We start from the raw sequence: 57,671 nt of genomic DNA, 5'->3' as shown, positions 1-57,671 counted from the left end.
CGCAGGCCGAGCAGGTCGTCGTCACGCGCCGTGAGCTGCGCACGCAGGTCGGCCAGCTCCGCGCGGAACAGCTCCGTGCGCAGTTCGGCCTCGTGTCGCGCGGCATCCGCCGTTGCCTTGACTGCTTCGGCCTGCTGCCGCAGCTGCATGACGTCGGCGAGCTGGGTGGCCACCGCCGCTTCCCACAGCGCGCGCATCTGTGCGGCGATTGCTTCCGGCACGCCGGGCATGGCGAAGCCGTCGAACCCGGCCAGGCCCGCCTGCACGACCTCCGCCTCGATGGCATTGAGGTGCCGCGAGAGCGTGGCGGGGTCGCCGGCGCCCAGACGCGCCCGGAGCTTGCGCACCGAGACAATCTTCCGGAAACGGGCATCGGACGCGGGGGCGGGGTCGCCGGCCTCGGCGAGCAGGGCGAGGACGGTGGCGCGGATCGCGTCGGGGGTGACGGCAGCGGGGCGGGACATGGCGCACTCCAGCGCGCCGGGGCAGCGGGCAGGGCCGCGGCACGGGGCGCAGGGCGGGATTTCCAGCATAGATAACGCACACCGCTGACGCAAGACAACCCGATTCGGCGCGCTTAAAAAGAGCTGTGCCGCGATAAACCTGATTATCACGGCTAACCCGTCATCGATTGCGCTGACCGCGGCAGGCAGCGTCTGCCGGAGTCCGGGTTTGGCGGGACGCCCCGTGGAGCGTGGCGTGGCGGGCTCGACGTTAGCCCCCGGGGCGTCATCGCCGAAGCCGGGGAGAAATGCGGCGGCGGAATGGATGAAGGTCGAGGAACAGCGGTTGACGTGGTGCACGCCTACGGACCTGTGCAACCACGTTTCCGTGTTGCGGATTGTGCGTTCGGGGCAGGACGGAAGGCACATGTCGGACCCTTAGCCGCCGCTCGCACTTGTCCGACTGCAATGGCCGTTTCTGGAGTGCTGCCGCCGCATCCGCACCTCGCCGAGCACTTACTTCCACAGTGCGCTCGAAGACCACGCTCTGACCCAGCGTGTGGCGGACATCGGTTTCGACAGCGAATTCACCGACGCTTAGCCGATGGTCGGCGGCGCTTGACGCAAAGGCCGGTATTCGTGGTTGGGCGAGGCGTAGTCGATGTACTGATCAGCCGCGTTGGTCATCCTTAGCAGTAGGCGCTGGAACAGCCCCCTCAGCAGCTTCATGTCCCGGATCGCAGCCACCTCCTGCCCCTGCGGGATCGGCGTGCCATGGGCGGCTTTGTTCCGTCGGCGCCACGCGGCGTCCTCGTCATCGCCCAGCTCAAGGTTCAAGGCGGCCATTACGTCTTTCAGCCGCTGACGCTGATCGATGCCATTGAAGGTAGGCAGCTTATTCTTCAAGGCCATCTTCGCCTCCAGGGAGATGTTGCCGCCGTCGATGACGTCGCTGAGTGCAGTCTTGAGGATCTTCCATTCATCTCGGGTGGCCCAGCCCTCTTGCACCTTTCCGGGGTTGGCTTTGGTGTAGGCACTCTGCAAGCCCTCGATCGCCGCGCCGAAGTGAGCGGGCGCGATGTGCGGAGTGGCGGCGCAGGCATGCCAGAAGGCCCAGTGCAGGTTCGCAAGATCTAGGGAGTCGAACGCCGTCACAAATGCCTGGATCGCCTTTGTCAGTTGTGGGGCGCCAAGCTCATTCAGGAAGCGGTCGCCGAGCGGCGCGAGCTGGAGAGTTTCAATGTCGAAGGCATGGCGGCGCAGGCTGTAGGCGCTCCGTGCGAGCGTGGACACGACGTTCCATTCGGCATCGTAGTGGGTTGTGCCGAGATCGACCAAGTACACGCCCATCGCGAAAGAAAGGCCTGTGCGGACCTTCTTTCGAAACTCGTCGTCTGGGGCGCCATCGTAGACGATGCACCCCGGCTTGATGGCGCCGGGGCGGTCTTCTCTGTCGAGCGCGCAAACGTAGAAGGTCGCGCCATCCACCGTCACCTTGGCGGAGTTCCGCGAGGTGCTGGAACGGTCGGTATCGCTCGCGATAGTGATGCCGTCGTTCAGAGAAATTCTTCGAGTGGTGATGGTTCTGGTAACCACGTTGGAAGCCGCTGGCCAAACGTATGGGCTCGTGGGCAGGTTTTCGAGCCAGTCGATGACGTATGCCGCGGGCGCCCCAGACGGGTTGTTTGTCTTGGCGACATGGACCCGAGCCAGCTCCTTGAGGGGCTGCTCGGTCACACCGAGGGTCTGGCGATTCTGACTGTAGGGCATCAGCCCAAAGAATTCCCCTTCGAGACCACCTACGCTCCGGAGGAGCGCCCGCTCGTTCGTCAAACGAACCGTGCCTGGCGGCAGATTGATCGCCGCCGACGTCGCATTGGGGGCGGCCTCAGTCTCCAAGATAAGGTTCAGCTTTTCGTCCCGGCGGATCGAAAAGCTACGAATTGGCTGATGGAGTGGGCCGGGATCGGTGATCTCGAATAAGCCCTTGTTCAGGATTCGAAGGCATTCCTCGGTTAGGTCGCGCATCATCAGAAGAGCCGCCGGATGTCAGTTTTCGGCCGAAATAGCTTCATGGGCTGATCGGGCAATGCGAGGAGACTCTCCCGCTCATAGAAGCGACGAGCGCCCTCATCTTTCGCGTCGACGATAACAGCGAACGACGCAATTTCACTCCGTGCGGCGCGGTGGAGCGCATCCGGTGGCAAGAACCAGCCATATCCCTTGTTCTGTTGGCGCGACAAGGACATCTTACGCCGTGCGGCCCTCGTCCGCCTGCCGGCGCTGCTTCCAGTAACAGATCACCGGAGCACCGCGTCGCTGTCAACTCGTGATTTTCAAGGTCGGAATGAAGCCGCCGACGGTCCGATTCTGGTCATAGATCTGCAAATCGTATCGTGGCGGGCTTCAACGGCAACTTTTTGAGCTGAAGCAGCCAATCAACTGTTCAAGTGATGAGGGTGGCGAACGGCAGTTCGTGGCCGAACTGAGACCGACGACTGACGCCGTCTGTCAAATCAAGTTCAGACTTCTACAGATTGTTGCGCTAATTCTGATCGTTTAGCTAAATCATCCGCGTTTGGGGCATGCTCGCCAAGCGCTCAAGTAATCCTCCCACCTCTGTCCGTTCGAGCGAAAATTCGAGGACTTCGCAGACAGCGAAAGCAGTCAGCAGACTGCTCTGCAAAGCCAACTGCAACGTCGCCAAGTTCTGTTCCGCACTTGGCTCGCACGGTATTGCTCTCCAACCCGCAGTCTCGCGCGCCACATAGTGTTCAAGTGAGCGCGCCGTCAGGTGCGCGGAGTCATCGGAGAGGCGTTGGTATTGCAGATACTGTGCTGCAAGGGGGCCGAGCAACGCCACCTTCTTTGGGCTGATCAACTCAAGTTTGCGGTCCATTGCCGAAATGGCGACACGTAGCTTTTGAAGTTGTAGCTTGTCGTCGCCGAGACCGCGTTCGAGAATAAAGTTCCCTTGGTTGTGCCTACTCCTCTCCGAATCGTCCTTCAACATGCGGAGAAACACGTCCGGTTCGGTAGTAAGTGCGGCGGACGCAAAAGCGCACTCCAATAGACCGCGAGCAAGTGTTCGCGATGCTGTGATTGCGTCAATCGAAAGGAGGTTGAGCGTTGCACCGAGGTGTTCGTTAGCTCGCAGCGCAATCCTGGCTGCAACGCCCTTTGTAGACCAGAGACCGGTACCGCTCGGAAGAGTCAAACAGCGATTGCCGACTTTCTCAAGTGCCCTCACGACATCCGCCGCAAAGAGTTCCCACGCTGGCGCCTCTGTATTCCCGATATCGGTCAATTCGCTGCTCCCCGACGATCCTCAGGAAGACTACCACCGCCTGATAACATGATGCTGCCGCCAGTGTCGGGCGGATGCGTCCGGATGATCCACAAAGCATAGGCGAACAGTATGCGCTTCATTCCAAATGGTCCGTCGTTGCCCGACGAACCTTTAACAGCCCGCGATGCGGGACATGTCCTGTTCTTTTGTGGTGCTGGGGTTTCCCAGCAGGATGCGAAGCTTCCGAACTTCGCTGTACTGGCGGAGCGCGTTCTCGATGTGCTTGGCTCAGCAATGGATAGTCCTGCACGCCGCCTGTACAACACAACGCGTAGTTTTGAGAAAGCAAGTGGACTCACCGGACTGGTCGCGACGGATCGGATATTTGGGATGCTCGAAGGCGAGTTCGAAGCCTCGGAGGTTCGCGAAGCTGTGGCAATGTCATTGCGCCCCGATCCAGGCTATGTTCTGGATGCTCATCGAGCATTGCTCGATTTATCGAGAGCGGATGGGGGGGCGCCGCGGATCATTACCACCAACTTCGACCTGCTATTTGAAGAGTGTGAGGATGATCTGGGATCGTTCAATCCACCCCGACTACCGGATCCCGGACGGGCAGCCGACTTTCGCGGAATTGTCCATCTTCACGGGAAGGTCGATGCGGACTACCGACGAGCCTGCGACGACGAGTTTGTCCTGTCGAGTGCTGACTTCGGCCATGCCTACCTTTCGGACGGGTGGGCTACACGTTACATTCAAGCTCTTTTGCGACGATTTCACATCGTCTTCGTCGGGTATTCTGCCGACGATCCGCCGGTGCAATACCTGCTGGAGGCGGTCAACCGCTTCGGTTCGTCTTCGAACAAGCTTTACGCGTTTCAATCGGGAGACACGCGGCAGGCTCTGGAGCAATGGGCGCACAAGGGCGTGACGCCGATCCCGTATGAGAGTCACGTGGCCCTGTGGACAACGCTGTGCGCATGGGCTGAGCGCGCGCGGGATGTTGACGGATGGCATCATCGTCTTCTTGAGAAGGCGCTCGCCGGACCGCAATCACTTGCACCTCATGAGCGCGGCATGATTGCCCACGTCGCCTCTGCCGCGCCCGGAACCAGATACATGGCAACATCCGAGATACCGTTGCCGGGTGAGTGGTTGTTTGTGCTCGATCGATCCGTTCGATATGCAAAGCCGAGGAGGCTGGTTGGCGAAGAGACCGAAACGCGTTTCGACCCGTTCGACGACTTCGGCTTGGACAGCGACGAGACACCACTGGCGTCAGATCCTGCCGACGTTTTTGCTGAGCGACCTGTTCCTGCTTCAGCATGGGATGGCTTGGAAATTACGACTGCGGATCTGGTCAATTTGCCGATGGCGGCAGCCACCGGTCTTTGGCATAACCGTCGAGCCCGCGCGGCTCTTCCTACCCGACTTGCGAACACAGGGCGATGGCTCGCCAGGGTCGCCTCTCAGCCCTCGACACTATGGTGGGCCGCCGGTCATGCACCATTACACAACCAGCTACAGAATGACATCGGTTGGTCGTTGCGCCAACAAGCCAACGAATATACACCCGAGATGAGGAAGGGATGGCGACTGCTGCTCAAAAGCTGGCAACGCGTACCGCGAGACCCCAGCGTCGACAAGTACACCATTGAAAGTGCCGCCAATCGCGACGGTTGGTCATCAGATCTCGTTGCGGAAGCCATTGCGTTGTACGAACCTTATCTGTCCGTCGAGCGGCGGGATGGCGTACCGGTTCCCTCGTCCAGCACTGATGTCGCGGCATCGGACGTTCTAAGGCTACATGTTGAATATCCGCGGCCGCACGAGGCGTTCGCCTTCCCGGACGAGGCTCTTGCCCTCGCCACAGTGCTGTTCCGACGACAACTTGAGGATGTCGTTGTCTTGGAGCGGGAAGTTAGCGGTCACGACCACGTCTATCTTGACACGATTCGCCCTGATGATGGTGAGGAGGCGGACGACGCGGCCTATGCCTTAACTGGTCATGCAATTTTGCTGACCAAGATGGTGGCGCGGCTCGCGACTGTTGACCTGGATGCTGCCCGCCAAGAAGCCCGCACCTGGACATCCCCGGACCCTCTCTTCACCAGATTGCGTATTTGGTCATTTGGACGCGCGGAACTCACGGCGCCTGCGGAGGCTGGTGCGGGACTGCTCGCGCTATCAGCAGAGGCTTTTTGGGATCACCATCATGAGCGGGAGTTACTTTATTCCTTAAGAGACAGATGGCACGAGCTACCGGCCACGGTGATCCACGGAATCGAGGACAGACTGCTTTACGAACCCATCCCATGGGCCACCGACCACCCGCAGAGGAGTGAAGTGGACGCACATTGTCGCTTGAGCCGGTTGCACTGGCTATCGGCGGCGGGCGTGATCTTTTCGTTCAGTATCGAAGCGGAGTCAGCGCCTTTCCTCGAAGCGGCCGGCGATTGGACTCCCGAGGCTGTGAGGTACACGGCGCAGCCACAGGTCTCGAGGGTCAGGGGCGTTCAGACTGACTCCGATTCATCAGCGCTGATGCAAATACCTGTCTCGGAGATACTGGGAAAAGCCAAGGAGCTGTCCAAATTTCGTCTTGAGCCCATAATGCCGCAGCCGTTCCACGGGCTGGTCGATGTCTGTCCAACGCGGGCGCTCGCCGCGCTCAAAGACGCAATGCGAAAGGGGGTATTCCCCTCATGGGCTTGGAGCGTCGTCCTTACATCGAGTGGGCAACGGGTTCACTCGCAACGGATGCTGTTCTGTATTGCTCGGCGGCTTGCGCAACTCGAGCCAGGCAATTTGAGAAGCATCTCGCATCCGACGAGCGAATGGCTTCGTGCTAACTGCATGTCGACATTCGAACACCAACCACATTCGTTCGATATTGCCTGGGATGCGCTGCGCGGCGCACTTGCGGATGGCTCCGGCCAACACAAGTTCGCGATCGCTAACCGGCGGTGGGTTGACGAGAGTTTGAATAGCGCTGTTGGACGAATGCTCGATGCGCTCTTTCAACACCCCCGCTGGAAGGAATTGAAGGAAGGAAGCACGATTCCCGAGGAGCTCCGCGCGAAACTGGAAGAGATGCTTTCGCTGAAGGCAGATGACCGCCGCTATGCCATCGTAACCATCACTCACCGGCTGATGTGGTTATTTCACGTCGACCCTGTTTGGGTTGAGGCACGCCTGCTACACCTCGCCGACGGTGAAAGTATGGATAGCGATGCGTTCTGGGCCGGCTTCTTCTGGGCAGCACGTGTTCCTCAGCCGATACTCTACGAACGGTTGAAGCAACCATTGATCAAGCTCGCCAGCGAGCCACGCTTGCCGAAGGGGCACGCGGCAAATCTCGCTGGGATCTTGTTGCTGGAGTGGGCGCGTGGGCAGGATTTGGCCAATGTTGACGAGCAACTGATTTCGGACGTTGAACTGCGGGAGGTGTTGATCCACGCCGGGGATGAGTTGCGTACGTCGGTGCTCTGGCATCTCCGCCGCTTTGCTGGAAAGCAAGTACAGATCGAAGAGCGGTTGCTTCCTTTTCTTCGCCGCGTTTGGCCGCGCCAGCGAACGATGCGAACGCCGGATATGACCGGAAGGCTGGTTGACTTGGCACTCTCTGTGCCGAGCCAGTTCTCCGAAGTCGTGAAGGCAATAATTCCTCGATTGGTTCCGATTGCGCAGGGATCTACGATGCTCGCGACCGCCGCGATTAATCAGGAGATCTTCGCGGACCACTCTTCTGCGATGCTTGACTTACTTTCGACCATTCTTCCGCCCGACGCGAGCACCTGGCCGCACGGGACAGGCGAAACTCTCCGCCGCTTGGCGCAGTGTCCAGAGGCGCATCGCGATCCACGGCTTGCAGCGATGATCCGGGCAAACGGGCAAGTCTGAACGGTAACTTCCGCTGGCGGATCGCGGACGCAACGGGTGGGCACGGTTGTCGTGCCAGAGAGCGTTACCCCTCCAGGAGACGCCGGAAAGGCACTCTGGCGCGAGATGCGTGGCGTGCGAGTTGTCGGCGGCACGCATCCAAGAGTGGCGACACCGGAAATTAGGCGCCGATGTGGTTGAAAGGCGACGCATCTGTTTTGCCGAGGCGAGAGGTTGATGGAACGCCCCCGCTGGCCCGAGTCCAGTGCGTGGATCGAGGTCAGACGTCGTGCATGAATTTCTAAAGATATCGATATCGTGGACGATATAGCAATGTGGCGCCTGAGTGATCTTGACGGACGGATACGCTCGGCGGCGGCGCCATCGTAACCGACAAGTCCAGGTTCGTCTCGCGAGAATACGCCGACAATGGACCAACTGGATGGGTCGGTCTTTTTCGTCCTCAGGAGCGGAACACTTGCGATCTCAATCAAAGCGCTACCTCGTAGCTATCAGCACCGATGACGGGAAAGGCGTAGAACTGTTCCCTATGCTCCAGTGGTGTCGAGACAACCCAGACCGCGCTCCTGGCGATCTGGTGTTCCGCGGCAAGAATTCCCGGGCGTTGCGGCGTGCATTTGAGAAAATGGGGTGGTCATCAGACGAAACAGAAACAGAAGTACGTTTGATCTCGCCTGGCTCATCCGTCGCATTCGGTGCATTGCTGGACGAGGCAGAGGAACTGGAGGCCGCTGACATCCCCGAGGTGTTGGAGGATGAGGATACGGTCTTCAAGCTGGAGAACCAGTTGCAGGAGTTCATCTCGCACAATATCGAATCTATCCGGGTGGGCGACAAGCGCCTCCGGCTCTACACGGAGAGTGGCGCAACTGGCACTGAGTTCTCCACAGACGTCGGAAGAATCGACATTCTTGCTGTCGATGAGGAAGGTGGGTTTGTTGTGTTCGAACTGAAGCGAGGTAACGCGCCTGACAGGGCCATTGGACAGCTGGCCCGATACATGGGCTGGGTAAGAACACATCTTGCCAATGGCCGCCCTGTTTGTGGCGTCATCGTAGCGCATGAAATCAGTAAGGAACTGCGTTATGCAATCGCCGCATTTCCCAACGTCGAATTGTTCGAATATCAGATCAAATTCGCACTAAATCCGATCGTGCAGGTCGGCACGGTTGAGCACTGACGTCAAAAGAATGGCAACACCTAGTTAGCAGATGCCAACACCAAACCGTAAAGAAATGATTTGCATTGATTGTGTTAATCCCGCGTCCCTCAAGAGGCTCATCAAACAGGAAGGAAAGGCAGCGACTTGCCAGCACTGTGGCAAAGATGGCTTCGCGGTTGCGTCGACGCTTCTGTTCGACTACATCCTCGCACGAGTCGAAGAGAATACCGCAACAGTAGAGAATTTATCTCAATACGAAAGCTTCATGGTTTATCAGGGCGGCTCGGATGAAATCTCGCTTGCCACCCTGGAAGAGGTCCTGAGCGATTGGATGGGTTTGGGCGACGAGTGCTACTTTGACGAACTCAGTAGCTATGCGCCGCGAACGATGGCCTATGAAGCGAGTGGGGCGGAGCGTCACTACTTCGCGGACGACGGATCCCTCGACAAAAACATGTACGACGAACGGTGGGAGACGTTCTTCACAGGCGTTAGGCATTCTCATCGCTTCTTCAATTCAAGTGCGGAAGAATTTCTTAAAACCGCGTTTGGGTTTCTTGCAGGTATCGATGACAAATTGAAGCACGAATGCATTAGGGTCATTCGGAAGGGGGAGCCGCTTTACCGTGCACGGTCCGCTACGTCCGAGGAGGGCGTAGCGAAGATCGCCAATGATCCGGCGGCGCAGCTCGGCCCCGCCCCTCAAGACCGAGCCAGTAGCCAACGGATGACTCCTCACGGCATTCCGGCCCTCTACTGCGCGCTAGAGAGAGAAACCTGCCTAAGCGAGATCCGTTCGATTACGGGTGAGTACGTTGTGAGCATTGCGATGACTCCTACCACCCAACTCACGCTACTTGATTTGACCAAGTTAAATCTCGTTGAGCCATCGAAACTCACTATTCTCGATCAGGGCTTCCGCGAAGCTTCGCATTTGAGGACCTTTGTCAGCGCAACCTTGGTGGAGAAAATGTCGACGCCCAAAGGGCGGAACGATGAATTAGCCTATATTTCCACTCAGATGGCCTTCGAGCATCTGAGAGTTCGGTTTGGCAGCCAGGTTGACGGCCTCGTTTTTCCATCGGTCCAGACAGGCAAGAAGGGAACAAATGTGGTTCTATTTCCGGAGTGTAGCTCCGTAAGCGCTCGAAACTATAAAAAACTAGACGGATACCAGCAGGCCGAGAGGAACGAGCCGGGTTATATACCCGACGACGAGGAACCTTTCGAAGCTGGAGCGAAGCTTTATTGTCTATCGGGCACAATTCGATTCCACAAAGTGACGGCGATCGACACGAAGGCGGAGGAATGGGTCGAACCAGAAGTCTTATTCATGACGCCGCTCGATAAGAAACGCTTGGGGATTGAGCCGGTTCACCTCGCCTAACGCTGGGGCGAATGCTCGTGAAATTCGTTCTCAAAGCTTTGGCCACTATTCGCGAGAGTCTGGGCCTACTATAACGAAGGCGTCCAGGAATCCGGCGATCGATGCAAGGCATGGGGGGCCGGTAAATTGGCCATGGAAAATCTAGACGACGAGTCGTATCGGGCGAGCGAACCGTATTCGTGGGGTGAGCTGTAATGGCATTTCTGGTTTTCCTGGTCAGTTTGGCGGCCGCATATGTCGGTTACTGTCAGTTGAAGATTGCCAATGCGAAGTTGCGTATGGACCTCTACAACAAGCGCTTTGCGATCTATACCGCGGCACTAGACCTCCACCAGGCATGTTATCAAGACAAGTATCCGGTTCTCAAAGATGCACAAATGGACTTCGTAAAATATTTTCGTGAGTCGCAATTCCTCTTTGAATACAAGGATGGCGTCTACAAGTCTCTGGAGCTGATGAAAGACGGTGCGGCCAAGGTATCGTATGTGGGTAAGAAAGTGGCCGAGGGAAAGCTAGAGGATTTGTCTGACCATCTGTGGGATGCAAAACGTCAAGGGCTCCGGGAAATCGACGACGCTATTCGTGGGTTGGAGGTGCAACTGATGACCTATCTTAATTTTTCAGATGTGGACGGTTGGAACAACAATAACCTGCTGATGGTCGTCCAGCATGCAAAAGCGGGCTACGAGTGGCTGAAGAAGAAATTATCGCAATACCTTGGGAAGAAAAATTAATTCTGTGATTGGACAACATATAAGGATTATGACGTGGTGACAAGGAAGACGCCGATAGCGAGCAAGAATTTCGAGATGAGCACTAAAGCTCCAGTTGGCTATATATTTTCTGAGCAAGACCTTGAAGTCGCAGACATTGAATATTGGATGGACAAGAGCATTTATCGAATCTTTCCGATAAGCCGGTTCATTCAGGTGCTGACTACACAAACGCTCACATTAGTCAAACCGAAGAAGTGGGATGACCCGTTTGAAAATGCCCTACTCTCAGCATCATTTGTGGTGGGTGGGGAGCTCACAAGTTTTTCTGCGAAGGAATCGGTCTATGGGCAATGCTGGACCTTGCATCGCGAAACGGACGCCATGTGGCGTATTTACTCTCATGGAAAAGACGGCGTACGGGTGACGACTACGCCTAGGAAACTGTTGACTGCTTTGAAAAGGCATGTGGGCAAGCAGGCGGATCTTAAGTGCTTTATCGGTAAAGTCCAATATGCAAAGAAGTCAAATCTCAAGGGGATTTTCGAGAAGATTGACTTGCTGAAGACGGATGGCTCGGGGATAGCGGAATCGTTGCTGTATAAGCGTCTGGAGTTCGCTCATGAGAGGGAGATGCGACTAATCTACAGTGGCGACGATAACAAGTGTGAGAGCGATATCTTCAGTTTTGGGATTGACCCTAACGAACTGTTCGACCGGGTACTCTTCGATCCTCGGATGGATGAATCTTTGCAAGACGCCTACATGGAGGCGCTGGAAAGGCTTGGGTGTGAGGTGGAAGTGAGAAGGTCAACGCTCTATGACCCGCCAGAAGACATGCAGATCCAACTCCCTGGCTGAACCAGTAAGCCAGAAAGGAAGGGAAGACATCGAGCTTCCCTTTTCAGGTGGTCCATTCTGTGATGCGCTGGATCGAAAAAGAGGCTATCCAGTAACTGGATTGACGGCTACCGGTGAGCGCCGGGGCGAGGCCGCATTTGTCCGGCTGGGCTATCAATAGAAAGTGTTCCCATTCTGAGAAGAAGGCTTATCTTGATAGCCAGATCGTGGAGCGTATTTCTCGGGAAAACTTGCAAGGCGAGCCGATGCCATGGGTGTGCCGTTCGTGGAGAGCGTCCGATATTGAAGTATCTAGAGGGGAAGTTGGGCGTGAGCGCGGAGGCGAAGAGCGCCTAGTCCCGCCACTGGGTGGAGGCCGGATTCGCGGTTCTTGCGGAGAGGCTCTCTAAAAGCGGGGCGACAGGTGCATTTTGCTATGGTGGCCGTCCTACACTGGCTGATCTGTGTCTCGTACCGCAGGTATTTGATGCGCATCGCTTCGAGATTGACACGTCACGCTATCCAACAATACAGGAGATCTACGACGTCGAAATGCAACACGCAGCGTTTGCGGCCGCAGCACCTGGCTGTCAGCCTGACGCTGAATAGACCAGGATGCAATGACAAAAAAATCCAGCTCGTGCCTTTCGTTACCCGTACGAGATCGCTGAACGACACCGCCGAAGCTTCGACCTGACGCATGAGCGTTGCCACAGGGCCCGGCGGTTGAATTCCCAATCCAGTTGCGGGAGGGAACTTTACAGGGCGCATGACGCCCTGATGTTAGGGAAATTCGCACAATTTCGACACGGCCGCCCCTCAGACGCGGAAATTAGCCGCCGTAGACGGCGCGTGCAACCATACCGTTGCGATGGAGAGCACTTTTGCGCCAGAGCCCCACGGCTGAGCACAGAGGCATTCGGGCTCACAAAGAGGCTGGCCCGAATGCGGAGGAGGTCCTGCGAACAACAAGCTAGACCGCATTACTGGCTGGCGCCCGGGCCCGCGTTTGCTTTCTTCTGTGCGTCCTGCAAGTTCTGCGGATAGTTCGGGTCATTCAGCGCCGGTTTGTAGCCAGCATCTTCCAGCTTCTTCAGTTCGGCGTTGTTCTTCGCGCGGGCCTCCTTGCGTTCTGCCTTGCGCTGCGCTTTGGCCTGCGCCTTGGCCTGCTTTTTCTGCTCCTTGGTGAGCGGTTGCGAGGCAGCGGCAACGGCGGCCGCTGCGCTGGCCTCGGGTTGCGCGCGTGCCGGCGCGGCAGCGCCGATCAGGAATACGGCAGTAGCCGCGGCGAGAGTCAGCTTGCTGATGGTGGAGTGCATCGATTCCCCGAATGATTGACTTGAACAGCTTACCCAAGGCTGGGAGGGAGGCCGGGCGCAAGCTACAGCGTTGCGCGCGGTGTGTCCGGCACTCAATGTAAGCGATTCACGCTAAAGACGGTAGCAAGCGCTGCTCGGGGAAAACGACTTATTGACAAAACGAGACGTATCGTTATTAAATAATAAAGATCACGCGATGGACGGCAAAGCGTGGTCCGGCGTTCGTGGCCTGAGACTGTATGGGACTATCGCGACCAGGCTGGTCTACTCAAACAACGTCGGTCGCAAGACATATTCCGGAATGCTCGACTGCGATCGTTGGAATTCGACCGTTTGAATGAAGGGTCGGGAGGAACTTGGCCGCGGGGGTTAGTCGCTTTCCAAGCTGCAGGTAGCGCTTTGGCTGTCAGAGGGACCCATGTCGGGTGCTGATGGATGTATGCATTTTGAACAGATGCGTTCAATGCTCCGGTCTATGACCACGTTGCCGATTTGGGCAGGCATGACTCGTCATGTTGGAAGCAGCATCCGGCGCAAGTCTGTTCGCCATTGATATGGGGGCGCGGCACGACCTGTAGAGTGAAACGATCAGTAATCTTAATTGTAAGGATGGGTCTGCGACCTGCGACAGCAATCGCCAATGGCCGTCATCAAACATGAAAACAGAACAGGAGAACGGCGTGCGCGCACCCTGTGGCTCTGAAGTACAACGGGGTGGCTCGGTGAACGGGCCGTCGGTCGATATTGATGAGTTACTGGACGGCCCGAAGCTCAGCGGGATCCAGTGGGTCGCGGTCATTCTGGCCGCCCTGGCTGCGGCGATGGATGGCTTCGACGGACAACTCATCGGCTTTGCCATTCCTTCGCTATTGCGGGATTGGGCGATTTCGCGTGAGGCCGTTGCCCCGGTCGTCGCGGCGGGCCTCTTCGGCATGGCGATCGGGAGTGTGTCGGTGGGGGCGTTGGCTGACAGATATGGTCGGCGAATTGCTCTGATCTGTAGCATCGGTCTTTTTGGACTATCCACCGTGGCAATGGGGGCGGCCCGCAGCGTCGAGGTACTGGCGATACTCCGATTTCTGGCAGGCCTCGGCATCGGCGGGGCGTTGCCATGCGCGGCCATCATCGCGGTGGAGTTTGCGCCTGCGCGGCTCCGCTCGATAGTGGTCACCGCGACGGTCGTTTCCTATCCAGTTGGCGGCATTGTTGCCGGCCTGTTATCTGCACGCCTGCTCTCTTCAGCAGGTTGGCGCGGGTTGTTCGTCCTGGGTGGTATTCTGCCGATTCTGTTTTCGTTCCTGTTGTTCGCGGCTTTGCCGGAGTCGCCCAGGTATCTCGTGCGGCAGCACGGGCGTAACAACGAGTTGCGCCGATTGCTTGCTCGAATTCGAGGCCCGATTCCAGATGGCACCCATATCATCGACGCAAGCGAGCGAGAGGCAAACACAAACGGTCAGAACGTCCGGCTCACCGATCTGTACTCGCGGCAATGGCTGCGCGACTCGGTTGCGTTGTCGGCCGTTTTCTTCATGTGTCTGCTCGCGCTGTACAGCGCTTATAGCTGGCTTCCGGCGATGCTGGTGTCGGCAGGCATGGATGCCCGCGTCGCGAGCGGCGGGTTGACCGCCTATAACCTCGGCGGGCTCGTCGGTGCGCTGCTTTGTGCCTGGCTTGTCGGAAGGGGTGGTTCACGTTTGATCTTGCTCGGCGCGTCTTCCGGTGCGGTGTCGAGCGCTTTCTTGCTGTCGCGGCTGTTTCCGGAAATGGGGGCGGTCGCCTTGATCGTCACTATTGGCGTACACGGATTCTTCGTCAGCGGCGTGCAGGGTCCGATGTATGCGCTCGCTGCTCATCTCTACCCCACGGAAATGCGCGCTCGCGGAATTGGCGCCGCCACTGGCTTTGGCCGCCTCGGAGCCATCGTGAGTGCGTTCGCCGGTGCCTCGATTATCACGCTCGGAGGTGCGACAGGGTTCTTCGCTCTGTTGGCGGTCGCCATGCTGCTAGCTCTCTTGAGCATTGCCTTGATCCAAAGGCATATACCCCCGCGTGAACGTGCTAGAACCGCCGCGGGTGAAGTTCAACCGGGGTAGCCGAGCGCGCAACCGAGAGCGTGCGTTCGCGTCAAGCTGGCACTCCGCACGATTTGAAGGTGACAGCGGCGCCGCGCTTAGCGCGGCCCGAACAAGGTAAGGCTTTATACGCTGCAGAGCATAAACGCTTACCCTGCCGCTACCCCATATGCGGGCAACACCGCAGCCTGCTAGGTGCGGGGCGAATGGGACTTCGCGATTCTTTCCGTCACAGCAAGAAACCTTCCAATGTCCCCGGGCGTGTGGCAATGCAACGGCGAAACGCGGACCGCCCCTTCGAGGTTGAAGGACTTCAGCATCCTTCCGGAGTAGAGGCTGGTTCCGATTCGCTCATAGACGATGACGCCGTGCTTCTCGTACTCACGGACGGCGGCGGTCGGATTTAGGCCTTCGAAGCCAATGCCTGCGATCAGATCGCGTTGGGTCAGATCGTCGTGATCCCAGAACACGCGCACGCCTTTTATGGCGCGTAGACCATCGAGCAAAAGGTCAAGCAGCGCCCGTTCGTGCTCTTCGATGCGCTGCATGCCTTGCGCAAACAGCTCGCGCCTGTCCGCTGCGTCACTGAACTGCGAACCGATCCACGCGACATAATCAACGATCGCGCTCACCACGGCGAACTGCGCCGGAGCCGGGCTGCCAAGCTCCCACGCGCCCTTTTCCTTAGCTTGGAGCCGGTGATGTGGCAGCTCCGCCAGACGCTCTGACAGCCAGGCGACGCCGGCCCCTCTGCAACCGAAGAATTTGTACGGCGCGAAATTGATGCCGTCGACGGGTGTCTTTTGCAGATCGATCACCGCGTGCGGCGCATGCTGGACCGCGTCGACGATGATGTAGATATCGGGCTTCCTTGCGCGAGCACGCTCGACAATCGTGGCGATATCGAATTTCGCGCCCGAAATATTCGACGCATACATCACACTCAAAAGCGCGGTGTCGTCGTCGATCAGCGAAACGACGGCGTCGACGTCGACGCCGCCGGTCGCCGCGTTGCTCGGCGCGACGCGCAGCGTCTTGCCCGTGCGCTCGCAGTACAGCTTCATGGCGTCGAACGATGACGGATGTTCGAGTATGGTCGTCACCGCGTTCGTGCCGCGCACGTTCTCCATCACGGCCCGCACCATCTCGAACATCGCTGCAGAGGCCGTGAGCGAGAGATAGACGCTCCCCCCTCGCGCGTTGAGCACGCGGCGTATGTCGGCTTCGCCTTGCGTCTGAATGTCCTGGAGATACAGCGCGCGCTCGTGGATGCGCTCAGGGCAATCCGGGAGCGCGTCGATGCGCGCATACGCGTCCAGCGCGGCCTTGAGGCGGAACGACCCGCCGGCGTTGTCGAAGAAGAGCCGCTCACGACCGTCAACGTCTTGGTCTACGTAATGGAACCGGCTCTTGATCTGTCCCATAAGGGATTCGGAAAACAATTGACCCCGACTGCTGCTCATCTGACTTGCTCCTCGATATGAATCTTGATTGCTAGCTAACTTTGTGCTCAGACGTCCAGCGAAGCGAGATACGCCTTGCCTTTCTCCTCGTCATATTGACCTTCCCATTTGGCGATGACGAGCGGTGCCAGTGCGTTGCCCACGACGTTCAAGGCCGTGCGCCCCATGTCCATGATCCGGTCGACACCTGCAATGAACGCGAGCCCCTCGAGCGGCAGTCCCGCGCTTGCAAGCGTCGTGAGCAGGATGACGAACATAAACCCCGGTACGCCCGCTGCGCCCTTGGATGTGACGACCATGGTGAGCACGAGGACGATCTGCTCCTGCAAGCCGAGGTGCACGCCGTAGAGTTGAGCCACGAACAGCGTGCCGATGCCGAGATAAATGGAGGCGCCGTCGAGATTGAACGTATAGCCGGTTGGGACCACGAAGGTCGCGATGCTCTTCGGTACGCCGAAGTCCTCCATTTTCTTCATAAGCTGCGGCAGCACTGTGGCCGAACTGCAGGTGGAGAACGCGATAACGAGTTCGTCCTTGATCACTCTCAGCAGCGTGAAGATGTTGAAGCCGAACATGCGCGCCGTGATACCAAGCACGAACACGGCGAACAGGATAATTGCAAGATAGGTGATTGCGACGAGCTTGACGAGAGGCAGCAGCGAACCAAAGCCGAAACTCGCCACTGTCACTGCGATCAGCGCGCAGACGCCGAACGGCGCGTAGCGCATGACCATGGCGGTCACCTTGAACATGGCATCGCCGATTCCCTTGAACGTGGCAAGCACGGGTTTGCGAAACTCATCCGGCACAGATTGCAGCGCAAACCCGAAGAGAACGGAAAAGAAGATCACGGGCAGCAGGTCGCCACGCCCCATCGCCATGATGATGTTGTCGGGGATGATGCCGAGGAGCAGCGACATGAAGCCATGATGTCCCGTGGTTTGCTGCGAAGTCTGCTGATAGCGCGAAATGTCGGTATGGCCGAGTTGGGAAAGGTCCGTACCCGCGCCCGGATGCAGCACATTGCCAAGCACGAGGCCCATTACGATAGCGATCGTGGTAACGACCTCAAAATACACGAGCGTTTTGACACCGATGCGCCCTAGCGAGCGACCATCACCCACGCCGGCGATACCGACCACCATGCTCGTGAAGACGATTGGCACCACGACCATCTTGATCAGACGAATGAAGATGTCCCCGGCCGGCTGCAGGAATCCGCTGATCGCCGCGTCACGCGCTTGCGGAAAGTGGTTGAGCGCGACGCCCACCCCGATGCCGACGACCAGGCCGATTACGATTTGCCAGGCAAGACTGATGCGCGGCCTGCGCTTGGCGGGCTCGGTGTGAGGTGCTTCGATGACGGATTCCATGCGGGATCTCCAGTTGCTTTGCCGATCGATATGGGTGGGTGCGCTTTCTCTCGAGCGTTCTTCCCTGTGGGTTCGAGCTTCGATGTTGCAAACATAAGTAGCCAAAAGAAACAAAAAAAGCGATTTTTTTCTATGAGAAACTATCGCTTTTATTCATGCTTTGACGACGTCATGCTGACTTTCAAACAGATGGAGGCGTTGTACTGGATCGTGCACCTGGGTTCCTTCGAGGCCGCCGCGACGCGTCTGAACACCACCCAGTCGGCCATATCGAAGCGCGTGCAGGAACTGGAGCGAGCCTTCGACCTGGCGGTTTTCGACCGGGCGAATCGCAGTGCGCGGCTGACCGAAAAGGGAGCAGAATTCTTCGAGTACGCGAAAGAGTTGCTAGAGCGGCGCGATCAGATCGTCGAACGCATCAGCTCGAAGGAATCGCTGGTGCGGCAGATCCGCATCGGCGTGACCGAGTTGACCGCGCTTACATGGTTACCGCGCCTGATCGCAGCAATTCAGGCCGAGTATCCTAAGGTCGAGGTGGAAGCTGAAGTCGATCTCAACACAACGTTGCGAGAACGACTGACGGCAGCAACGGTGGACGTCATCATCGTTCCGCAAACGCACGAGGCGGAGCCATTTCCGATCACGCCGGTCGGTCAAGTCGAAAATGTATGGATGTGCTCGGCATCATTCGCGCCTGGCAAGCGTGTAATACCCCTTACGGAGATCGCTAAATTTCCGCTCATTCTGCAGGGTGGACTGTCAGGCACGGGGTTTGTATACAGTCGCTTCCTGGCGGAGCAGGGCGTCACGTTGCAGAAGGTGTTGGCAAGCAATAGCCTGATTGCGCAGATCGGACTTGCACTGTCTGGTCTCGGCGTCAGCTATTTGCCAAAGGCTTGCCTAGCGCGCATGCTCGAACGTCGCGCGCTGGTGACGGTCACGACGCGGCCCGCCCTTCCGCCTGTGAAATACATCGCCATGCATCGGGCGGACCGACAGCACTCGCTTAGTGCCGCGGTGGCACGACTGGCAGCGCAGACCTGCGACTTCACCTCCAGCCTGCTTGATCCCTGAGAATGGGTGGACCAACTCGCGTCGCTGGTGTCAGCCAGCATTGCGACACAGGCTCACCGTTTGGCGTTTGTTCCGACTGGCGATCGCCTTGCGGAAAAAAGGGGAAGCGCATCAAACATGCGCACCTAGGAGAAGCGGTACAAGCGACTGGCATTGTCCACCAATATCGCCTTCCTGATTTCGACGCTTCCAAGTGTCTGGTCCAACCAGTCGAGGAGTTTCGCATCATCAGGTTTCTCTACTTCGGTTGCATGTGGCCAGTCTGTTCCCCAGACGAGCTGGTCTGGAAACTCGTTTGCAAGTCGCTTCAGTATGGGTGAAAGATCTGAGAAGTAAGGCGCACCGGATGCACTAGCAAGGTAGGGCGCCGTCAATTTCAACCACATGTTTTTCTTTCGCATAAGTTCGAAGACGACCTTCTGCACATGCGGAGAAATAACTTCGTCAGCGCACATGCGTGCGAAGTGGTCGAGGACCACCGGAAAGTTCGCATCCGCGATAGCTGACGCGCTTTCAAGCAGCTGCCGACCTGTAAGATGCATCTGTGCATGCCAGCCGAGCTCTATCAGGCGCGGGCCTAGCGTGGTGAGCATTTGCAGTTCAGTTGCCCCTTTTTGCACTTGATTGAAGCGGATTCCGACCACTCCTGACGCCATGAGGCATTGGAGCTCATCGTTCGAGACCTGATCATTTACTACCGCGACACCGCGTATGCTGTCTCCGCCTTGGGCGAGCACACGCAGCAAGAGGCTATTGTCAGTTCCATAAACAGAAGGCTGAACGACTATACTGCGCTGAATAGCCAGACGGTTACGGAGCAACTGGTAATCACTGAGCGATGCATCGGGGGCGATCACTGGAGCATTGAGAACGGCCGGAAAATTGGAGTCGAACACATGCATGTGGCAATCACAGGCAAATGCCGGTAACTGAACTGCAGGCGAGGACGTTCCAGCAGAAAATGGAATCAAACGTGGGACGTCTTGCATCGTTCACCTTTCGCGTGCGAGAGGACAGCGTTGAATTCGTGCGTCAAAACCACCGCTCTACGCGTCGTAGTTGATATCCGATGGCTGGCATGTTGCCGGCACGTCCGATATTGGCAAAAATATCAATTTTTCACACTGCCGTAGCGAGGGGCGTCGGCAATACCTTTTGTACGTGCTGGACTGTCATCCTCCGCAACGATGAAGCGATTCCCGCTCGTTTCTGGCAAGAGAAAGAAGCCCGCGCAGACTGTAATTGCGAGGACCGTGACCGGATACCAGAGACCAAAATATATGCCCCCATTGGCTGCGACCATGGAGAACGCAGTCGCGGGCATAAAGCCACCGAACCAGCCCGCGCCCATATTGTACGGAAGTGAAATCGCTGTGTAGCGGACTCTGGACGGAAACAGCTCGGTCATCCACGCACCAGCCGGGCTGTAGACCGCGGCGTAGAGAGTAAGGAGGAAGGCGATCAAAAGGACCAAGCCGATATACGCACCTGCATCCAACGAAGCATGCATCGGGTAGCCAGCAGACGTGAGTGTAGAGCTCATTTCCGACTGGAAGTGCTTCTCGGCGTTTGCGAGGTCCAGCTTGGTCATCGATGTACCGTCAAACGACGATACGCGCGTGCTTCCGATGGTAACGTACGCAATATCGCCTGCCGGGACTTCTTGGTTACGGTAGCTGATCATGCTCGCAGCAAGATAGGATTTTGCGATATCACACGACGACGTTAGCCGCGAAGTACTTACCGGGTTGAACTGTATCGAGCAATCTACGGGATTAGCATGGACCACCACTGGTGCCAAAGCGGCGGCACGTTCAAGCGAGGGATTTCCAAAATGCGTCATCGCGCGGAACGCCGGTTGAATGCCGATCGCAGCCACCAATGCCGCTCCGAGGATCACTGGCTTGCGACCGATGCGGTCTGATAGCCGGCCAAAGAAGAAGTATGCTGGGAGGCTTAGAACCAGTGCGGCAAACGTAATGGCGTTGACACTGACGGGGTCGATTTTTAACGTCCGTGCAAGAAAAAACTGCGTGTAAAATTGACTGTTGTAGGCCATCATTCCTACCGCCGCTGTACAACCGAGAACGAGGGAAATCGCAGTTCGCGTGATCCTCCAGTCTCCGAACGTTTCGCGAATTGGCTTCGTCGAGGTCTTGCCCGCAGCTTTCATTTCGGCGTAGATGGGCGACTCATCCAGATTCAGGCGAATCCAGGCCGAGATTGCGAAGAGTACAAGCGACGCGACGAAAGGGATGCGCCATGCCCAATCAACAAATGCCGTCTCACCGGCCCAAGAACGAACGACGAATGTGACCGCAAGCGCGAGAACAATTCCGACGGCGCCCATAGCATTAATCCAGCTTGTGTCGGCGCCTCGTCTTTTTTCGGGCGCATGCTCGGCGACGTAGATGAGTGCGCCTCCGTATTCTCCGCCTGCTGCCAGTCCTTGGAGAATACGCAACACAATCAGCATCGTTGGAGCGAGGATGCCAAGTGTTCGATATCCTGGCAACAGTCCAACGAAGAACGTCGGAAGGGCCATCAGGACGATGGTAGCCATGAAGGTGTATTTCCGACCGACGAGATCACCAAGCCATCCAAACACCAACGAGCCGAAGGGACGCCCCACGAAACCCGCGGCAAACGTGACAAGTGCGAAGACATACGCAGCAGTTTCGTTGACCCCGCTGAAAAATTGCTTGGCGATAATGGGCGCAAGCGTGCCGTAAAGGTGAAAGTCATACCACTCAAAGGCAGTGCCCAGTGAAGCCGCGACGATGACTTTCCTTCGTTGACGCCGCCGTTCTTCGGATGTCTGGTGAGTCGGACGCACGATTTCATTCATGGCGGATCTCAGGCAAATTGGTTACTAGCCCCGGGGACATCGAGCGAGACAGGTTGGACCTCTCCAACGATGCCATTGGCAAGGATCAGAGTGTCATTGGACATGTTCGAGCGCGATGGAGTGGTTCGGAGTACTGTCGTCGTGTCGTAAGAGCGAGTTATTCTGATTGGACGCCGCGAATCCGTTCGCGCCATCGAACAACACGGAGGTTGTGATCTCTGCGAGGGAATTTACGCCCAGCAATCCCATGTCACGCAGGATTTCGTCACTTAGGAGCTTTATTGCATGCTTTACGCCTTCGTCGCCGTCTATGGCTGCTGCGTACGCGAAGGGCCGTCCAACGAAAACAAACTTCGCCCCAAGTGCGATTGCCTTGATCACATCCGTGCCTCTCCTGATGCCACTGTCGAGCATGACAGGCAGGTTGGGGACGGCATCTACGATCTGCGGCAGGACGAGAAGCGGTGCGACGGCCCCGTCAAGTTGACGGCCTCCGTGATTTGACACGATGACACCATCGACGCCGAGATCTGCGGCCTTTCGCGCATCTGCAGGGTGCAGAATGCCTTTGACAACCAGGGTGCCGGGCCACAGACGGCGAATCATCCGGAAATGTTCCCAGTTCAGATGCCCACGATCCGAAAAATCGCGAAGCACGCTGGGTGACATGATGGGCGCGCCTCTTTCCGCGTAATTGTTTTCGAAATGAGGCATTCCATGGGTCGCGATAGTCCGCAGAAAGGTCCCGAAGAGCCAGGACGGTCGTACCATTCCATCCCACGCCAGACGGAGAGAGGGGCGCAGAGGAGTTGAGAACCCGCTTCTGACGTTGTTTTCGCGGTTCGCCGCGACCGGCGTGTCGACAGTGACGACAAGTGTTTTGTAGCCGGCGTCGATGACCCGTTGGATTAGCTTGACAACGCGATCTTCCTGTCCCGGAAGGTACGCCTGGAACCATGCGTCTGGATTTTCCTGGACTATCTCTTCCAGCTTGATGAGTGACGATCCGCTCATGATCATGGGCACGTTGGATGCAGCCGCGGCTTGCGCAAGGACAATGTCTCCGCGATACGCATACAGTGCGCTGAGTCCCATCGGCGCGATCCCGAATGGCGTCGAGTACGTTCGACCGAACAGGCTCGTCGATGACGTTCGCTTGGACACATCGACTAGCGCTCGAGGTACGAACGAATAACGTCCGAATGCTTCGCGCGACGCGCTGAGCGAGACATTGTCTTCCGATGCACCAGCTACGTAACCAAAGATGGGGCGCGGAAGATGTCGCTTAGCTGCTGCTTCGAAGTCTTTAAGGCTGAGGATGGACGCAAGTTTTGTCATTTCTGTTCTGCTCTTCGGGAAACCGGCAACTGATTTGCGAAATTCGTTTAACCGGTCAATCGCCTTGCGGGCTAAGTCCGCGGAGGGGCTCTACGATCGTCGCTACTACGACCAAGCTGAGAATGGAACTGATGGCCATGAACGCGAATACGTAATTCCAACCATGAGTGTCGAGCAGTACGCCCGCAAGAAATGGTGCGGCGGCGCCGCCCAGTTGGCCACCCATGTTCACAATCGAGCTCGCGACCGGGAAGGTGCGTTGCGACGCAAGACCCATGGGGTAGACCATGTATCCGGAGTAGCCAAAGCTGAGGAGAGCTCCGGTAAGGAATAGCAGTCCGCCATAGGCGAGCGGAGATGCCGGCGAGCTGATGAGCGCAAGCATCATTACAGCAGTAGACAGTGCTGACAGCAGCATGCCCGGCTTCCGGCGGCCGCCGAGAAATCGGTCTGAAACGAAGCCGCCGACGATATTTCCAGCAACAGCGCCAATCCAGGGGGTGGCAGCAACAACACCCATACCTGCAACGGAAAAATGCTTGACGCTGATGAGGTATGTTGGGATCCAGGCGAGAAGGACGTTAGAAATGCCTAGCTGAAAGCCGTACCCAAGAGCACAGCCCCAAATGCTCCATGAACCAAAGATCGCTCGATTTGAGTCAAGCAGCTCGACTTCGCGAGCCCGAATGAACAGATCTAGGCGGCTTGCTTTGATCTCGGCGCGCTGCAGTGAAGGACGGCCGGCTCCCTCGTTGCCAGTGATGTAAGCGAGTTCTTCGGCGTTGACTCTTGTGCTTTCCGATGGGTGATTCTTTACATAGACCAGCCATATCAGCGCCAGCAGAACTCCCGGGGCTGCGAATGCATAGAAAATTTCACGCCATCCCCACACCGAGAGAATGATTGCACAGAGAGGAGGTACAACTACGGGGCCGAACTTCACCGCCGAGAGGAAGATGCCACTCGCCGTACCCTTCTCGCGTGCCGGAAACCAGTTGTTAATTGTCGAGGAAATACAGATGGGAAGCGGCCCTTCGGCTATTCCTAGTGCGAAGCGGCTGACTTTAAGGGCGAACAATGACGCAGCTGCCCCAACAAAACCCGTTGCCAGCGAAGTACCAATCATCGAAATAGTGATGAGCTTCCGTACGCCGAATTTTCCGATTGCAAATCCGGCCGGCAACTGAGCAATGGCATACGCAAGAAGGAAGATGCTTGAGAGCGCGCCTGCCTGCGTATTTGTCATGACAAATTCCCGTCTGATGAACGGAAGAGCCACACCAAAATTCGCCCGGTCAGCAGCAGCGACCGTATAGATTGCGAAAATGAGACCGGCCACGACCCATCTGAATCCGGATCGTAGTGATTTCGTCTCAACCGCAATGTTCTCCGTTGCCATCAACGTCTCCTTCAAACCTTGTTGCCGGTGTGCCGGCTATTTATGCGCTTTCTCTGCAATCTCGAGGCCAAACGTGCGTGTCATTCGAGCTCGAGAGTTCGCTGAATTGCTTGATCGCTTTCTAGTTCATACCGAGTTGGGCGAGGGCAGCTGACAGTCCCAGCAAGTCCACAGTGCTTTTTCCTGCTTCGAGCCCTGAGCGAATAAGGTCTTCTTTTTCTTCCCGAGCGCGGCTTTTCTGAATGACTTCCTGTACTTCTCCGGCCGCCACGACGACCAGACCATCGCGATCTCCAACAATGATGTCGCCAGGATTAATCGGGGTTCCGCCGAGAACGATGGGAACGTTAACCTTGCCGGGCTGGAATTTATTCGTTCCCTTGATGCAAAGTCCGCGCGTGAATGTCGGAAAACGCATATCGATAATGGCGTTAGCGTCGCGCACCGCACCGTCAATAACGAGACCTGCAATTCCGAGCTTTTGAGCGGCTAGGGTCAGCAGATCGCCCCATGGGCCTGCGTCTATAAAGCCTTTTGCGTCAACGACCAACACATCACCTGGGCTGGCTTTGGTAAGGGCATAGTGGATCGCGAGGTTGTCGCTTGGACGGCAGTCGACGGTCAACGCAGGACCGGCGAGCCTGAGGGTTGGATCAATCGGGCGGATCGCGGGGTCGATCGCGCCCTTTTGACCTTGTGCCTCATGGATGGTCGCGGTTCCAAGGGCTTTAAGGACCTCAAGGTCTTCCGTGCTGACACTCATGCTGGCTCCTGTGAATTGCAGATTTGCTATGTCTTGCGGGGCGCTTCGGCTGCCGCCGTCCTGACTGGTTCATTGACGTCAGATCCGCCCGACGCGGGTGTTGGGGTTTCACTAGCTTCCAGTATCGATGGGACTAAGAAAACGAAAAATATCGTTTCTTCATGTTCAGAACACGATATTTTCGTGGTTTATAATCGTTCTATGGATACCAAGTACCTACAGTGCTTTCTCAAGGTCGTCGAGAGCGGTTCAATTGCTGAGGCAGCCCGGCAGCTTGATCTTTCCCCTACGACAGTTGCGGCACAGATTCGCGCGCTGGAACTCGAATTGGGGGCGGAGGTGCTGGCGCGCTCAGGTCGAGTTGTTCGCCCAACTACGGCAGGAGTAAAGGTTCTCGAAAAGGCCAGAAGCATCGTTCGCGATACGCGTGAGTTGCTATCCCTGGCGAACAACGAGGCTCCCGTCAGGGAATTCCGATTGGGAATTTTCCCGTCGGCTATTCCAAGTCTTTTGCCCATCGTCCTGGCGAAGCTGTACGGCGAGCACCCGGAACTCAATGTTTTCGCGGTACCCGGCTACTCGCCTGATCTGTTTGCAAAAGTGGCTTCTGGCGAGCTTGACGCTGCGATCGTTGTTGAACACCAGGTAGGTATTCCTAAAACCTGCGAGTGGCAGGTGTTGCTAGAAGAGCCGTTGGTGGTCGTCGCACACGACGGGATTTCAATTGAGAGGGATCCGCATGAAGTGCTGCGTAACGAACCGTTCCTCCGCTACGATAGGCGGGTTTGGGGGGGGAGACTTGCTGACCGATATCTTCGGGAGCAGGGGATCAAACCGCAAGAACGACTGGAAATTGATGGGCTGGCAGTAATCGCATCGCTGATTAAGCATCGGTTGGGTGTTTCGTTACTTCCGGATTGGTCGACGATGTGGGAGGACGGCGGCAGTTTGGTCCGCATCCCATTGCCTGGCGAACCGCCCGTGCGTCGAGTTGGTTTTATCTGGACTCGTCGAGGACCAAGAGCCGGGCTGGCCGAAATCGTGTTGTCCGAAGCTTCTCGCTTTCTAAGGCGACGAGAGACGCCCATCCCATAGGTATCAGGAATTTCATGTATCGGGCGGTCGAGTGGCGAGGTTCCGAGTTCGCCGCCAAAACAACGCGAAAGGCGTGTATTTTGGCGCGGCGGAACCGGCTCGAAAGCGTCCCGCGCAACGGTGGTTCTTTGTTATCGCCATCTACTGGAAAACCTGCGGCGTAGTCGTGGTTTGACGTGTCTCACGAGATATTCGAGAGCGATGCGTTGTCACGACCGGTTGCGAATCTCGACCGACGGGCGAGTCTTAACCGGAACCGTGACTTTGATGGTCAAAAGCGATGGGATCCAGTTTCAGTGACTGAGTTCCTCGAGGCGCTTGCCGTTGGTACGTGGGCCGAAGAAGCCGATCGACACGACGACGATAAGCATGCAAGCCGTGATACCCATGAATACGCCCACAACACCGAAGTCTCTCAGCAACGCTGCGATGACAAAGCCAGACATCATTGCTCCCACGCGGCTCGCCGAGTAGACCAGTCCATTTGCGCGACAGCGGATCGCGGTAGGAAACAACTCAGCTTGGTAGGTGTGATAGCACACGGAAATCGTTTGTCCAGCCAGACTAATCAGCACGCCAAGCACAATCAACATGAGCGCGGAGCGTGATTGAGCGAACGCGACGCCGCAAATGATGACCATCATAGCCCCGCCGACGATCAGCCATTTGCGCTGTATGCGATCCGCGTACAGCATCGCAAGCAGCGGGCCCACAGGTAGCGCAAACGCGATGATGAACGAATAGAGCAGACTCTTTGTCACTGTGATTCCCTGTCCAATCAACAGTGTCGGAACCCAGTTCGCAAAGCCGTAATAACCTATCGCCTGACAGAAGTTAAACACGACGAGCATCACAAAGCGTGACCGATATGGAGGGGAAAGGAGTTCCGCAAACGAGGCTCTGCGATGCGACGGCTGTTCGACGACCGGTAGCGGTGCCGGCAACAGATTTTTCGCTTGCCGGGCGACGATGGTTTCGATGTCGCGTACGATCTCATCAGCTCGCTCCGGCTGTCCATGCGACGCGAGCCAACGCGGACTTTCCGGTACGGAGCGGCGGATGAACCAGACAAGCGCTGCCCCCACTGAGCCGGCGAGCACTACGACGCGCCATCCTTCGATCCCGAAGGCAGTTGTCGGCACGAGCCAGTACGACAAAATCGCTGCGACAGGTGCGGCGGCAAACATCACCATCTGATTGAATGCCATGGCGCGGCCGCGCATGTGCTGCGGGACGAGTTCGGTTACGTAGCTGTCGATTGCGATGATCTCCACGCCTACACCGATGCCGGTGATGAAGCGCCAGAGATTCACCGATTCCGGAGAGGTCTGACAGGCCATAATTGCCGAAGCGATTGAATACCAGAGCAGCGACACGGTGAACACCGGGCGGCGCCCGTAACGGTCCGGCAGCCAACCAAAGCAGAATGTTCCAACGAATAGCCCTGCGAATGTCGCCGCAATGAATCCGGCGATACCGGTGAAACCGAAGAAGGCATGCGTCGTCGGCGACAGCAAACCACTTCTCGCCATTCCCGGTGCGATGTAGCCTGTGAATATCAGATCATAGATCTCGAAGAAGCCGCCGAGTGAGATCAGTAAAACGAGCATCCAGAGATGGCGCGTGATCGGCAGGCGATCCATGCGCGCAGAAATCTCCGCGCCAGGTTGAATGCCGACACGTATGTTCGGCGTGACGTGCGGGGGACTGCCCGCAGTAGCGATCTGCTGCATGTCTGTCTCCTGATTATCATTCTTCCGGCGTCGTGTTCTGAACGCCTGCCTGCCGGATTCGCGGACTGGCAGATGCCGTCCGTATGTCTGTCACGACGAGCTCGCGCGTTGAGCGCTTTTGTGCTGTGCCGACGTCCGGTCTTTCCTGATCGCGTCCGATCGATAGGAACAGTGCCTCGACGTGGACTTTTCTGAGGCATCTTTCGTGCTGGCGCTAAACAACCCCGAAATGTCCCCCCAAGGCGCCAATGAAATCCGTGATCGGGCGAGGTCCTGCTATCTGTTGCTTAAATGGATTGCTCAAGTTCGCGTTGAAAGCGCGCGGCACGCTCGACATAATCTGCTGCATTCGACGTGAGGCTGGCGATCTGCTCCTCGCTTAACTCACGCACGACTTTCGCTGGCGCGCCAAGAATCAGCGATCTGTCAGGAAATACCTTCCCCTCGGTGACGACCGAGCCGGCGCCGACGAGACATTGTTTCCCGATTACCGCGCCGTTCATCACAACTGCCTGAATGCCGATCAGGGAGTCATCTCCTATAGTGCAGCCGTGTAACATGGCTTGGTGGCCGATACTGACGTTCTGGCCAATGTCCATTGGATAACCGGGATCGGTATGCAAGATAGCGCCGTCCTGCACGTTGCTACCCGCGCCGATCGTGATTGCTTCGTTGTCCGCCCGGATCACTGCGTTGAACCAGACACTCGTGCGCTCACCGAGCGTTGCCCGACCGACGACGACGGCCTGCGGTGCGACCCATGCCGAATCGGCGAGGTGCGGCTTCTCGTTTCCCAATTTGAAGAGACTCATGCGACCACCTTGCCTTTGAGGCATGAAAGCACTTCCTGGGTATGCTCGCCGACGCGAGCCAGCGCTTGGCGTACTCCGGGGCGGCGGCCGCCCATCGTGATTGGTAGCAGGACAACGTCGGTGGTATCGCCGTCGTCGGTCTGCATCGGCGCGAGGCCGCCACTCGCTTTCAGATGCGGATCGTCGAGCAGTTGCTCGGGGCGCACGATTTGTGCGTACGGAATGCCGGCCGCCTCTAGCTTGGGGGCCAGTTCTTCTGCCCGATGGTCCTTCAGGACCGCGCCGAGGCATGCGAGCAGGTCTGGACGCACGGCAACGCGCATCGTGTTGTTGGCGAAACGCGGTTGAGCGGCTATGTCCGGTCGCTTGAGCACGTCGCACAATGTGACGAACTGTTTGTCACTCACCGCGCCGATGAAAAGTTGCTGATCTTCTGCCAGCGTGAACACGTCGTACACGCTCCATGCCGACACTCGTGCGGGCATTGGTGCCGGTGCTTCGCCGGTCATCGAGTATTGCTGCATATGTTGCGCTGAGAGAAACACGCAGTTCTCGAAGAGGGCGCTTTGAACTTCCTGACCTCGGCCGGTGAGGTCGCGTTCGCGCAACGCCGCGAGCACGCCGATCGCGCCAAACATGCCGCCCATGATGTCGTTTACCGATGTTCCTGCTCGCAGGGGGCGACCAACCGGACCGGTCATGTACGAGAGGCCACCCATCATCTGGACGACTTCGTCCAGCGCGAGACGTTTTTCATATGGTCCCGGCAAGAAGCCCTTGTGCGACACATAGATAAGGCGAGGATTGCGTTTGCTTAATGTGTCGTAGTCGAGCGCTAGGTCCTGCATCAGGCCTGGCCGAAAATTCTCGAGCACAACGTCGCAAGTCGCGATTAGATCGGTCGCAGTCTCGGCGCCCTCCGGCGTGGTGATATCGATGACAACACTCTTCTTGTTTCGGTTGAACGAGCGGAAGAAGCCGATGCCGAGCCCCGGTAGTTTGCGCGTCTTGTCGCCGCCAGGCGGCTCAATCTTGATCACTTCCGCGCCGAGGTCGGCCAGGATCATGCCGCACGTCGGTCCCATCACCATGTGCGTGAATTCAACGACGCGCACGCCATCGAGCGGAAGGGTTGCTTGGTTAGTCATGGTGCGGCTCTCAGAGTGTCAGCGCTTCGCGCGCAAAGGTTTTAGGCAGGCCGGCACGCCACAGCGTACCGTGCAGCGTTTCGCCGTCGAGCCATCGCGCGACCTTCGTACGAAGTGCGAGAAGGGCAGGGATGTCGATCCCCGTTTCGATGCCCATTTCGGCGAGCATGAAGGCAAGGTCCTCGCTTGCAGCATTGCCGCTCGCGCCTGGTGCATGTGGACATCCGCCGATACCCGCAAGTGTCGCGTCGAAGCGAGCGACTCCGGTTTCGAGTGCGGCGTAGACATTCGCAAGAGCGAGGCCGCGTGTGTCATGAAAGTGGCCACACCAGAGCCGCTCGCCTGCCACTCGACGTGCTTTTTCGAACAGATCTCGCACGGCAAGGGGGCCTGCGTAGCCGACGGTATCAGCGATGCTTACGCGATCCGCTCCAGCATCGAGCAGCGCTTGCATACAGCGCAACACTTCGCTTTCTTCGACTCGGCCTTGAATCGTGCAGCCGAACGCCGTGCCGATACCGCCTTCGATCAGGGTTTTCGCACCGGAAGCGTCGCGTGCGGCACGTATGCGCGCGACTTCTGCGACAACCTCGTCGGGGGTCTTGCGAAGGTTGGCGAGGCTGTGTTCGTGGCTTGCCGAAAGTGGGACGAGCAACAGGTCGGCCTGCGAGTCGATCGCGAGTTCGGCACCCTTTAGATTTGGAACGAGCACGGAGACGAAAAGCTCAGGCAGCGTCTTGGCGAACTTGACGAGCTCTGCAGTATCTGCAAGTTGCGGCAAGAGTCTCGCGGGTACAAACGATCCAACTTCGATTTCGCGTTGACCTGCCGCATAGGCATCGTGAATCCATTGGAGCTTGCACTCAGTTGGCAGAACCCTCTGGATACTTTGCAGGCCGTCGCGCAGGCCGACCTCGCGAATCGCAACTTGATCGGGGAATGGGGGCATTATGTGTCTCCGTGTTTTTGCTGGTCATGACGCCGCCGGCATTGTGCTAACTTTAGACATTCCATAAAAAACCAGAAGCGATAATTCGGAAGCGCTATCGTTCCGCATTGGAATGTCAGGAGGAGAGGTCGTGCGCGATATCGATGTGAAAACGTTGCGGCTATTCGTTGCCGTTTGCGATCAACGGAATATAGCCAGGGCGGCGGAAGAGGCGCATATCGAGCCGTCAGCGATCAGCAAACGCATTGCGCAACTCGAGGCAGATCTCGGAGTGCCGTTGCTCTCGCGATCGCGACGCGGGGTGGAACCAACGGGCGCTGGTGTCGCACTGCTTGAACACGCGCGCAGCGTGCTTTTCACGATGGGACGCATTGCCAGCGACGTGGCTGCATTCGGCGGTGGCTTGCGCGGCCGCGTCAGTATTTGTGCATCGGCGTCGGCGATTGCGGAGGCGTTGCTTGACGATATCGCCACTTTTATGCACGAGCCAGCGAATGCAAATATTCGTGTCGACGTCGAGGAGCGGCTTTCGTCGGATCTCGTGCGGCAGCTTCGAGAAGGTGCCGCAAGCGTTGGTGTGTGCTGGGACAACGTCGGTCTTCAGGGACTGCAGCATCGGTCGTATCGACGTGATCAACTGGCGCTCGCCGTCCATCCTGATCATCCGCTGGCGAGCGCGTCGTGCTTGCGTTTCGAGCAGTCTCTGGAGCATGAGCATGTAGGCCTGTTGCCGACCACTGCTGGCCACGCATTGCTGCAGCGCGCGGCCGCGAGCGCTGGCAAGACACTCTCGTATCGCGTGATCGTGTCAAGTTTCGACGCGGCGTTTCGCGTTGTCGCAGCGGGACTGGGAATCAGCGTGGTGCCCATCGAAGTTGCCTCGACTTACCAAGCTGCTTTCGGCGTGAAATTAATTCCATTGGTCGACTCATGGGCAGAACGACGCTTCGTTGTGTGCTTCAGGAGTTTCGACCTGTTGCAGCCGGCGGCGCAGAGGATGGTAGAGCATTTGACAAGCCGAGCAGGATGAAGACTGTATGCGGGCGGCAATCGGAACAATCCAGTCTCGTTCTCGGCGTGCACTGAAGAAGCGGTCGCGTTGAGAAGGCAGGGGCAGGAGTCGGTTGGAGGGCACGAGAAGCAGAAGGACCCGCTCGATTTAAGTGGCAACTGTGTAGCTACTCCGCGCATGGTAGGGGAAATCACCGTATAGCGATACGACCCGTTTCGTATATTATCGAGGCTAGACGGGCGCCTGGCTTTGCCCCACTTCATACCATGAGGAAACAGCGATGACATTTTTGCGAAACGCCTGGTACTGTGCGGGCTGGGCGGAAGATTTGGGACAAGAAGATCTCACTCCGCGGACGATCCTCAACGAACCCGTCTTGCTGTATCGTCGCGAAGACGGTGCAGCAGTTGCGATCGGCAACCGTTGCCCCCACCGGTTTGCACCGCTGCACCTTGGGTGCAAAAAGGGGGGCAGCGTAGCCTGTCCATATCATGGCCTTGAATTCGATTCGTCCGGGTCATGCGTTCACAATCCGCACGGCGATGGCACCATTCCGAAAGCGGCCAAGGTGCCCAGCTATCCCCTCGTTGAGCGATACGACGCACTCTGGATCTGGATGGGAGACGCAGAGAGCGCCAATCCAGATCTCATTCCAGACTTCAGCGAGACGGCAAAGCGCGAGTCGTGGGGCCAAGTGCGTGGGCATCTCGAGGTTCCGGTGCATTACGAATTGCTCACCGACAATCTGATGGACCTCAGTCACGTCCCGTACATTCATCCGTTCCTGTCGGTCAAGGGTCCGCTTCCCGAAGGTTTTCGCGAGGAGCGATCGCTCCAGCAGGAGGGAGACGCTATCTGGTCGATGCACCGAAACCTGAACACGCGAATCACTCCCCTGTACAAGATGCTGTGGGACGAAGCGCCGGAGATCATCGAGGGCTACTTCGATATGCGTTGGACGGCGCCATCGAACCTCCTGCTTAACGTGGGCGTGGCGCCAATGGATGGTCCGCGCGAAGACGGTGTGTGGACTCCGATGGCTCACCTGCTTACCCCGGCGACGGAGACAAGCACGCATTACTTCTGGAATCATGCCCGCGATCGCAGGGTTGGCATCCCCGAGTTCGACGCATCGCTAAGGGATGCCTTGCAAAACACGTTCCGCAACGAAGACGAAGCGATGCTCGTGAACTGCGCCTCGCTCATGGGGACAAGCGATTTGATGTCACTCAAACCGCTTCTGTTGCCCGGCGACGCACCTGCTGTGCGCGCACGTCGTGTTCTCGCCGAGCGAATTGCCGCGGAACGAAACGCTGACGTCAACGTATCGTGAACTGACCGATCGAGTGGACGTTTTGCAATAGAGTCGCGCGGACGTACGGCGCGACCTTTTCCTTGTGCCGCAATTCGAAAGGCGCCTCTCTGTTCGACCTATAACGGTCACCCCGAGGCAGGAGTCGCGCCCGCAGAACGCGGCAGGACGCCGTCGCATCACCGCACCGAATACCTGGGTCACGCGCCTATTGGTCGGGGTCGCAATATCAAACAAACTAGACAATGGAGACAGCATGAGTTCTACCTCAGTCGTATCGTCGCCGAAGCGGGACGCTCGCAGTCTGCACGGCTGGCTGCTCACGTCCACCTGCTGGTTGGGTTCAACGGGCGCCGTGCTGATTGCGCCCGTACTCCCGTTCATGCAGCGTGATTTTTCGTCTGTTAAATATGTAGAACTACTAACATTGGTTATTCTTGTCGTTCCTGGTCTGATGATCGCCCTGTTCAGCCCACTGGTCGGGACGCTGGTCGACCGCTTCGGGAAGAAGCGGTTTTATCTGCTCGCAATCTTGCTCTACGCCGCGTTCGGAATCCTTCCATTCTGGTTGACCAATCTCTACGCAATTTTGGCTTCTCGCGTAGTGATCGGATTGGCCGAAGCCGCAATCGCGACGATTGCGACCGCGCTCGTCGCCAATTATTTCAACGGCGTCGAGCGTCAGAAGTGGCTGACCATGCAGCAGGCGTCGGCTTCAGTTGTCGCTGTCGTCATGTTTTCGCTCGGCGGGGTTCTGGGAGGGCTTCCGGCAGGTTGGCGAACGCCGTTCCTTGTGTACGGGTTCGCGATTGTTTTTCTGCCGTTGATTGCAGTTTTCATTTGGGAGCCCGAGGGGGATGACCGGGCCCTCACAGCGAGAGCTCCAAAGCTACCGTTCCCATGGCGCCTGATTGGCCACATCTGCGTGACGATTATCTTCGCTTCAATCATGTTTTTTGTCGTGCCGGTCCAGATCAGCTTTCTTCTTGCCGCTCGAGGCGTGTCTACCCCGGCATTGATCGGCGCAGGTAGTGCCATTGCGAACGCTGGCATACCGATCGGGGGCTTTTTGTTTCATCGTTTCTCGAAGTGGTCGATTAACCGCCTGCTCACGTTGTCGTTCTGTCTCTTTACCGTTGGCTTCTGCGTGATTGCTTCACTGCCAGAGGCGAATGCCGCGGTCGTCGGTGCGTTCATCGCTGGTGTTGGTGGTGGCATGGCATTGCCGCTGCTCGGAACTTGGCTGGTGGCGCGCCTTCCGTTCGAGCAGAGCGGACGCGGGACAGGGGGGTACGTCGGGGCGTTTTTCCTTGGTAATTTTTTGAGTCCCTTCGTTGTTGCCGCTATCGGGCACGTGTCAGGAGGGCTCTTTTCTGCAATCGGATGGCTCGCCGTGCTTTGTGGCGTCGCGACCGCAGTCACGCTCGCGTTGACCCTATCGCGGCGCGGCCCGACGGAGTCAGTGCGTTCAGTGGAGGTGCGAGCCATAGGCCACTAATCCTTGTTCTGCGAGAAAGACCACCTCGCACTTAGGACGGAGCCGCGATCTAGTAGATTTGCGGCGAAGACTCTCCTAGAAGCAGCATCAATCAACTCAACAATCCGGAATAGAAAGGTATGGACACACAAATCGACTACGCAGTCGGGATGCCGATCGCCTTGCTGGACCAACTGCCGCCGCCGGTCGATGCGACCGAGTCGCTCTTTGACGTAACGCAAGGTCTGCGGGCACAGGCGTATTCCTGTGGGAGTGTTGCTGGCTAGCGTCCCCTTGGCGACTTTTACCTGAGATTTTGGAACGACGCGCGGGTTGCTAGGACGTTTGGCGAGCCCGCGAAGGCGATTCGCCGAAGCCGGCGCAGACGGAATGCAACAAGGGGGCGGCGCGCCTCGTATTCAGCAATGGTGAATCGTAGATCGCAATAGATCTTTCGCCCCCTGCTTTAAGCCACGACGCGGAGAGGGGAGTAGTAGTGACAGGTTGCTCCCACACGGAACGACATGGTAGCGTCGCTTGGCCTTAGTTCGGATTATGCGCGTCACATCGCATCGCGACAGGGTATACGCTTCGCCTCTTGCGTAGGTCGATCCGTGCAAGAGCAGTTGCGCGGGAAAGCGCCCCTAGATCGCTAACACCAGCTCGCGATACTGTTGCACCTTTTGGCTCCGTCCGCGAAGGTCAACCAACGACGCTTCACGACCCCGTTGCGGACGTTTGACGGCGCTTATCCAGCGTCCGATTTTCAGCTGTTGGCAGATGAAATAGTCGTTGCCAAGTCTTGCTTCACCGCTACGCACTTGATCTCGACTAACAGCCCTGAATGTGCAAGTTCGGCCACACCTATCGCAGTCCATGCGCACGTGCTGCGTGGAAAAAATCGATCCTTCACCTCGCGGAATATGGGCATGTGCGCGTGCATCTGCACGTGGTACGTTGTCATATCGACAATATCATTGAAACTACACCCAGCCGCCTCAAGCACCACCCGCAGGTTTTCCCAGCACGCTACGAATTGCGCCTCCGGATCGGCGATCACTTCGAGGTCGACCGTACGTCCGACCTGTCCGGCGCAGAACACAGTATTGCCAACCTTCACTGCCGGTACATAGCCGGCGCGTTCAACAATAAGCTGCATCGTCGGAGGGACGATCAATTCTCGGTCCGTCATGTATTTGCCCATTTTGAGAAGTGACGCGGTCACTAACCGTTGACTAGATTATGTCCGCTTAGGGCCCGAACACTGACGGATGCGGTCGGCGGAACCCGACCCAAAGCGGAAGTTCGGCCAGCAAAGATTGACGACTGCTTCGCAGCGTCAGCCGTCCGTCTCACGATCGAGGTCGTTGCCCGACACCCGTTGTTCAACGTCAACGATCAGTGGGTATGTGGACTGTCGCCAACCGAGGGCTTGGCCCCCCGCAGAAACTGACGTCGGGCACACAGTCTGGATCATGGCGTTTGAGTTGTGCTCGCGATGACGGGCGGTGTGGCGACGACGGCCCCAGTCCCTACATGCGTACTGACCTTATTCTTAGTCTCAGGGATCGGTGCCGCCGCGATGCCCACTTCTTTGAAACCCCTGGCCAGCAGCGTTGGCCTAAGTTCCTTGAGAGCACTGTCCGGCACAGCCACCCACAACAGATCTCGAGCCCGGGTCGCCGCGACGTAGCCGATGCGACCGACCTCTGTGCTGACACCGTTCAGCAGTGCCTGCGCATGCTCCTTAAGGGTGATGTACAGGACGGCGTCCAGGCTTTCGCCCTTGGCCTTGTGAACGGTGTCGACCCGCAGCGTTGCGACATCGCTGTAGGCTAGGTCCTCGGCACTTGCGAGCGGTGCGTTCGGCAGAGCCTTCTTGGACAGCTTGCGGCCGATATTGTCGGTCGGCTTGAGGCCGAACTTTGACTCCAGGCTGGCCAGCAAGTCCTTGACGCGGCCCAGCAGCAGGGAGTGCCACTGCGTGTCGGCGACCAGCGACGAGGAAGGGAGGCCAGTGGCCGCGTCGCGCGTAAATGTCCAGATTGCCTTGCGGAGTTGCCGGTTCGCCGCATCACTGGAGGCTTGCGTTATTTGACTCACCAGGCCATGGGGCGCGTTGTCCAGCAGCGCGACCACAGCGACGGCTACGCGCTGAAACGCCTTCAGGAAGTCTTTTCGCCGGTCGCGCAGCACCGCAGCGGCCGCGAAAGACTTGACCAGGCCTTGGCCGGCCGGCGCTCCGTCGCCACGCAGCGTATCGGCGAGACCTTTTCCCCTGCAGAGCACGGCTGAGCGCGTGATGTCTGCGCCAACGGCGGACATCGCGCCTTGAAACGCGGTGATGAGTTGTTGGTGCTGGTTCCGCTTGTACCCGGTGAAGAAGGCGCCATGCGGCGTGCTGGGCGCAGTTCGCTCAGCGACATCGCTACGGCCGCATAGACCGTTGGCAAGATCTACTATGCTGGGGATCGACCGAAAGTTCCGTTTAAGTGAGTGCCGCTGGACGCCGGAGCGTTGGTGGTAATCGGTCAGGAACTTACCGTCGGCGCCCGCGAACTCGTAGATGCCTTGGTTGGGATCGCCGATGAGCGTCACGCACGTGCCGGCGCCGATGAGCAACTCGAGGATGGCCTGGTGCACCGATCCAATGTCCTGCGCCTCGTCGATCAGGATGTGTGGGTATCGGCGGACCAAGGCGGCGAGGAACTCGGGGTGCTCCTTCAGCGTCCGGTATGCCCAATACCTGCCCAGGTCATGCGTGTAGGCGCCGGTGCGGGCCAGCTTCGCAATGAGGTTGCGCGCGGTCGACGTGTCCACCAGCTCGATTTGGTCGTTGTAGACGTGGAAGAACACCTCGTCGCCGTTCACGAATGCCAGGTGCAGCGCCGTGATCGGCTGAGGAAAGGACGAAGTCGAGAACCTGAAGCCCTCCAGGAAGGATTCGCTGCCAGTCACCAGGAACGCCGCCCGCGCGGACTTCATGGTTCGATGTCCGTGAGGGCGGATGATGTTGGTGGTGATGAAGCCATCCAGCGTGTCGATGTCGACCCTCGACCGGCCGGCGCTGGACGGCAGGCTGCACGCAAGATCGTCATAGGCTTCGCGGAAGGTGTCGACGGCCACGTTGGAGAAAGAAAGCAGCGCCACGCGGCCGCGCGCCTCGCCGAGATTGCGGCGCATTCGAACGAGGCGGTGCACGGCCGTCTTGGTCTTACCGCTGCCGGCGCAGGCTATGACGCACAGCGGCACCATCGGCGCGTCTACAACCTCCTGCTGCTCTGATGTCAGCTCGCTCATGGCTTCGGGGTCTCCGCCACTCTGCAAGCGTGCTGAATGGCGGCCTGGATGTAGGTCGGCACGGTGAAGGCCACCTTGTCGTCTGAGATTACCTGGGCCAGCGATTGGGCGAAGCTGCCCTTCTGGACGTTGTTCTTCGGGCGTTCGAACATGCCGCAGAACAATGCCTTGGCCTTGGCCGCGTCGCCAACTTCTGCATCGACGGTGGTAATCAACGACTTGGCGATCCTCGGGTGCAACTCGGCCAGCGCCTTGAGCATGGCCGTGCGGTTATCCGATTCCAGGGCTAGGTCGTACTCGAATGTCTTGAGGCCGTAGAACACCTTTACATGCGCGTCCTCGCGACCTTTCATCTTGGCGGTATTGGCCGACACGGTGATGACGTCGCCTGGCGCCGGGTACACCGGCTCGGGGTCGTCGTCCTCGCCTTCGTCTACTGACTCGTCAGCGGCTGCGCCAGCCGGCGACGGCGGGGACGCGCCCCCAACGGCCACCGCTATCGCCGCGGCTGGTTGTTCGGCCTCGGGCGGCACCGGGTCTGCGTCGGTGAGGATCGCTACCGGAATCTTTAGCGCCTTGTCCCCAAAGAGAGGCAGGAACGAGTCGAAGTTCAAACCCTCGACGCTGATGAGGCTCACACCATGCTGACGCAGGTCGCAGCCGATGCGCTTGGCAAGCGCGCTGACCATCATCAGCTCAGCCGCGCCCTCGACGAAGATCACGCGGCGCGCGAAGAATAGTTCGGCGCGCGTGACGTCGAGGTAGCGCTCCAGCTTTTCGCGCTTACCCTTCTCGAACACGACACTACGCGGGAGGAAGGTCTCGACCGCGGTACCTGTGTCGACCAGGCATACCAGGCTGTTCAGGTCGGCGATGCTGGCAAAGTTTGGCGAATGGCTCGTCACAAAGAGTTGGACGGGCTTCTCGCCTTCGACTGCCTGGATGGACTGTAGGTACTGCAGCAGCACGGCTTGGAGTTGGGGATGCAGATGCGCTTCCGGCTCTTCGACGATCAGGCCTCGATAGCAGGAGTCGGGGTTCTTGGTCAGCTCGCTCAGCACGACTGCCATGTAAATCAGGTTGTTGAAGCCCAGCCCATTCTGCTCAATCTCGAAGGCATCCACCAGCAGCGACAGCCGGGACTTCAGGCTCTTAAAGTCGCTGGCGCTCAGGCCGACCTCCAGGAGCTGCGCGAGTTGCGGGCCCAGCATCATCTTGTGTCGGGTGTTGATGGCCTCATGGGTGTTGACGATGGGAAGGTGCGCCTTCAGTTTGCCATCGAGTTCCTGCAGCGCTTTGTTGATGCCATCGATACCGCTCTCGTCTGCCAGCAGTTGTAGCAGTCGCGCAAGCTGGCTGGTTCGGCTCGGCTTCAGGCCCTGCGAGGCATCGCGCAGCGGCGGCAGGTATACGCCCCGCAGGTTCTCCATCATGTCCGCCGTCAGGCCCACGTCTTCGTGCTCGCCGCACCACCGCTTGACGCGCAGACGGCCAGCCTTGTCGGCGTCCGAGTAGCGAATCTTAATATGCGCTTCCAGAGCGCCGGCTGCGCCGGGCACCAGCGCGGCTAGGAAGTCCGCTTCGTCGTCGAGGCTGAGCCCGCTGAACACGTATTCGAATGCGATGTCACCGGACGGCGTGCCACCGTGCGGGCGGTGCACGTCTTCTTCGCCGAGGCGCGGATAGGGTTCGTCATGCCCGGCTAGCAGCGCGCGCAAAGCGTCGACCACTGCCGTCTTACCGACGTTGTTCCCGCCGACCAAGACGTTAAGACCGGCTTGGAATGACAGCTCCGCGTACTTCAGCTTGCGGAAGTTCTTGATGACCAGTTTGGATAGGTGCACTCTTTTCTCCCCTTGCCGTGCATCTTATCCTGGCAGGCTGCCGCTGGCCGGCGAGCTTAGCTTCTCTTGGCATCATCGGAGCGGCTCTATGAGAATGGCGCCCGATAGTGGGCGTGCACGATCGAGTAACTTCGCAGTGTGAGTGTCTTATCGCGCGGTGTAGAGAACCGCTCGGGCGACCGGCATCCTCATTCACCGTGAGCAAGGTGAGCCCGCCATGGCGAATATGGCAGGGCGAGGGTCGAGGCCTTGGCTACCCTCGCCGTAGAGGGGCAATATAGGAGTGTGAGCGGGGTGTGTTCGTCGGCCCGAGGCCGGGCGACGTGGACCGCTCTACGAATCGAGCGGTCCACCCCTAAGTCCAATGCCGACGGCTACGAGTTTTGGTTCCGTTCCTCGTCGATAAGCGAAGTCAATTTCCTTCGCGCACGCATCGCCCCCGCATCCCCGGGTAGGAGCACGGGCTTGAGAGACATGATATCGACGGAGCCAATCGCCTCTTGTTGAGCTTCGAGCATGGGTTTGTCTTGATGCTCGAAGGCAAACCGGGCCAGTTTGGCAGTCTTCTCGAGCATTGCCTCGCTGTACTTGTTGGTCTGGGAAGTTCCCCAGTACCAGTAGTGGCTGCGCTCGGACGTCTCCGGTGTCGCGACGTGCAATACTTCCGACTCGGCACCCTCGTTGCGCGCCTCGCCGACAAGTGTGGCTCCGACACGCAGCTTCATTACACTGGGTGCCGTCCAGGTGACCTCGATCCATTGGTCCGTGGGCTTTTGCTGCTCCCTCAACTGCATGTCGAAAAAGACCGGCGCGAGTTCCCCGGACGACCACCAGGAAATTTGCACAGATCGACCGTTCAAGTCATCGACAGTCGGCCTCACCTTCGTCATTGCGCCCGAGCCGAGTTGACCCTCGTGTACGAAGTCTGCGTGAGTCAGATCCATAATGTTGTCTACGATATAGTCGTAGCTGCACGCTGTCGGCAAGTATCCACGGACGGTGCTTTCCTTGAAACCTGCCTGGAGAAAGCTGAAGTCCGGAATCAGGGATTCGTCGGCTGTTGTCGCATCGCCGGCCCACCACCAGATCAAGCCGTCTTTCTCGATCACTCGATACTGGCGGACCTTGGCTGCTTGCGGAATGGCGCCGTTACCGTGCGGATTGGAACTGCATTTTCCGTCACCGTCGAAACACAGGCCATGGTATCCGCACTGGATCGTGCCGTTCTCAAGTACTCGCCCTTTTGAAAGGGGCACGAATCGGTGTGGGCAGCGGTCGTGCAGGCACTGTAGTACACCGTCGCGATCGCGGAAGAACACGACGGGCTCGTCGAGGAGGCGACGCGCGAGGATGGGAGCGGCAGGTGACACGTCGTCCTCAAAACCTGCGACGTACCATGCGTTCCTGAGATAAGCCATCTTTCAAGTCTCCTTATTGATTACGCTATCCGATCGTGCCTCCAGGCGGGACGAGGATAAGTCGGTTTTTTGGGCGCGGGTGACCGAGGACTCCGTGCGGAAGCCGCGTTGAGTCGATCGCTTTCACCTCCACGATTCGGTAGTAGACGCTGTCAGGCCAATTCGGTAAGTTCGAGCCACAGATCGGGACCCGCTCCAACTCAACCTTTCCATGAGGTCGCCCAGAAGCCACCTCAACTTTGGCCGCGACAGATGCCTCCAGTCTGGCTCTGGTATGGGCTGTGATTCGTTGCGAATTACGATACGCATCGACTAATAATATGGATGGAGGTGCGGAAACGCAAGAACAATGACGGCTCAAGTCATGGGGATAAACCATTATTGGATCGAGCCTTTGATTGGTTGCTGCGCTTCGATCAAGTGAGGGTAGGTAGGGCGGAGCGGTGGTGAATTTGAGAGTCGTCGGCAACTCCGGCCGAGAGCCGCTGCGCGCGAGAAGCTGAAATTTGGATGGGGCGCAGCCTTGCGGACCTGGTTTCAATTGCCAAGGTCAGATCTCGACAACGAGCAGTTCGCTGGGCAGGCGACAGAGCCGCCTGCCTTCGGAAAGGGAGTGGTTCCGATTAAGCTAGGGCATTGGCGTGGAACGCAAAATGTTCACCAATGAAGCTTGAGATGAAATAGTAGCTGTGGTCGTATCCGGAATGCAGGCGTAACCGAATTGGATAGCCGACGGAGTCGCAGGCATCGGCGAATAGCTGAGGCTTCAATTGCGTGCCTGCAAACTCGTCGCCTTCCCCTTGGTCGATCAGCAGAGGTAATGCTCCTCGCGTGCTTTTCACCAATTCAACGGAATCGTACTGTTTCCAGGCGGATCGATCGTCGCCCAGATACGCGTTGAATGCCTTTTCGCCCCACGGAACCTGGCTAGGCGCGACGATTGGAGCGAACGCAGACACGCTGCTGTAGCGCTCGGGATTTCTTAGCGCGATGATCAGTGCGCCATGTCCCCCCATAGAGTGACCGCTAATCGAACGCGCCTTGCTCGCAGAAAATTCGGCCTCGATGAGATCAGGGAGTTCGTGCACTACATAGTCGTACATTCGGTAGTGCGTCGCCCACGGCTGCCTGGTGGCGTTGACGTAGAAGCCCGCGCCCATTCCAAGATCGTACCCGGGATCGTCTGGTACCCCGTCGCCGCGCGGACTCGTATCCGGCGCGACGACGATGATGCCGTGTTCAGAAGCGTAGCGTTGCGCGCCGGCCTTGGTGATGAAGTTCTGCTCGGTGCAGGTCAGGCCAGAAAGCCAGTACAGGACAGGGCATGCCTGTCCGCGGAGCGCGCGTTCAGGCAGGTAAATACCGAACTTCATGTCGCAGTTCAGTGCCGTCGAGGCGTGCTTCCACACCTCCTGATATCCGCCGTGGCTACTATGCCGCTCAACGCGCTCCATTCTGGTCACGCCTCCCGATAGGTGCCTTTGGCCTTGGCGGTGTGTGTCGCCAGGATATCCATCAGCGTCGGGCTGAGACAGTCATACGGCTCGAGGCCCTTGTCACGCAATGCCTGGCGGATCGCAGTCATGGACGAGGGGGGCGTGCCGCTCTCAATGATCGAAGATACGAACGCAGCGAAACCGGGACCTTCCCAGCCAGTATCAGGCGAGAGTTCCGTGTGGATGAAGTCCAGGCCGTAGAAAGCGTGTTCGGTATTTTCGATGCGGCCGTAGAGATGCGTTCCGCAGGTCGCGCAGGCGTGGCGTTGAATCAGCGCTTTCTCGTCAACGACGTTCAACTTCTCACCGTGCGCGGTGACAGTGACTTTGTCTCGCGGAACGACGCCGACGACAGAGAAGAGGGCGTTATCCGGTTTCCAGCACTTCGTGCAGCCGCAGGCATGGTTAAACGCGACTTGCGCGTCGACACGAACCTCCACCGGCTCGTGGCTGCATTGGCAGCGCAGCGTGCCGCCGGCGAAGTTTTCGACGCCTTTCTGGATGCCGCGGTCGATCGAAGGGTGAATTGCAGTGGTCATACTAAGTCTCCTTCAGGAATTCAGTAATGGACGACGGTACGGATTGATTTGCCTTCGTGCATCAGATCGAAGGCCTCGTTTATGTCTTGCAGTGACTTCGTATGGGTCACGAACGGGGCGAGCTGAATCTTGCCAGCCATCGCATCTTCCACCATGCCCGGCAGCTCTGACCGCCCCTTGACCCCGCCGAACGCGGTCCCGAGCCAGCGGCGGCCCGTGACGAGTTGGAACGGTCGAGTTGAGATTTCTTGGCCGGCACCGGCCACGCCGATGACGACCGACTGGCCCCAACCGCGGTGCGCGCATTCGAGGGCGGCGCGCATGACGTTGACGTTGCCGATGCATTCGAAGCTGTGATCCACGCCCCAACCGGTCATTTCAACGATCACCTGCTGAACAGGTTTGTCATGATCCCTTGGGTTGACAAAGTCGGTGGCGCCGAACGCCTTCGCAAGATCAAACTTGCCTGGGTTGGTATCGACGGCGATGATACGGCTGGCTTTCGCGATCTTGGCACCTTGGATGACCGCAAGACCAATGCCACCGAGTCCAAACACAGCAACGGTGTCGCCTTCCTGCACTTTCGCGGTGTTTTTCACCGCACCCAGACCCGTGGTCACGCCGCAACCCAGCAGGCAGACCTGCTCGGGGTTGGCTTGCGGATCGATTTTCGCCAGCGAAACTTCTGCGACGACGGTGTATTCGCTGAATGTCGAGCAGCCCATGTAGTGGAAAACAGGCTCTCCGTTGTAGCTGAAGCGGGTCGTACCGTCGGGCATGACGCCTTTGCCCTGCGTCGCACGTACTGACACGCACAGGTTGGTCTTGCCACTTTTGCAAAACAGGCATTCGCCGCATTCCGCTGTGTAAAGCGGAATCACATGGTCGCCCGGTTTGACGCTGGTGACCCCTTCGCCGACTTCGACGACGATGCCCGCGCCTTCGTGGCCGAGGACAACTGGAAAGATACCCTCTGGGTCGTCACCCGACAGAGTGAATGCGTCGGTGTGGCATACGCCCGTATGGGTGATTTTGACCAGCACCTCACCTCTTTGAGGCGGTGCGACATCGAGCTCAACAATTTGCAGTGGCTTCCCAGCTTCGAATGCAACGGCAGCGCGAGATTTCATAGTAGTCCTACATAGGATAGAAGTGAAATGTCAAGATCCGGGTTAGCTGACTATCGTCGGCTAACGGAGATAGCTTCGGACGAGAGAGATCACGTCATCGATCGATTCCGAAGGTCGGTCTTGAGACCCAGCGAGATGCGAAAACTCCTCACGCAAATGGCTTTCGAGGACGCCAGCCATGACGCTGTTGATGGCTCCCCGGATTGCGGCCAGTTGCTGCAGTACGGGCCCACAATCTGCGCCTTCCTCTAGCGCGCGTTCGAGTGCATCTAATTGACCACGAACCTTGCGCACCCGAGTGATGGCCCGCTTCTTTTCTTCCGGAGAATGTGGCATGACTTATTCGAAAAGCTGGATACTGCTCCCCAGTATATGGTAATACTCCCCAGGGGTATACTAATTTGCTGCTTCTCGAGTCGATTCGGTAGTCATCGAACTGCTTGAATCTGCAAAGGAACCACCCGCGCAAAGCGGTCTCACGTTTGCGTCACGCGTCACGCGTCACGCGTCACGCGGCGTGGGGCGTGCATTGTGCGTGACTGCAACTTCTGGCCAAAAGTGCCAGCATGGATGCTCGCAGCACGGCGCCCATCTGCGAAGAGGTGTCCCAAGCAGCTCAGGGTGAACGTCGTCGCACGGTGAGCGCATTCAGCATGTTTGCCTCAGAGGTCAAGCACCAGCCTCGCGCTCTTTGCGCGGGAGCAGCATGGCGTGAATTGGTCGCCACGGGCTTGTTCGTCAGGCGTGAGGAACAAGTCGCGATGATCAGGTTCACCATCGAGAATTCGAGTGAGACAAGCTCCGCACACACCCTGTTCGCACGAGGTCGGAATCTCTACGCCGTGCGAGGTGAGGGCGGCGAGCACGGTTTGGTCTGGCTCGACCCGGATGACGGCTCCGGTCGAGGCGATTTGAACCTCGAAACTTCCGTCACTGCTCGTGTCAATCGGGATCGCCGCGAAATACTCGCGATGCAGCCGGTCCTCGGGCCATCCCGCCGTTCGAGCTGATTCTAGTACCCAGTCCATGAATCCAGTGGGACCGCAGACGTAGAGGTGCGTACCGCCTTGCGGGTCGGCGAGTGTCGCGCGCAGATCGAGCTTCTGCTGATGTGGGCCGTCGTCATAGTGAATTTGCACCCGGTCAGCAAAGGACGAATCCCGGATACGCCCGGGAAATGCGGTGCGTTCTATGGAGCGTGAACAGTAGTGGAACTCAAATGACGCGTTGATGCTTGCGAGTCGTTCAGCCATACACAGAATCGGTGTAACGCCAATGCCACCAGCGAGCAGCACGCTGTGTCGTGCGTCGTGCGTCAACGGGAAGTGGTTCTTGGGATCGCTGATCTCAATGAGTTGTCCAACGGCAAGTGCATGCATTGCCGTGGAGCCACCGCGCGAATTTGGATCGAGCAGGACCGCGATCTGGTACTGATGTCGTTCTGCCGGGCTATTGCACAGCGAGTATTGGCGGACGATCCCGTCCGCAAGATGCACGTCGATGTGTGAGCCTGCTGAAAATGGCGGGAGCATCTCACCGTCCGGAGAAACCAGCGTAAAGCTGCAGATATCGCGTGCTTCTGCCACCTTGGCGGCGATGCGGACAGCACGAGTTGCTACTTTCATTCCTGTACTCCTTGGTCTTGACTCTATTGGCGTAGGCGCAATCGATGTGTTGGCCTATTTTTCAATTGCATTTCTGTCGCCGCCCACCGCCGTACGCAGTTTCGATATCCGAGCGCAAAGCAACTGGTTTGCTCCCGGGCTAAGGCCTAACTGCCGCTTGGCAAGTCGCCGGGCGACGAGAGAAATAGCCTTCCCGAAACAAACGATACGAGACGTATTGGAAATGCTATTTGCGCGTATCCGGACTGTCAATGGGACTTACCCTTGGTTCGTCAGGAGGGGCGATGCGGCTGGACGCTGGCTTCGCGCGAGTGACGCTCGTTTCCCCTCGTATGTATACGGGCATTGCGGAAGGTTGGACGAGTTCAGCTAACAGGGTGACTTGGCCGAACACATTGCTTGGCATATACGTCGCAAAGATCTTCGGATCGCGTTTTTCCTATGTTGGGCGCATTGGTTCCAGTCTTGCGATCGGAGTGTATTTCGTTTACATTGATACGATACGGTACGTATAATAAATAGGTCGGAATTTAGGAAGAGCACCGACCTCCACAAGGTGGCGCGATGAAGCATTTGTGCTGCGTCCGCACGTTCGTGTGGGAAGTATTTGGCGGCCAGTTGCGCCAAGGCGGGCGGCGATTTGCCTGTGGGCAAGCATAATCGTCGAAACGCCGAGTGAGGCTGCACAACGTGCCGCGTACCGCTGTGATGCGTTTGACAAGACTTGAGACAACAGAAACCCAAGACGAGGAGTGAGACACCATGGCGACTGTGAATTTTTCGGAAAGTATCGCGGAGTCGCGTAACTACCCCTATAACTGCTGGTGGGTTGCAGCGTTCGGCTCAGAGGTTGGTCGTTCATTACTTGGTCGCTGGTTGCTCGACACGCCTGTCGTTCTCTATCGGCGCGAGGACGGCACAGTTGCAGCGCTGGAAGACCGTTGCCCGCACAGGCAGGCCCCACTGTCGATCGGCCGCCTCCAGGGCGATACAGTGGAGTGTGGCTACCACGGATTCTGTTTCGGTTCGGACGGCCGATGTGTGCGCGTGCCGTCGGCCGAAGCGACGCCAACGTTTTCGGTGAGGCACTATCCTGTGAAGGAAATCGGTCCTCTGGTGTGGATCTACGTGGGCGATCCGTCGGTGATCGATCAGGTGCCGCCGCCCCCCGAACTTCCGTGGATGACCGACCCTGCATTTGCTACCCGAAGCGGACAGATGGAGATCTCGGCGAACTACATGCTGTTGAAGGAAAACGTCATGGATCTGACCCACTTCGGTTACGTGCATGCGTCCACCTTCCAGATTGCGGACTGGACGAACCCGCCCGACGTAACTACGGATGGCGACACGGTTCAATATCGGCAGCCTTTCCTGAACAAGCCTCTTGCGCCGGGTTATGCGATGTCGCTTGGGGTCGCACCCGGTACCCCTTGGCACCGTGAGCATCGAGGCTCCTTCCTCTCGCCGGCGTTGCAGGAAGGATGTGTCGACTTCCAGGACCCGTCGAACTCCGATCGTCCGCCGGCGCGCATTCGCCTTGCGCATGCCACAACGCCCATTGACCAGACGCACATGTTGTACTTCTGGATCGTCGCCCGGGACTTCGCCACGGTGCCGGAAGCAATGGATCATCTTGTCGGAGCGATTCGCGTTGGATTCGACGAGGACCGTGTCATGCTTGAAGCGATTCAAGCGCAGGCCAACCGTCGGCCACGTCGAGTGAGCCCCGGCGAGCGCAGCGTCAAGGCCGACGCGGCCGGCATCCAGGCGCGTCGAATTGTTGGACGCTGGATGGAGCGCGAAGCGTAGTCAAGGAAGGGCTTTCAGTGGTGGGGTTCCCCCCCACTGAGCCCGTCGGGAGCACGGCACTACCTGTGCCTGAATCTAACCCAGCGGGCATTCGTTTCGCTGTGGTCTCCGCCGAATACCTTCTGCGAGGCATTTGCGCATAAACGGGCAGAACGTGGCAGTTGCTTCGGACCAGCCTCTCGCCCCGCTTCCTCGAATTTCCCTACAAGATGCGTGTCGCCTCGCGCGTGCTTTGGTGACGCACAATGTGTCGAGTCTTTGGCGAAAATGCCGGGCTCACACTTGCATTCGAGTCCAGACACGCGCTTTTCAATGAAAGGCAATCCTTTAACATGTCGAGGAAATGCGATTCAGCCGAGGCGCAGGCATGTATCCGAATTGGCGTTGCTAACACGTATCAAGGCACCGATACGAACTTCCCGTGTTTCGCTTTCCCTCGAAAGTAGGGCACGTGGCCCGGTATCGTAAGCGGGCAGTGAAGTCAGCTCGACGCCACAAAAAGCTTCGACCGCTTTGAGATGGGCGGCGTCTTCTCGCTGACTGGGTTTAACTCAAATTCGGGAGCGGCGACGCCGAGCAACGCATACACGTATCCAACGTGCTCCCTCGCGAACTTCTCGTCCAATGGTGCGTTTTTGAGCAGCAAGCGCATGTAGATCGGAGCGTATAGCAATTCACCCAATACTTCGATGTCTGTTGGTACGGGAATCCGGCTCGTCCGGGTCCACTGTTCGAGCATTTCTCTCACTACCGCGCGCCTTCCATAGTGGAAGCGTTCACGGAGTTCCCTCAAGACCGTTGGATCGCACTGACCTTCTGCCAGAATTTGGGCGACGATGTGCCCAGACCACCCGGCGTATTCGCGAATGAGTGAGAGTAGATGTGCAGCCAATGCGTCACCCGGCGGTATGCCGCGAGGCATCGGCGTTTTCACCACGTGGTGTTCGATAAATGCGTCAATGACGATAAGTGCCTTCGAGCTCCACCAGCGATAGATCGTTGCCTTCCCAACGCCGGCCTCCTTTGCGATCGCCTCGATCGTGATGGCTTGCAACGGTCGCGATTCAAGCAGCCGCAGACTGGCAGCCAGGATCTGGGAGCGGGTTGTCTCGCAACGGGGGCGACCGATACTGCGTCGAGGCGATCCCGCTACAGTTTCAGCTTGTCTCTTCATGAAAAAATGCTTAGGCGTCTAGACGATTGATGGTTCGAGTAGGCATCAAACCACTCCACGCGGTCTACCATCAGCAGCATACAAGATATCGCTGAATTACAATACATTTCGTCTCTAAATTATGAGTTCGATGGTCTGCCGGGTGAAATCCTTTCACGGGTGGAGCTCCGGCTGGGCGGTAGGATTCATCAACCGCCCCACGCGAAAGAATTGCGTGGATGTGGACCAATTTATCCGTGTAATGCGTTGACGGGGCAACGGGTATCACACTGAAGATCGATGACTTATAAGGGGCATGTTGATGCTGACATCCCTATTGTGTTTTCGAGTGTTTGATGACCTCACGCCATCGGGAGTAAAGTCTTCTGGTTGCTCGAAGTGGCTTAGGCCTGCGCGCCGAAATGAAACTGCAGCAGACCATCCCTGAATGGCATACTCGACAGATCGTCATGGCGGACCTCCTGCTGGAGCAGTAGGTTCAGCTTCGCATTCATTTCCATCATCAGGACACCGTGGCGATCGGAGTGCGCCCCCAGGTTGTTCATTTCGTCTGGGTCGTTATAGAGGTCATAGAGTTCAACTTCATTATTCGCTAGGAGGTCTGTAAGCGTCGTTGGTACGTTGAAGTTGGATAGCGCAAAGTACCGGCTGAACCGATAACGGCCGTCAAATACACTGCGAATCGCGCCGCGCTGTTTCAGGTCCGGCTGTAATGCGGCCACGCGCCGACGCATCTCGGCGGCCGAGATGCCGCGGTCGAGCATGGTTTTCACTTCGGCGAGCATCCACTCACTATCGTAGTAGAGCAACATTGCGTAGTTGAACAACGTGGCTTCGCGAATAGCGTCGATCGCGGCTCGTTCGGGTTGAGCCAACAAGTGGGCGAAGCTCGATCCTGTCACTCCGGGCCCGGTAATTCGTGCGCACGACTCCGAAGATGCACCCGTTAACGCGGCGAGTGTTGGAGCGATATCGATGTGCGAGGTAAGCGCCCGACACGATTTCCCGCCGCGGAACGCCGGATGCCTGACGATCATTGGAACGTGGTTCTGCTGTCGATAGGCATTGGCGCCTTTGTCGATCATTTGGTGATAGCCGGCCAGATCACCGTGATCGGACGTGAGAATGACGATGGTTTTGTCGGCGATTCCAAGATTGTCCAGTTCGTCAAGCAGCCGCTCCACATGCTGATCGCAATCGCGAATGCAGTTGAAGTAGTAGTCCTGGTAACATTTCACCGTTGCGTCGTCGAAGCTGATCTTGCCGATCAGTGCTTCGTGCGCCGCGGAGTAGGTCGCGTGCGCTTTCGGCCGGCCGGGGCTGTCGAGCGACTGGCGCCTCGAAGGCGGCAACGCGACCTTATCCCATCGCATGTCATAAAGGCGGGAAGCCGGGGCAGGCCGCGTAGGTAGCAGGCCCGATCCATTCGCCTTGCCCGATGTGGAGGTGTCGAGCCACATGACGTCGTGAGGGTTGACGAGATTGACCGCCATGAACCAGGGCTTCGATGGAAAGGCGTCCCGTGGTTGCTCGCGGAGCCAGCTGATAGCCGCTTGCGCGGTGAGGCCGTCGAAGTTATAGCCCCCACGTGCAGATCCGATGAGATCACCAACGCCGAAGTAATCGTCGAACCCGTACTGCTGCATCGTCTGGTTATATTGGGCGACCGGGGCGTTGTAAGGTACGTTCGATTGTTGCATCGAGCCGCTCAAGTGCCATTTCCCGGCGTAGACCGCCCGATATCCGGCATCTTTCATCATGTGACCAACGGTGCGGATCGACGTCGACATGTCCGGCTGCCACGGCAAGCCGGAGTTGTCGAACACGCCCGTGTGTTGCATGTGCTGGCCCGTGTAGATTGTCGAGCGCGACGGCGAGCAAACACACGCGGCGATCTGATGATTGATAAAACTGATGCCGGTCTTCTTAAGGCGTTCGCGGCCGGGAACGCTGAACGGCCATTCGTCGAAGTAGCGTTCTTGATCAACGAGCACGAAGAGAATGTTGTACCCAGTTGGAAGATCGGCGCGTGTAGGCCGCTGCTCCTGCGTCGACCTGACATCCGGTGTAACGGTGCCGACTGCGGCGACAGGCGCCACAGCTGATGTGACCGCAATCGCCGATGCCTTGAGAAAATTTCGACGCTGTGCGTCGGGCCGGTCACACGCTGCCTCTGTGGAGAGTACGCGCGAATGTGGGTCTGCCATGATCGTCTCCAATCGGTCTGAAGAAAAGCGCGTTTACGAAATCATGCGTTGGGCGAGTTGATGAGCAAAGCCCCCTGTACCGAATGCCACCGGCTGCACGATCGACAGATGGCGAACAGCTCGCAGTGGTCAACGTCCGATGCCGCGCTGCGGGTGTGGATTACCTGTCCAACCGACCGTCTGGTGGCGGCCACTTCGTTTAAGGGCGTTCCCTTCTGCCGTGGCATGCAGCAACCTGCGCACGGGGCCAAAGGCGAACAATAGTATACGAGCCGACTCGTTTTGGTACGTCGGGTTTGTCCTATGGGAAAAACGCCCCTCCAGCGGGGAAATCTGCTTGTTCGGTGAGGCCATTCAGCATAATATGATCCACATCGTATCGTTATTTGCGGAAGCCGGGTGCAATCGAAGGGCTTTCGGCAAGGGTAGACCGAGGAGTGCGGAGCGAGCCGGAAGCCGCAGCGGTCGCTGTTGTTTAACCGCGCCTCGCCCTGCCTGCATGGGTATGTGGTTTGTTCATATTGGGAGGTAATTCACGGGCTAAGCACTCCCTCGCATCCTTAGATCGAGAGGCTTGAGTATCTGAAACAGTAAGTACTACGTAACGCATCCCATATTAAATATCAAAGGGCTGCTACGACAATATTGGAGACGAGTATGTATCGGAGGTGTCGTGTTGAAAAGTCGATTGCGTTGGCAGCGACTCTGCTGTTTTCCGCTGCAGCACACGCGCAGAGCAGCGTCACGTTGTATGGCATTGCGGACGAAGGGCTTCTCTATTTGAACAAGTCTGAGAACCTGGCCACCGGCGGAAACGGAGGGAGTTTCACCGGCGCGGCAGGTAGCGGCATCGCGCCATCGTTGTTCGGACTCAGCGGCACCGAGGATCTCGGAGGTGGCTATAAGGCGGAATTCAAGCTGGAGAGTGGTCTTAACCTTAATACCGGCAGCTTTTCGAACTCGAACGGCAACATGTTTGGCCGCCAAGCCTATGTCGGCGTGAAGGGCGGATTCGGTGAAATCAAGGCTGGTGTTCAGTTCTCGCCCTTCTTCAATTCTGTCATGTTTCTCGACGCTCGCAATTTTGCCGGCTTCGGGAGCATTCTGCCCATCTACGCAAACACGGTCGGCGCCACGGGCGCTTTCAACGCGAACGCGATTTCGTACACGAGCCCTGTGATCGCAGGCTTGCAGGCGAGCGCAATGTTCGCGTTTGGCGGTGTGGCGGGGAACTTTCAGTCCGGTCGGCAATATTCGGCGAACCTGAGCTACGAGTGGAATGGCCTGACGATCAATGCCGCGTGGTACGACGGCAATCCAGGTGGGACCTTCGTTACCGTTCCATCGACGTACGTAGGGTTTCAAGGGCGCCTGCTCGGCGCGCAGTATAAGTTTGGCGCTTTGACGGCCAAAGCGTCGTTCACCAGCTTCAAGGTACAGGGCGGTCCAAGCAACGACGTGTATAGCGGTGGCCTCGATTACTACGTTCTCCCGCAACTCGATCTGAACGGCGGTGTCTGGTTCGTGTCGAACCGGAACGACACTACGAGCCACTCCTTGATGGGTGCGCTTGGAGCTACATACTTCCTGTCGCGCAGAACCGGCCTCTACGCGCAGGTGGGCGTCGTGAACAACCACGGTACTGCGAACCTTGGGCTCTCGCCGAACGCCGCGCCGACGTCGCTGTTTGCTCCTACCGGCACAACAACCGGCGTCAACATCGGGATTCTCCACTTGTTCTGACCTTGAGTACCTAGATCCGGACGTGCTGTTTAGCGCACGTTCGGATTTCCTGTCCTGTTTTCAGCGACGTACACGGGACCGCAATGTTCGCGCTGCCGCGGAGGCGGGGCAAGCGAAGGTCCGGACTGTTTCCGGGACTTCGCACAGCGGTGGCTGTGCTAACGGCAATTGCGCTGGTGTGGTTCCGGCATTGATCGTCGTCCCTGTTCACGACGTTCAGGGTGGTCGCAAAACCGCGAGGCATTTGCGGAAGACGTGTGCCGGTCAGGACAACATCGGTGACGACAGCTGGCGACTCGCAATCCGCAGCCGGCGGTGCTGCTCGCCGGCGACGCGCGGCATCTCGACACGAAGACCAGCGTTCCTGGCGGGCGCGGGATGCTGAGCCAACGTGTGGTCTCCCGAGGGGCTAACTTGGACATAGATCGCCACCAGTCTGACAGTAGCGCTGGTGGTGATCTATGTCCATCGCTACTAGAAGGCCACCTGGTCGGAGCCTTTCAGATCGAGCATCTGTCGCGCTTCGTCGGGCGACGCGATTTCGATGCCGAGTTCGCCGAGAATCCGGCGAATCTTGCGAACCTGGTCGGCGTTGCTTTGCGCAAGCTCCCCGCGGCCGATGTACAGGCTGTCTTCGAGTCCGACGCGGACGTTGCCGCCCATCAGGCTCGCCATCGTTGCGAGCGGCATCTGATGCTTGCCGGCAGCAAGTATCGACCAGTGATAGTCGTTACCGAACAGGCGATCGGCTGTTCGCTTCTGATGCAGTAGGTCCTCGACGTGAGCACCCATGGCGCCGCGCAATCCGAAGACTGTCTGCACAAACAGCGGCGGCTTCACGAGGCCCTTCTCGAGGAAATACTGGAGCGTGTACAGGTGTCCGACGTCATAGCATTCAAATTCAAAGCGCGTTCCGCCTGCTTTTCCGACGTGCTCCAGAATCCACTCGATGTCGTCGTAGGTGTTGCGGAAAATGAGCCCGCGCGTGCCTTTCAGGAAGGGGACCTCCCAGTCGTACTGCCACTCCCGGTCACGCTCGGCCATCTCCGAAAGCACCAGATTGATGGAACCCATGTTCAGCGAACACATCTCCGGTCGAAGTGCTCGGCCCGCGGCCGCGCGCTCCTCGATCGACATATTGGGGCCGCCGCCCCCCGTCGAGATGTTGATGACCGCGTCGGTCGACGCCTTGATGGCGCCGACGAATTGACGGAAGATTTCCGGATCGCCGGACGGGCGACCGTTCTCTGGATTGCGCGCGTGAAGATGGATGATTGAGGCGCCGACTTCGGCTGCCGCAATAGAAGCGGTCGCGATCTCTTCCGGCGTCACCGGGAGATAGCGCGACATCGACGGTGTGTGTGCGCCGCCCGTTACCGCGCAGGTGATGATTGCTTTGCTCACAGCGGTTCTCCTTCGACAAGATCGAGCAGGACGAATGCCATACGGCATGGCTTGCCCGATCGGTTGGCCCAACTGTGGTTGGTGGCGCGCTGGATCAAGACATCGCCGGCGCGCATCAGGGTTTCGCCTTCGTCGAGCAGCGCCCAGATCTCGCCTTCAAGGACGAAGGCATAGTCGAGCGACTCGGTTTTGTGGAACCAGAAGTGTCGGGAGCCGGTCTTGTCCCGCACACCGCTGTCGTCGAGGAACTGCTTGAGTTGGGTCTCGTCGTAGTTCTCGTCGGGCGGGAAATCGACGATGCGCAACAGTGAGCCGCCGTTCGAATGGAATCCGAACGTGTGACCGGCCGGCGCCGGGTCCTCGCCGCTCGCGCGGGCTTCGCCAGTTGCCCAGACCACCTGCGCAAGCGGAAGCCCGGAGCGGTTCGTCCGGTTCGGGGCCGGGCCATCGGATACGAAACAGGATCTCCCTTGAGCGTTGGTGCCTGTGACGATTCGCCGGACCGGCCGATAGTTGTCGACGTCTGCTGGTTGCGTGCTGCCTTGTACCGGTGTCTCCACAATTTCTCCTTTAACGAGTCGAAGCGTATCGTATCGTTAATGAGGTGGGATAGACTGTCAATAGGGAAAAGGCTTAGAGGGAATATGCTAGCTGGCTGGTGCTCGAGCTTGCGCTTGACAAATCGGAACGCTACGTTTTGTAATAGTGGCAATCAACTACTCTTGGTCTGGGCCTGTGGAAACGAAATCGATTCGTGTGATGTGGTTCGTGCCGCCATTGCTTGCAATGGTTGCGAGTCTCGAGGCCCCTGCGGTGGTCGTAGACGGTCGGCGTAACCGCTCCTCAGACGAGCAGTTTGAGGCGCTTGTTGCGGGCGAAGTGGATGCCGTTGTGACATCGATGGACAACGTCATCGGGTGGAACAGACGGCCGGGGCCTGGCGACTTTCGCGTGGTGGCGCAGGTCGAACAGACCACGCCCCTGACCCTGGTGTCCCATCCGAGGCTTCGCCGATTGCATGAATTGCGCGGCTCAAACCTGCTTGTGGACGCGCCTGATAACGGCTTCGTCGTTGCGCTCAGGGCCATGCTGCGAGATGCGGGTCTCGAGTCTGACGCATTCCAGCTTACGCCGGCAGGCGGTGTGAAGGAGCGTTTTGACGCCTTGCTCGCGGGAGTGGGAGACGCGACGCTTCTCGGGCCACCGTTCGATGCGATGGCGATCCAGGCAGGTCTCGAACGCATGATCACTGTGCAGGAACAGTACCCGGCGTTTCCTGGGCAGGGAGTGGTTGTGCGTGCAGGTAGTAGCGCGCGGGCGAGCGTTCAGGGGTGGGTTCGTGCGTTGGAAAAGGCGAGACGGGACGTTCTGCAGAATCCTGAACTTGCACGGCGCGCGGTGACCGGAGCCGGATTGCCCCTGGCCGTCGCCGACACGATGATCGTGCTGAATCCGGTAACCCTGCGGCCGACGCCCGAGGGTATTGCGTTGCTTGTCGCACACCGCAAGTCACTCAATCTCGAAGGCGCGGACAACGACTATTCGACCATCGTCGATGATTCGATGGTGAAGGAACTCATTGGAGGTGAGCAGTGAAACGATATGCACTCGGAACGTTTTCGAAAGGGGATGGCCCCAGGTTTGTCGGATTCGTCATCAACGATCGCGTTGGTCTGCTGGCCGACCTAGCGGAGAGGCACGGCGACCGTACGTTTGCCAGTGCAACCAGTGTGTTAGGGTTGCTTGACCACTGGGCGGCAAGCGAGCCCGCATTGGACCGTCTCGCGAGTTCGGTATCCGGTGAAGAGAGCAACTGGTACGCGCTCTCTGAGCTGAATGTTCATCCGGCTATCGATTTGCCGCGTCAGATCTTCTGCACCGGAGCAAACTATCGTAAGCATGTCGTCGACCTCACGGTTGATGCCAAGGTTGGCCCCGAAGGCCTCGACGAAGCAGGTCTGCGCCGGTGGGCGGAGACCATGATGGACGAGCGCCTCGCGCACGGCGAACCGTATGCATTCACGAAACCGGTCTCGACAGTATCGGGTGCGTTTGATCCGCTCGTGCTTCCTTCGACAACGGACAAGCCGGACTGGGAACTCGAACTGGCAGTCGTAATCGGGCGTGGTGGCTATCAGATATCGCGGGAGCATGCGCTCGACCATGTGGCGGGTTACACGATCGTCAACGATATTTCTGCGCGGGATCTGATTCCCCGTACGGACTACAAGATGCTCGGCACGGACTGGCTCCGTTCGAAAGGGCAACCTGGCTTCCTCCCGCTCGGACCGTACTTTGTCCCGAAGGCGTTCGTGCCGGACCCACATCGTCTGCAAATGCGGCTTACAGTGTCCGGGCAAGTGATGCAGGATGAGACGACGGCCGACATGCTGTTTGGCATCGAACGGCAGATCGAATATATCTCGCGCTATTCACACCTTCTTCCCGGCGACATTATTTGTACTGGCTCGCCGGCCGGCAATGGTACGCATTACAACCGCTTCCTGCGACCTGGTGACGTAATGGAGGCGGAAATCGAGGGCTTGGGCCGCCAATGCCAGATTTGCGTTGCACAACATCATGACTGAGTGGGCTACCATCGAATCGCGTCCCGACAATCCGGATCGTGCTTTCATTCACGAGCTTCTTGAGGCGCAGGCTCGCGACGTCTCGCTCGATATGAACCCGGCGTTGACGTCCCTTCGCGCGAAGCTGTTGGCGGGCAACGCGGGCGCGCTGTCCATTGGCTTCACTGCTCCCGAATACGCGATTCAGGGAAACGGAGTGGTATCAGGAGGAACGTTAGCGTCGATGCTTGATCTCTCAATGGCACTGACGCTGCTTTCGAAGCTCGGGCACGGCCGTACTTGCGCGACCATCAGCCTCACGGTCAACATGATTGAACCCGGGCACATCGGCGGCTTTATCGCAGACGCACGCGTCAAACGCCTCGGTGGACGTGTGGCGTTCCTTGAGGCCGACTTGCGCGATGCGATGGGTTCGCGTTGCGTGGCGAGCGCTACCGCCTCGTTTGCGATATTTGACGTGCGGGCCT

Annotated in this window: 45 protein-coding genes (2 of these 45 only partly in view); 17 read left to right on the top strand and 28 right to left on the bottom strand. The window is 58.1% G+C overall.

The features are described 5' to 3' along the window. The 3 genes from AB4Y35_RS28765 to AB4Y35_RS28755 all read right to left on the bottom strand — a co-directional run. Positions 1-464 carry the 5' portion of a DNA-binding protein gene (locus AB4Y35_RS28765; RefSeq protein ID WP_368707057.1) on the bottom strand. 508 nt of this gene lie to the left of the window's left edge, so the window shows 464 of its 972 coding nt (coding positions 1-464); the start codon lies at positions 462-464; its stop codon lies off the left edge, out of view. A 576-nt stretch (positions 465-1,040) separates the two neighbouring features. Then, a complete protein-coding gene (locus AB4Y35_RS28760; protein ID WP_368707056.1) occupies positions 1,041-2,474 on the bottom strand; it encodes a hypothetical protein in 1,434 nt (477 codons plus the stop codon). A 532-nt stretch (positions 2,475-3,006) separates the two neighbouring features. Next, a complete protein-coding gene (locus AB4Y35_RS28755) occupies positions 3,007-3,750 on the bottom strand; it encodes a hypothetical protein (protein ID WP_368707055.1) in 744 nt (247 codons plus the stop codon). A gap of 111 nt (positions 3,751-3,861) precedes the next feature. Between AB4Y35_RS28755 and AB4Y35_RS28750 the strand changes: the two genes are divergently transcribed. From AB4Y35_RS28750 to AB4Y35_RS28725, 6 genes are all read left to right on the top strand, one after another. Then, entirely contained in the window at positions 3,862-7,635 is a 3,774-nt protein-coding gene (locus AB4Y35_RS28750) for an SIR2 family protein (RefSeq protein ID WP_368707054.1), read from the top strand. 457 nt (positions 7,636-8,092) lie between these two features. After that, positions 8,093-8,815, top strand: a complete 723-nt coding sequence (locus AB4Y35_RS28745; protein ID WP_368707053.1) for an endonuclease NucS domain-containing protein — start codon at positions 8,093-8,095, stop codon at positions 8,813-8,815. Positions 8,816-8,846: 31 nt separating this feature from the next. Then, a complete protein-coding gene (locus AB4Y35_RS28740) occupies positions 8,847-10,184 on the top strand; it encodes an RES family NAD+ phosphorylase (RefSeq protein ID WP_368707052.1) in 1,338 nt (445 codons plus the stop codon). Between the two features lie 194 nt (positions 10,185-10,378). After that, entirely contained in the window at positions 10,379-10,918 is a 540-nt protein-coding gene (locus tag AB4Y35_RS28735) for a hypothetical protein (RefSeq protein ID WP_368707051.1), read from the top strand. A gap of 75 nt (positions 10,919-10,993) precedes the next feature. Next, positions 10,994-11,758: a DUF2971 domain-containing protein gene (locus AB4Y35_RS28730; protein WP_368707050.1), complete on the top strand. Its 765-nt coding sequence runs from the start codon at positions 10,994-10,996 to the stop codon at positions 11,756-11,758. A 348-nt stretch (positions 11,759-12,106) separates the two neighbouring features. Continuing rightward, positions 12,107-12,346, top strand: a complete 240-nt coding sequence (locus AB4Y35_RS28725) for a glutathione S-transferase C-terminal domain-containing protein (RefSeq protein WP_368707049.1) — start codon at positions 12,107-12,109, stop codon at positions 12,344-12,346. Positions 12,347-12,720: 374 nt separating this feature from the next. On the opposite strand, the gene AB4Y35_RS28720 is transcribed toward AB4Y35_RS28725, so the two are convergent. Beyond that, positions 12,721-13,056, bottom strand: coding sequence for a DUF4148 domain-containing protein (locus tag AB4Y35_RS28720; protein WP_368707048.1), 336 nt, complete (start codon positions 13,054-13,056; stop codon positions 12,721-12,723). 656 nt (positions 13,057-13,712) lie between these two features. Here AB4Y35_RS28720 and AB4Y35_RS28715 point away from each other — a divergent pair. Beyond that, on the top strand, positions 13,713-15,149 hold the full coding sequence (locus tag AB4Y35_RS28715) for an MFS transporter (protein ID WP_368707047.1): 1,437 nt from the start codon (positions 13,713-13,715) through the stop codon (positions 15,147-15,149). A 170-nt stretch (positions 15,150-15,319) separates the two neighbouring features. On the opposite strand, the gene AB4Y35_RS28710 is transcribed toward AB4Y35_RS28715, so the two are convergent. After that, positions 15,320-16,591 carry an aminotransferase class V-fold PLP-dependent enzyme gene (locus tag AB4Y35_RS28710; protein WP_368707046.1) on the bottom strand — a complete coding sequence of 424 codons (1,272 nt, stop codon included), beginning with the start codon at positions 16,589-16,591 and terminating at the stop codon, positions 15,320-15,322. 47 nt (positions 16,592-16,638) lie between these two features. Beyond that, complete coding sequence (locus AB4Y35_RS28705) at positions 16,639-17,964, bottom strand: cation:dicarboxylase symporter family transporter (RefSeq protein WP_368707045.1); 1,326 nt, start codon at positions 17,962-17,964, stop codon at positions 16,639-16,641. Between the two features lie 171 nt (positions 17,965-18,135). Between AB4Y35_RS28705 and AB4Y35_RS28700 the strand changes: the two genes are divergently transcribed. Continuing rightward, entirely contained in the window at positions 18,136-19,038 is a 903-nt protein-coding gene (locus tag AB4Y35_RS28700; protein WP_368707044.1) for a LysR family transcriptional regulator, read from the top strand. Positions 19,039-19,163: 125 nt separating this feature from the next. Here AB4Y35_RS28700 and AB4Y35_RS28695 read toward each other — a convergent pair whose 3' ends face one another. From AB4Y35_RS28695 to AB4Y35_RS28675, 5 genes are all read right to left on the bottom strand, one after another. Next, positions 19,164-20,027 (bottom strand): amidohydrolase, encoded by an 864-nt coding sequence (locus tag AB4Y35_RS28695; protein ID WP_368707043.1) that lies wholly within the window; start codon positions 20,025-20,027, stop codon positions 19,164-19,166. Between the two features lie 122 nt (positions 20,028-20,149). Next, a complete protein-coding gene (locus AB4Y35_RS28690) occupies positions 20,150-21,886 on the bottom strand; it encodes an MFS transporter (RefSeq protein WP_368707042.1) in 1,737 nt (578 codons plus the stop codon). A gap of 93 nt (positions 21,887-21,979) precedes the next feature. Next, positions 21,980-23,224, bottom strand: a complete 1,245-nt coding sequence (locus AB4Y35_RS28685) for an alpha-hydroxy acid oxidase (protein ID WP_368707041.1) — start codon at positions 23,222-23,224, stop codon at positions 21,980-21,982. 55 nt (positions 23,225-23,279) lie between these two features. Next, entirely contained in the window at positions 23,280-24,623 is a 1,344-nt protein-coding gene (locus tag AB4Y35_RS28680) for an MFS transporter (RefSeq protein WP_368707040.1), read from the bottom strand. A 121-nt stretch (positions 24,624-24,744) separates the two neighbouring features. Further along, the gene (locus tag AB4Y35_RS28675) at positions 24,745-25,386 is read right to left on the bottom strand and encodes a 4-carboxy-4-hydroxy-2-oxoadipate aldolase/oxaloacetate decarboxylase (RefSeq protein ID WP_368707039.1); all 642 of its coding nucleotides are present in this window, start codon (positions 25,384-25,386) and stop codon (positions 24,745-24,747) included. A gap of 201 nt (positions 25,387-25,587) precedes the next feature. Here AB4Y35_RS28675 and AB4Y35_RS28670 point away from each other — a divergent pair, with 201 nt between their 5' ends. Continuing rightward, entirely contained in the window at positions 25,588-26,481 is an 894-nt protein-coding gene (locus tag AB4Y35_RS28670) for a LysR family transcriptional regulator (RefSeq protein WP_368707038.1), read from the top strand. A 293-nt stretch (positions 26,482-26,774) separates the two neighbouring features. Here the strand turns inward: AB4Y35_RS28670 and AB4Y35_RS28665 are convergent, their stop codons facing one another. The 4 genes from AB4Y35_RS28665 to AB4Y35_RS28650 form a co-directional block, all read right to left on the bottom strand. Further along, the gene (locus AB4Y35_RS28665; protein ID WP_368707037.1) at positions 26,775-28,214 is read right to left on the bottom strand and encodes an MFS transporter; all 1,440 of its coding nucleotides are present in this window, start codon (positions 28,212-28,214) and stop codon (positions 26,775-26,777) included. 287 nt (positions 28,215-28,501) lie between these two features. Next, on the bottom strand, positions 28,502-29,026 hold the full coding sequence (locus AB4Y35_RS28660; RefSeq protein WP_368707036.1) for a gamma carbonic anhydrase family protein: 525 nt from the start codon (positions 29,024-29,026) through the stop codon (positions 28,502-28,504). Then, entirely contained in the window at positions 29,023-30,174 is a 1,152-nt protein-coding gene (locus AB4Y35_RS28655; RefSeq protein ID WP_368707035.1) for a CaiB/BaiF CoA transferase family protein, read from the bottom strand. The genes AB4Y35_RS28660 and AB4Y35_RS28655 overlap by 4 nt, the downstream gene beginning before the upstream one ends. A gap of 10 nt (positions 30,175-30,184) precedes the next feature. Further along, complete coding sequence (locus tag AB4Y35_RS28650; protein ID WP_368707034.1) at positions 30,185-31,123, bottom strand: hydroxymethylglutaryl-CoA lyase; 939 nt, start codon at positions 31,121-31,123, stop codon at positions 30,185-30,187. Positions 31,124-31,253: 130 nt separating this feature from the next. On the opposite strand from AB4Y35_RS28650, the gene AB4Y35_RS28645 reads away from it, so the two are divergent. From AB4Y35_RS28645 to AB4Y35_RS28635, 3 genes are all read left to right on the top strand, one after another. Continuing rightward, the gene (locus AB4Y35_RS28645) at positions 31,254-32,153 is read left to right on the top strand and encodes a LysR family transcriptional regulator (RefSeq protein ID WP_368707033.1); all 900 of its coding nucleotides are present in this window, start codon (positions 31,254-31,256) and stop codon (positions 32,151-32,153) included. A gap of 262 nt (positions 32,154-32,415) precedes the next feature. Next, positions 32,416-33,468 carry a Rieske 2Fe-2S domain-containing protein gene (locus AB4Y35_RS28640; protein WP_368707032.1) on the top strand — a complete coding sequence of 351 codons (1,053 nt, stop codon included), beginning with the start codon at positions 32,416-32,418 and terminating at the stop codon, positions 33,466-33,468. Between the two features lie 235 nt (positions 33,469-33,703). Next, positions 33,704-34,945 carry an MFS transporter gene (locus tag AB4Y35_RS28635; protein ID WP_368707031.1) on the top strand — a complete coding sequence of 414 codons (1,242 nt, stop codon included), beginning with the start codon at positions 33,704-33,706 and terminating at the stop codon, positions 34,943-34,945. 745 nt (positions 34,946-35,690) lie between these two features. Here the strand turns inward: AB4Y35_RS28635 and AB4Y35_RS28630 are convergent. The 9 genes from AB4Y35_RS28630 to AB4Y35_RS28590 form a co-directional block, all read right to left on the bottom strand. After that, the gene (locus AB4Y35_RS28630) at positions 35,691-36,116 is read right to left on the bottom strand and encodes a RidA family protein (protein WP_368707030.1); all 426 of its coding nucleotides are present in this window, start codon (positions 36,114-36,116) and stop codon (positions 35,691-35,693) included. A gap of 281 nt (positions 36,117-36,397) precedes the next feature. Further along, positions 36,398-38,224, bottom strand: coding sequence for a UvrD-helicase domain-containing protein (locus AB4Y35_RS28625; RefSeq protein WP_368707029.1), 1,827 nt, complete (start codon positions 38,222-38,224; stop codon positions 36,398-36,400). After that, positions 38,221-40,068, bottom strand: coding sequence for an ATP-dependent endonuclease (locus AB4Y35_RS28620; protein ID WP_368707028.1), 1,848 nt, complete (start codon positions 40,066-40,068; stop codon positions 38,221-38,223). The genes AB4Y35_RS28625 and AB4Y35_RS28620 overlap by 4 nt, the downstream gene beginning before the upstream one ends. Before the next feature lie 374 nt (positions 40,069-40,442). Then, positions 40,443-41,486, bottom strand: coding sequence for a Rieske 2Fe-2S domain-containing protein (locus AB4Y35_RS28615; RefSeq protein ID WP_368707027.1), 1,044 nt, complete (start codon positions 41,484-41,486; stop codon positions 40,443-40,445). A 623-nt stretch (positions 41,487-42,109) separates the two neighbouring features. Continuing rightward, positions 42,110-42,940 carry an S-formylglutathione hydrolase gene (gene fghA, locus AB4Y35_RS28610; protein WP_368707026.1) on the bottom strand — a complete coding sequence of 277 codons (831 nt, stop codon included), beginning with the start codon at positions 42,938-42,940 and terminating at the stop codon, positions 42,110-42,112. 5 nt (positions 42,941-42,945) lie between these two features. Further along, complete coding sequence (gene gfa / locus AB4Y35_RS28605; protein WP_368707025.1) at positions 42,946-43,521, bottom strand: S-(hydroxymethyl)glutathione synthase; 576 nt, start codon at positions 43,519-43,521, stop codon at positions 42,946-42,948. Between the two features lie 20 nt (positions 43,522-43,541). Next, a complete protein-coding gene (locus AB4Y35_RS28600; protein ID WP_368707024.1) occupies positions 43,542-44,651 on the bottom strand; it encodes an S-(hydroxymethyl)glutathione dehydrogenase/class III alcohol dehydrogenase in 1,110 nt (369 codons plus the stop codon). 60 nt (positions 44,652-44,711) lie between these two features. Then, positions 44,712-44,987, bottom strand: a complete 276-nt coding sequence (gene frmR, locus AB4Y35_RS28595; protein WP_368707023.1) for a formaldehyde-responsive transcriptional repressor FrmR — start codon at positions 44,985-44,987, stop codon at positions 44,712-44,714. 326 nt (positions 44,988-45,313) lie between these two features. Then, positions 45,314-46,276 carry a 2Fe-2S iron-sulfur cluster-binding protein gene (locus AB4Y35_RS28590; RefSeq protein WP_368707022.1) on the bottom strand — a complete coding sequence of 321 codons (963 nt, stop codon included), beginning with the start codon at positions 46,274-46,276 and terminating at the stop codon, positions 45,314-45,316. 762 nt (positions 46,277-47,038) lie between these two features. Here AB4Y35_RS28590 and AB4Y35_RS28585 point away from each other — a divergent pair. Further along, a complete protein-coding gene (locus AB4Y35_RS28585) occupies positions 47,039-48,088 on the top strand; it encodes a Rieske 2Fe-2S domain-containing protein (protein WP_368707021.1) in 1,050 nt (349 codons plus the stop codon). 481 nt (positions 48,089-48,569) lie between these two features. On the opposite strand, the gene AB4Y35_RS28580 is transcribed toward AB4Y35_RS28585, so the two are convergent. Then, on the bottom strand, positions 48,570-49,262 hold the full coding sequence (locus tag AB4Y35_RS28580) for a TetR/AcrR family transcriptional regulator (protein ID WP_368707020.1): 693 nt from the start codon (positions 49,260-49,262) through the stop codon (positions 48,570-48,572). Positions 49,263-49,645: 383 nt separating this feature from the next. Next, on the bottom strand, positions 49,646-51,469 hold the full coding sequence (locus AB4Y35_RS28575; RefSeq protein ID WP_368707019.1) for a sulfatase-like hydrolase/transferase: 1,824 nt from the start codon (positions 51,467-51,469) through the stop codon (positions 49,646-49,648). A 657-nt stretch (positions 51,470-52,126) separates the two neighbouring features. Here AB4Y35_RS28575 and AB4Y35_RS28570 point away from each other — a divergent pair. Beyond that, on the top strand, positions 52,127-53,212 hold the full coding sequence (locus tag AB4Y35_RS28570) for a porin (protein WP_368707018.1): 1,086 nt from the start codon (positions 52,127-52,129) through the stop codon (positions 53,210-53,212). Positions 53,213-53,686: 474 nt separating this feature from the next. Here AB4Y35_RS28570 and AB4Y35_RS28565 read toward each other — a convergent pair whose 3' ends face one another. Beyond that, on the bottom strand, positions 53,687-54,664 hold the full coding sequence (locus tag AB4Y35_RS28565; RefSeq protein ID WP_368707017.1) for a 3-keto-5-aminohexanoate cleavage protein: 978 nt from the start codon (positions 54,662-54,664) through the stop codon (positions 53,687-53,689). After that, entirely contained in the window at positions 54,613-55,176 is a 564-nt protein-coding gene (locus AB4Y35_RS28560) for a cupin domain-containing protein (RefSeq protein ID WP_368707016.1), read from the bottom strand. The genes AB4Y35_RS28565 and AB4Y35_RS28560 overlap by 52 nt, the downstream gene beginning before the upstream one ends. 175 nt (positions 55,177-55,351) lie before the next feature. Here AB4Y35_RS28560 and AB4Y35_RS28555 point away from each other — a divergent pair, with 175 nt between their 5' ends. The 3 genes in view from AB4Y35_RS28555 to AB4Y35_RS28545 are tightly spaced (each overlapping or abutting the next) and all read left to right on the top strand, a layout consistent with a single transcriptional unit that may run on beyond the window. Then, the gene (locus tag AB4Y35_RS28555; protein WP_368707015.1) at positions 55,352-56,212 is read left to right on the top strand and encodes an ABC transporter substrate-binding protein; all 861 of its coding nucleotides are present in this window, start codon (positions 55,352-55,354) and stop codon (positions 56,210-56,212) included. Further along, entirely contained in the window at positions 56,209-57,204 is a 996-nt protein-coding gene (locus AB4Y35_RS28550; protein WP_368707014.1) for a fumarylacetoacetate hydrolase family protein, read from the top strand. The genes AB4Y35_RS28555 and AB4Y35_RS28550 overlap by 4 nt, the downstream gene beginning before the upstream one ends. Then, positions 57,197-57,671, top strand: the 5' portion of a protein-coding gene (locus tag AB4Y35_RS28545) for a PaaI family thioesterase (protein WP_368707013.1). It continues 2 nt past the right edge of the window; the window shows 475 of its 477 coding nt (coding positions 1-475); it begins with the start codon at positions 57,197-57,199; its stop codon straddles the right edge of the window (only 1 of its three bases is visible, at position 57,671). Before AB4Y35_RS28550 ends, AB4Y35_RS28545 begins: the two co-directional genes overlap by 8 nt.

Source organism: Paraburkholderia sp. EG286A, assembly GCF_040965375.1.
Classification (GTDB): domain Bacteria; phylum Pseudomonadota; class Gammaproteobacteria; order Burkholderiales; family Burkholderiaceae; genus Paraburkholderia.
This window is presented reverse-complemented; position numbering and strand designations above follow the sequence as displayed.

Coding starts and splice junctions, on each gene's coding strand:
- AB4Y35_RS28760 (WP_368707056.1), bottom strand. CDS start 2,474: ATGATGCGCGACCTAACCGAGGAATGCCTTCGAATCCTGAACAAGGGC.
- AB4Y35_RS28750 (WP_368707054.1), top strand. CDS start 3,862: ATGCGCTTCATTCCAAATGGTCCGTCGTTGCCCGACGAACCTTTAACA.
- AB4Y35_RS28740 (WP_368707052.1), top strand. CDS start 8,847: ATGCCAACACCAAACCGTAAAGAAATGATTTGCATTGATTGTGTTAAT.
- AB4Y35_RS28735 (WP_368707051.1), top strand. CDS start 10,379: ATGGCATTTCTGGTTTTCCTGGTCAGTTTGGCGGCCGCATATGTCGGT.
- AB4Y35_RS28730 (WP_368707050.1), top strand. CDS start 10,994: ATGAGCACTAAAGCTCCAGTTGGCTATATATTTTCTGAGCAAGACCTT.
- AB4Y35_RS28720 (WP_368707048.1), bottom strand. CDS start 13,056: ATGCACTCCACCATCAGCAAGCTGACTCTCGCCGCGGCTACTGCCGTA.
- AB4Y35_RS28715 (WP_368707047.1), top strand. CDS start 13,713: ATGAAAACAGAACAGGAGAACGGCGTGCGCGCACCCTGTGGCTCTGAA.
- AB4Y35_RS28710 (WP_368707046.1), bottom strand. CDS start 16,591: ATGAGCAGCAGTCGGGGTCAATTGTTTTCCGAATCCCTTATGGGACAG.
- AB4Y35_RS28705 (WP_368707045.1), bottom strand. CDS start 17,964: ATGGAATCCGTCATCGAAGCACCTCACACCGAGCCCGCCAAGCGCAGG.
- AB4Y35_RS28700 (WP_368707044.1), top strand. CDS start 18,136: ATGCTGACTTTCAAACAGATGGAGGCGTTGTACTGGATCGTGCACCTG.
- AB4Y35_RS28695 (WP_368707043.1), bottom strand. CDS start 20,027: ATGCAAGACGTCCCACGTTTGATTCCATTTTCTGCTGGAACGTCCTCG.
- AB4Y35_RS28690 (WP_368707042.1), bottom strand. CDS start 21,886: ATGAATGAAATCGTGCGTCCGACTCACCAGACATCCGAAGAACGGCGG.
- AB4Y35_RS28685 (WP_368707041.1), bottom strand. CDS start 23,224: ATGACAAAACTTGCGTCCATCCTCAGCCTTAAAGACTTCGAAGCAGCA.
- AB4Y35_RS28680 (WP_368707040.1), bottom strand. CDS start 24,623: ATGGCAACGGAGAACATTGCGGTTGAGACGAAATCACTACGATCCGGA.
- AB4Y35_RS28675 (WP_368707039.1), bottom strand. CDS start 25,386: ATGAGTGTCAGCACGGAAGACCTTGAGGTCCTTAAAGCCCTTGGAACC.
- AB4Y35_RS28670 (WP_368707038.1), top strand. CDS start 25,588: ATGGATACCAAGTACCTACAGTGCTTTCTCAAGGTCGTCGAGAGCGGT.
- AB4Y35_RS28665 (WP_368707037.1), bottom strand. CDS start 28,214: ATGCAGCAGATCGCTACTGCGGGCAGTCCCCCGCACGTCACGCCGAAC.
- AB4Y35_RS28660 (WP_368707036.1), bottom strand. CDS start 29,026: ATGAGTCTCTTCAAATTGGGAAACGAGAAGCCGCACCTCGCCGATTCG.
- AB4Y35_RS28655 (WP_368707035.1), bottom strand. CDS start 30,174: ATGACTAACCAAGCAACCCTTCCGCTCGATGGCGTGCGCGTCGTTGAA.
- AB4Y35_RS28650 (WP_368707034.1), bottom strand. CDS start 31,123: ATGCCCCCATTCCCCGATCAAGTTGCGATTCGCGAGGTCGGCCTGCGC.
- AB4Y35_RS28640 (WP_368707032.1), top strand. CDS start 32,416: ATGACATTTTTGCGAAACGCCTGGTACTGTGCGGGCTGGGCGGAAGAT.
- AB4Y35_RS28635 (WP_368707031.1), top strand. CDS start 33,704: ATGAGTTCTACCTCAGTCGTATCGTCGCCGAAGCGGGACGCTCGCAGT.
- AB4Y35_RS28630 (WP_368707030.1), bottom strand. CDS start 36,116: ATGACGGACCGAGAATTGATCGTCCCTCCGACGATGCAGCTTATTGTT.
- AB4Y35_RS28625 (WP_368707029.1), bottom strand. CDS start 38,224: ATGAGCGAGCTGACATCAGAGCAGCAGGAGGTTGTAGACGCGCCGATG.
- AB4Y35_RS28615 (WP_368707027.1), bottom strand. CDS start 41,486: ATGGCTTATCTCAGGAACGCATGGTACGTCGCAGGTTTTGAGGACGAC.
- fghA (WP_368707026.1), bottom strand. CDS start 42,940: ATGGAGCGCGTTGAGCGGCATAGTAGCCACGGCGGATATCAGGAGGTG.
- gfa (WP_368707025.1), bottom strand. CDS start 43,521: ATGACCACTGCAATTCACCCTTCGATCGACCGCGGCATCCAGAAAGGC.
- AB4Y35_RS28600 (WP_368707024.1), bottom strand. CDS start 44,651: ATGAAATCTCGCGCTGCCGTTGCATTCGAAGCTGGGAAGCCACTGCAA.
- frmR (WP_368707023.1), bottom strand. CDS start 44,987: ATGCCACATTCTCCGGAAGAAAAGAAGCGGGCCATCACTCGGGTGCGC.
- AB4Y35_RS28590 (WP_368707022.1), bottom strand. CDS start 46,276: ATGAAAGTAGCAACTCGTGCTGTCCGCATCGCCGCCAAGGTGGCAGAA.
- AB4Y35_RS28585 (WP_368707021.1), top strand. CDS start 47,039: ATGGCGACTGTGAATTTTTCGGAAAGTATCGCGGAGTCGCGTAACTAC.
- AB4Y35_RS28580 (WP_368707020.1), bottom strand. CDS start 49,262: ATGAAGAGACAAGCTGAAACTGTAGCGGGATCGCCTCGACGCAGTATC.
- AB4Y35_RS28575 (WP_368707019.1), bottom strand. CDS start 51,469: ATGGCAGACCCACATTCGCGCGTACTCTCCACAGAGGCAGCGTGTGAC.
- AB4Y35_RS28570 (WP_368707018.1), top strand. CDS start 52,127: ATGTATCGGAGGTGTCGTGTTGAAAAGTCGATTGCGTTGGCAGCGACT.
- AB4Y35_RS28565 (WP_368707017.1), bottom strand. CDS start 54,664: ATGCCGTATGGCATTCGTCCTGCTCGATCTTGTCGAAGGAGAACCGCT.